We start from the raw sequence: 55,888 nt of genomic DNA on the forward strand, positions 1-55,888 counted from the left end.
CTGGCGATGCGAGCCGCGTTACCTATTGCAGCTCAGGCAAGCGTTGTCGATCTTGATGGCCCGGTGCTGCTCGGACAAGATGTAACGCCAAGCTTGGTTTATTGCGACGGCGAAATCGTTCTTTCCAAATAGCCTAAACAATCCAGAGGTTTTGCTCCAAAAGTCAGAACCTCTGAGTTTATGATCTCGATTAAAAGACAATCAGCCCCATCATGAAATAAGTCACATAAATTATATGGTTATTGAGGCATGCTAAGATTCCAGTAGTCCAAGAAGGTGGTCTTATGCATCGAGTCATCCGGAAAATGACGTGGAAAACGAATAGGCGGTAATCCCGCCCTACTCCAATGCAGTGCGTGGGTTTCTATAACAACCCACTTCCTAGCAATTCGTAGGTTTTTCACGCCATCTTGCAAGGAGGCTCTATGCCTATCAACAAAATACGCAATATCGCTTTTGTCGGCCAAACCGGGACCGGTAAAACCACGCTGATAGAAAAACTGCTCTTCACCTGCGATGCCACGCACCATTTAGGCAGCGTAGAAAAAGGCGATACCGTTACCGACTTCGACCCTCAATCCATCCAATATCAACACAGTATTGAAGCAACGCCAGTCGCACTGCGCTGGAATAAACACCGGCTCAATATCATCGACACTCCGGGACAAAACGAGTTACTTGGCCGTACTATCAGCGTTTTTCCTGCCGTTGAAACATCTGCCCTTGTCATCGACCCTCAAACCCCACTAAACCAAACTTCCGATCGCTTATTCACCTTTGCTAAAGAGCAGCAAAAATGTCAGATGATCATCATCAATAAGCTCGATAACCACGGTAATCAGTTAGAAAGATTGATGGAGAACATCGTTGAGCATTTTGGTGACCACTGCTTGCCGATCAACTTACCTTCGGCTGACGGGGAATCTGTAGTTGACTGCTATTTCGAACCAGAATTGGGACGAGAAACCTTACTTGCAACGGTAGATGAAGCTCATGAGACCTTAATTGACCAAGTCATCGAAGTCGATGAAGAACTGATGGAACTGTATCTGGAACAAGGCTCCGAACTCACCGCAGAGCAACTGCATGATCCGTTTGAAGAAGCACTGAGAACTGGACATGTGATTCCGGTCTGTTTTGTCTCAGCACAAACCGGCGCGGGCGTCGAGTTGCTGCTGCGCACCTTGGCGGAGATCATGCCCATGCCAAACGAGGGTAACCCTCCTCTACTGGAAAAGAACGGCAAAAAAATCAAAGTAAATTGCGAAACCTTAGAGCACACCGTCGCACACGTGTACAAAGTCAGCGTCGACCCATATATGGGAAAACTTGCCTACTTACGTGTGTATCAGGGTGAAATCAATGCGGGCAGCCTGCTTTATATTGGCGAAAGCAACAAGGCATTTAAAGTTGGGCACTTATATCAACTGCAGGGCAAAGATAGAACCGAGATCCCTCGCGCGCTTGCAGGCGACTTCTGCGTTTTAGCCAAAGTGGATGATCTCGAATTCGATTCAATCGTTCATGACTCTCACGAAGAAGATGGAGTTCAACTCAAAACGTTGGACCTTCCTGACTCCATGTATTCTTTGTGCTTGAAGCCTCTTAAGCGTGGAGATGAGCAAAAATTAGGAGATGTGCTGAATAAAATTGCCAGTGAAGACCCTTCTCTGCGCATCGAACATCGCGCTCGCACCAACGAAACCATCATCAGCGGCCAAGGGGAGTTTCACCTCAAAGTCGCATTAGAAAAGATGGCGAACGTGTACAAACTGGACGTCGAAACCTGCCAACCAAGCGTCGAATACTTTGAAACCATCACCAAACCTGCCGAAGGGCATTATCGACACAAAAAACAAAGTGGCGGTGCAGGCCAGTTTGGTGAAGTGCAATTGAAGGTTCGTCCACTCGAACGTGGTGCCGGATTTAAGTTCATCAACAAAGTAGTGGGTGGCGCCATTCCAACCGCGCTCATTCCTGCTGTTGAAAAAGGTATTTTGCAAGCGTTAGAGGAAGGCGCGATTTCTGGCAACCCAATTAAGGATGTGGAAGTCACCGTTTATGACGGTAAATATCACTCCGTCGATTCGAAAGAAATTGCGTTTGTCATCGCAGGTAAGAAAGCCTTTTTAGATGCGATTAACAACGCAGATCCTATTGTGCTAGAACCCATTGTCCAGATGGAACTGCACATCCCAACCGCGAACGTTGGCGATGTTTCTGGAGATTTATCTGGAAACCGAGGCTTAATCGAAGGCACCGAGCCAATCGACAGCAGCTTCACCTTACTCAGAGCCAAGTCACCTGTAAACGAGCTGCAAGATTACGCTCGTCGATTACGCTCTATCACTGGTGGTGAAGGCAGCTTTAGTATGACCTTAAGCCATTACGAGCCTGCGCCACCAGCAGTGCAAAAACAGGTCTGCCAAGGCAGTACACAACAAGGTTAATTCCCTAAGATTCAAATCAATCACATAAACAAAAAAGCGCCCTCATTTTGAGGGCGCTTTTAGGTAAAAGAAAAATTATTTATCGAGAGACAAACCTATCTGACTGATTTTGCTTTCAAACTCTTCGATGCTGTTCGCTTTGTAAGTCGGAGCACCGTTAAAGTAGCGCGGTTTCTCTGGCAGCATCGCATTTTTCAGCTCTTGTTCTTGATCGATATTGTCATGGTAAACCGTTACACGATTTGGAATATCCTGCTTCATTACAGCCATTTTGGTTCTCCTTTATTAAGACGAATAGTAAGCGTAGAACGAATTTATCGGAGTACAGGCGTAACTGTGTAAAATTTAGACACCAACGACAAAATCATATTTAAACAGTTGCATTTAATATTTTTGAGGCACTTTGTCGTGGCTATTGGCAAACGTGAGTGCAGCGATTAAGGTGAGCTCTCTCTACATGAAGACAGGAAGTCCGGTGTCGCAGCAAGAACTCAACCAAATGGGCAGTGCCAAAGTTTTTCTCATCGAAAAAGATGGCGTCCAAGTAATAGAAAAACGTAACCCTACTCAAATAGAAGTCGCGTTTTATCAACGCTATGCCGAACAGTTTAACGCGCTTGGAATACACGTACCGCGCTTGATTCAATTCGACGACCAGAAAAACGTTCTGCACATTGAATACGTTCCCCACGCAGTCGAGCAAGCATTCTTACTTGAAGATGATCGAGTCATTGAACAACTCGTCAAACTGCACCAACTTCCACCAACATCAGATGGTGTTTATCACCGCCACCAGTGGACACCACAAGCGACTCAACAAGCACTCGCTACACTTGAACTGGGCTCAGAGACAGAGCAGTTCTTCCACAACCTCCAACAACGATCGGCGCATCTTTTCGATGGACAGAACTTGATCTCCGGAGACTCGAATGCTGGAAACTGGGGACAGCGCGAAAATGGCGAGCTGGTGCTGTTCGACTGGGAACGCTTTTCTACAGGGCATGTCGCGATAGATTTAGCGCCGCTCATCGAGGGCATGGGCACATTTGATGATTACTTGAACGTAGCAGGCAAGTATATAGAGTGCGCAGAGAAAGGTGAAACAACAGAATTGGCGCGCGATATCGGACTAGCAAAAGCGTGGATCGTTGTCGAGGTAGTCAACATACTGGTCTCCAGAGAGAATCCGCAGACCAGCAAATATTTGGACTGGTTTCGGCAAACCTTGCCGCAATGGGCCAAAAGCCTTAGCGCTCAGGTGATGAGTTAGGCTCTGAGATTTGATATAAACGCCTTTCAGGTTCTGCGCATGAGGTTTCACAATTGCACACCTTGTCAACGCCGACATTATTCAAACCACCACAACTCCCTTGAATGCGCTTGTTGTGAAAAATGACGCCAAGTGACATCAACAAAATGATTGCGAGAAAACCAAGAAAGGTAAATAACCAAACCATATTAACCTGCCTTATTAGCCATCGACTCTAGCTTAAGTATAGCAGGGCTAGATGTTGCTTTGAGTAGCGCTTTAGGTCTTGCCAACAAGGAGGGTTTTGATTTTGGGCCACCACAGGAGCCGCAGCCACCTTTTTGTTTGTGAACACTTTTCTTATGATTGTTTGATGGGCGTCCTTGAGAGGGCTCAATCAAAGGCTCTCTTGGAACCGCAAGCACATCTTCCAAGGAACTACGAGTAGACAGCCTAAATACTGGCGTACCACTGCTAAGTAGCTTTGCCAATACACGTTCACCGATATTTCGCACAAGAACAGCATCCACATTGTACCCTTGTAGAGACTGAATCAACTGAGACTTCGCATTACAACCAGCTTGTGGCATAGAAGCAATGTTCGCTAGGTTTTTAAGCATTCCGTCAGTATCAGAATAAATAGCGATGTATGGTGCTTTTACAAAGTGGTTTGCCACCCGCTCACCATCATTAGGAATAGCATAAATCATAAGTTTGACTCCTCATTCGGAAAAACTAATGCATGACCTTCAACTAAACTTTTTGCGACTTTCAATCTTGCACTTTTTACTGTGTTACCAAAAGTTTGTCTGGAAACGCCCATCTGCTCCGCAGCTTGCTGCTGGCTAAGCCCCTCTAAGTCGGCTAAACGTAGCGCTTCTAACTCTTCTGGTAATATGGCGACTTGCTCCAACTGATTAAATGGAATGCCATTGGGCTTAAAGCAATGGTGAGCCGCACGTCCGCATATTCGTCTTTCTATCTTTGGTCTTGCCATCATTGTCCCTCAAAAACACAGAGTCAAATTACGCCTTAAACTGGCATATGCCAATAACATTTTTAGCATATGCCAATAAACTAAGTTTGCAAAAATCAACACGACAAATACGTAATACATCAACATTAATTAGACATCTAATAATTTAGGAATTTTGATGACAAACGAACAAAAAGATCAATTCTAATTAACCGGATAATAAAAACGTTAGTTTGCGCAGATTTTTCATACAAATACACGCTAATGTGTTCATTTTATTGAAGAAGAAAAACTATAATCCAAGCAAATCATTAGTTTGAACACTAATGATTGTTTTATTTAAAAGGATGTATACCTAAGGAACGAAAAAGAGAAGTTTGACAACATTGGTCTGAGCTTAAAGGGTAATACGTTCGATACAGAACCTGTCGAACGACCATTACTTGGCCTAGGTGCCCTACTCTTCTTGCCAAATTAAGTTTCTTGAAAGCGCTTAGGTATATCAGAAAAAGGAAGTACATATGTCTGACTCAAATTGGCTCAGCGAATTCCCGGAAATGGATGCCTCTGATCTCAGGGCGATTCGCAAAACACTCGACGGCGCCTACAGAGATTTCTCTCGCGAGTATGGTGAACTCATTGAGTCTCTGTTTGATCCGCTCCTTTCGTTTCTTGTCTGGTTTGAAAAACTTCTGATTTCTACACCTTGGTTCATTATTTTAGGTGTCTGCACCACTCTCGTTTATGCCGCCAGCCGCTCTTGGAAACTGGCCGCTGCATGTTTTGGTTCGCTGATTCTGATTGGCTATTTTGGAATGTGGGAAGACACTATGCGTACGCTCAGTATCATCACTGTATGTACTATGCTTGCCATCGCACTTGGTATCCCTATCGGCATCGCTATGGCGCGCTCTAATCGCATTCAGTCGGTGGTAACACCATTACTCGACGTCATGCAGACCATGCCGGCATTTGTGTATCTCATTCCAGTTGTGATGTTATTGGGCATTGGGAAAATTCCTGGCCTTATCGCAGTAGTGATCTACGCGATTCCACCGGTTATTCGTTTAACCAATTTGGGCATTCGTCTAGTTGATAAAGAAGTATTGGAAGCCGCAACCGCATTTGGTGCCAGCACTCGGCAACGGCTTTTTGGGGTTCAGCTTCCGCTTGCAATGCCAACCATCATGGCGGGAATTAACCAAACGATCATGATGGCACTGTCAATGGTGGTCATCGCATCAATGATTGGGGTAAAAGGTTTAGGTCAGCCTGTTCTAAAGTCTATTACCAATCAATATTTCACTCTTGGTCTTCTCAATGGTTTAGCCATTGTCGCCCTAGCAATCCTTTTTGACCGTGCTTCACAAGCGTATGCGAAACGCACTCAAGCTCATTTAGGAGACTCAAAACATGACTAGTCCACTTATCGAAATCAGCGGTCTGTATAAAATCTTCGGCCCCAAACCCAATAGCGTGATTGAGCGCGTTAAGTTGGGACATAGTAAAGAGCAGGTTTTAGCGGAAACGGGCCACACGGTCGGACTAAAAGACATCAACCTGCAAATTCAAAAGGGTGAAATTTTTGTCATTATGGGATTATCCGGTTCTGGAAAATCCACCATGATTCGCCACTTCAACCGATTAATCGATCCAACCATGGGGCAGATTTTGGTAGAAGGGGTGGATGTCATGCAACTTTCTAACAAAGAGCTTGAACAGTTTCGCCGTCACAAGATGTCTATGGTGTTCCAACGCTTTGGCTTGCTGCCTCATCGCACTGTTATCGACAACATCGCATATGGTTTAGAAGTTCAGGGAATAAATAAAGAGGCGCGCTTAGAAAAAGCAAATGAATGGTTAGAAACCGTTGGACTGACGGGTTATGAGCACCAGTATCCTGCTCAACTATCGGGTGGACAGCAACAGCGTGTGGGCCTTGCACGGGCACTGGCTACCGACGCCGAAATACTGTTGATGGACGAGGCTTTCTCAGCATTGGACCCTCTGATTCGGAGCGAAATGCAAGATCAGTTGGTAGAGCTGCAACAGAAGCTGCACAAAACCATTATTTTCATTACTCATGATTTAGATGAAGCGCTTCGACTTGGCGATCGCATCGCGATACTTAAAGACGGTGAACTTGTCCAACAAGGTTCACCGGACGAAATCTTACTGCATCCTGCCGATGAGTACGTTGAAGCCTTTGTAAAAGACGTCAATAGAGCGCGAGCACTGACGGTCGAAACGCTGATGCAGCCACCTTCGTACTGTGTTCGCGCTGAAACCATTGAAGATGCGCTGAGTGAAATGAAACGTGTTAAACGTGATTATGCCTACCATGAGACCAATGCAGGCTATCAAGGCGTGATAACACAGCAAGGATTGCTAAACGCAGCGAAGTTAACTCACCTATCAGATTGGCGTGATGATATCTATGAAGAGGTGCCTATCATCTCTCCACATTTAGCCATTGAGCAAGTGCTGACTGAAGTCATGTCGTGTGAACATTCACTGCCCGTCATCGATGAGCACGGCCATTTGAAAGGCGAATTAAATCGTCAGGTTATTGCGGAGCTGTTTTCTGATCAACGAAGCACAAAACGAGGCACTTCACGCTCAAGCTTCAATAACGTTTCTTAGATGATGTTGATAATACAGCTCACAACAATGTGGGCTGTTATCAATTAACTCACTCCAACTCCCACTCCCCTTTTTAGATATTTATCTGTGGGCTCAAGCTTGATACCCAAAGCAACATTTACATTGTTCTGATTTTCCTGACAATTTCATGCTCATATCCGGTTTTATTGACATAGTTAGATCATTCTATTGCTTTTTGATGACGCAAATCCTCGATAAATGTCTACTATTACTTTCATACAAAATCTTGATTTAAAGAGGGATAAAATGAAAAAGACAATGTTGGCACTAACAGGCGCGGTAATCATTCTTGCAGGCTGTCAAGATGAGAAACCTGCCGAAACAAGCGCAGTTGAAGTACCTCAGGCAGCGGAAACTGAAGTCACCACCAGTGCAGACGTTACGACTGAGACAATTGACACGTTACCAGTAGAAGAAGAACAGGTAATTACTGAAGAGACATTTGTAGACTCTGAACACAACGCACAAAGTGCTCTGGACTGGAACGGCACCTACAAAGGAACACTACCTTGCGCGGATTGTGCTGGTATCGATATGACCATCACACTAAATCAAGATGGCACTTACGTACTTGAAGAAAGCTACCAAGACAAAGAAGACGGTCAATCAAAATCTGAAGGTCAATTCACTTGGGACGCAAATGGCAGCATCGTAACGTTGACAAATGAAGATGCACCAAACCAATACTTTGTTGGTGAAAACGTACTTATGAAGCTAGACATGAATGGCGAAAAAGTAACGGGTGACCTAGCACCACTATACAACTTAACGAAACAGTAAGAAGTTAGTATCAATACCTGATAAATACCCCAAATCCGAGCCACCCCAGCTCGGATTTTTTCGCTGTTTTAACGAAAGCTATTCCAGCAACCTTTCTATTCTGAAGCAACATTCTGCTTCTTACCCTGATTGTTCATTACATTTCCATACGCTTTGCCGATAGATGCTTACAACGTCATTTTGTACAGTGTTCAAAACAAAACAGAACAACTCGGAAAAATGATGAAAAAAACATTAATTGCACTACTTACTCTGACAGCTGCTGGCTCAGCTTTCGCTGGCGATACTTACATTCGTAACGGTAACATCTACAACAACGAAGGCGGTTGGAACGTAGAAGCTGGTGTGGCTCAAGGCAGCGATCTTTTCAAAGATCAAAAGCATAATACAGCACCAATTCTCAACGGTGGTTACCATGGTGACGACTTTAATGCCGACCTAAGTGGCATTAACTACCGCTTCTTCGGTAACACCAATGAGTTAATCAACATGAGTGCCTACCTTGTAGGTAGTGGTGTAATGCGCGACGGTGATACAGCGAAAAGCCTGAAAGGCACAGATAAACGCCGTTTCGCCGTCGATCTAGGTTTAAACGCAGACTTTACACTGGATCAAAACAACGTCATTTCTACATACCTTCAGCACGATATCAGCGGTGCTTACAAAGGTTACTTAGCGGGCGCGACTTACTTCCACATCATGAAATTCGGTAGTGTTGATTTTGTTCCTTTTGCTAACCTAACTTATCAAAGTGAAGACTACGTAGATTACTACTTTGGTGTGAAACAACGCGAAGCAAACGCAAACCGCAAAGCATACAAAGGTGATTCAACGGTAAGCTATGGTGTGGGCTACAAACTTGTTATGCCAATCAACGACAACTGGCAAGTAAGCCAAATGACACAATACACGCGCCTAGGCAGCGGTATCAGCGACTCTTCTATCGTTGATAGCGCAAACCAATGGGTTGTTGGCGCAAGTGTGTCGTACAACTTCTAATCCGATACGCCCTTATAAAGCCATCATTTCGATGGCTTTATGCGTTGGACATTTGCATAATCTTGAACACCGACTCTAGTGTGAATGAGCAATCCATAACCTATGTAAATCGCTATAGCCTGTATTCTTCACCTGCACACCTCGCACTTGCTGTGTTTTTGTCACTTCTTCGTAGCCAACAAACAAAGGCAAATATAGGTACTGATCGCGCAGCGCTTTCTCTAGGTTTAATAAAGACTGTAGCGAGTGATCATCTGCCATCGCCCTGCGAACCTTTTCTCTATGGCTTAACATCTGGCTTTGATCAAAACTAAAACGCAGTCCAGTTGCTATCGACAGCCATTCGAAGATGCCATATTCAAATGGTGCTTCCATGACTTCCTCAATGAAGAGCAAATCTGCTTGGTGAGACACTACCTCAGGAAAACTAATGTCATCAATAACAATGATCTCTAACTCTAATCCCGTTGCACGAATCACACTGTGCAACCATTCGGAATGACGAATTAAACTCGGAATCGTCCAGACAGGTTCAGCTAATACCACTTTACCTTTCAGTTTAGGTATCACAACACCATCTGTTATTGATAAATCTTGCTCGTGAGTCTCTAACTGAATGCTGTCAACGGCACTTGGCGCATCATAAATTCGCTTTTGCACATGGATGTAATCAGCGAGTTGATACCAAGTCTCTTTTGTGAGTTGGGATTCCACGCGTTCGCGGTAGGTCAAATATGAAAATGCGCTAATTTTTTCCACTTCAACGTGATCGGAGCTTTGGTTAAAGCTCAACATATTTAAGGTTTTAACATCACCATGAGACAGCGTTATTTGATCTAACAATGCGCGTGCTGAAAAATACTCTTTGTGCGCTTCAAGAGTCATACTCTCCTGGTTCCAGCCGCTGATTTTAAATGGTCCAGTCCCTATGTGGTAGGAATAACTAGAACCGAAAGAGACGACATCTCGACACAGAATAGACGCATGAGGAGTTGCTAGCATGTATGGAAACAACTTGTTCGGATGCTTCAATATAATTTTTAAGCAGTTAGATGTTTCTGCAACCACGCTATCAATGCATTGCCAGAGCTCGTGAACTGGTCCTTTTATCTCCCTGAGTCTTTCTATACTCCAAACCACATCCTGTATGTTAAGGGGCTCGCCATCATGGCGATATATGCCTGGCCGCAACCATAACGTCATTACCTTGCCTTCCATTTTCCATTCGTGTGCTAACGATGGCTCGATACCACCATTGGAATTTTGGGTCAGCAATACGTCATAAACGCTTTTCGCGACGTGTAATTCAGTGTGACGGTAAGTATTCGCAGGGTCGATTTTGGATACCCAAGGGTAAGAAGAAATCAAAATAGCGTTATTTGATTCATTCAATCGATTCACTTTTTCAGATGCGATAGTTAGTGCTCTAACCGCGGTTTGACCGAACCAATCAATAAGTTTCGTTATTGAGTTCATTCTTCCTCTGCCAAGCTCCTCAACCAAAAACTCGGTCATCGCTTGTTGGAGGGAAATATTAATACTGAGACGGCTAGCGTTACTTCGGCCAATCGCAGGTTGCCAATCGACCCAATCGTAAGTGGCAAGCTTTTTCATCACAATAGAAACATTGCGCCTCGACGTGCAAACCACCGCTTCTAGCTCAGAAAGCGTAACAAGGTGATACTGGTGAGGTTCAAAGTGCTTTAACAGTAGATCCAGATACCTAAGATTGACATCGTTCACAAAGATTCCTAAGAGTTATTCCAAAGCAAAAAAATAGCACAGGACGCTTAGCAACTAAACTTCCTGTGCTATATCTAAACAAATTCAAATCTTGGACTCAGCTCGACCAACAGAAGTCACAAACGTTTACTAAGCCAAGAGGTAACTTGAATAAGTATTCTTAGAAACGGTAGCTCATACCTACAGAGAATACATTGATGTCTGCATCAACCGTTACTTTTTCATTGCCAAATTTCGCAATGTCTAGCTCAGGCATCATGTATTCCCATTCAACTTGTAGAGCAAAGTTTTCAGTAATAGCGAACTCTGCGCCTAAACCGTACATGCCTGTTACAGTGCTGTCAGAAATGGTGGTATGGCCTGCGCTACCGTCAATCACAGAGTTGCTAATTTTGAATTCAGCATTGAAGTAAGAAAGACCAGCTTTAGCAAAAAGGTTGAAACGATCGCCAATCGGTAGAGTCGCTTTTGGCTGAATCGATAGATACTTCATATCACCAACAGTAACAACTTTGCCGTCTAAAGCATCGTAACCACCAATGGCTGCTTCTAGAGAAATGTATTCGTTGAATTTGTAACCACCGAATACTTTGCCTGAAAGGCTTGAGTCATCTTCAAGTTTAAGTTTAGTGCTAGCGTTAGTACCACCACCATTGATAGAGCCATTAACATCACCAAACGATGCTTGACCTACAGATGCACCAACGTAAGGAGCTGCGTTTGCAACAGAACATGTTGCTAGAAGGGCTGTCATTAGCCATGTTTTTTTAAACATTGTATTTCACTGCCTGTTAATTATTGAGGTTGTGTTTTGCCCATCCTTAAGCATGCCATGCTATCCATTTCACTTGGTTTCAAAACCAAGTGGATGTTAATGAATAAAAACTCAATAAAACATGAAATATTTAGACACAACTTTGCCACTTTCTTTCTTAATTTTGACAATTTAGTCATTTCACAAGCATTGCTGCTTCAACCAGTTAGTGAGTTTGATGATTTCCGCTTGTTTGGCTCGACTCTTTTTATGAATAAAATAAAAGCTGTCGCCGGTTTCCAATCCATGAGAAGGGATGTACACCAAATCATGTGCTTTATCTCTTTCATTGAGCATAAAATCATTCGCAAATGCGATGCCTTGGTCATAACGCGCCGCCTCTATTGCCAACAACATATGACTAAAATGTTGAACATCGACATCTTTCGGCAAGGTGTAACCGCCCGCTCTGCACCACTCTGCCCAATCTTTTCCTCTCTCTCGATAAATTGAGTCTGTCGACAAAATAGGGTATCGCCAAAGCGCTTCTGGAATAGGTTGATCTTGCAACTCTTTCCAAATTTTATGGCTGCAGACCGGATACAACGTCTCCGCGTATAACTTTACCGACATGTAGTTTCGCTTTGGCTTCTCTACCGTGATAAAACAATCGCCAACGCTGTCTGTCTGTTCAGGATCACCAACGACCATATTGAGTGTCAGATCGATTTCTGGATGTAGGCGCTTAAAATCAGACAAACGCGGAATAAGCCACTTTACGGCGAGCGAGCTATAAATCGCCAACCGTATGCTGCCTTTGTCCCCTTCTCGCACCTTTTGGCTGGCCATCGCAATTGAGCTAATTGCTGGGCTAATATCCTCTAAATAGCGGGTGCCCGTATCGGACAAAGAGAGCTTTCTGCCTTGGCGGATAAATAATGATTCACCCAAGTAATCTTCTAATAATCGTATCTGGTGGCTAACGGCACTTTGCGTCACATTGAGTTCTTCAGCAGCAAGCGAAAAGCTAGAGTTTCTGGCAACAGATTCAAAACAGTGAACAGCTCTGAGTGGTGGCAATTTCATTATCTAAAAATCTCATACTTAAACTAATAAATATCACTTCACTTCATCCTATGACATCACCTACTCTTTGGCAAAGACAGAGGAGAGGAAAAAGTGAAAGTTACATCGGTCGGAGCAGCGATGCTGCTATTAATTGTTGGAAATCTCATTGCGGTGCTTTCGGACTCTTTAATTAAAAGTGTCGGAAATGAAGTGCCTATTTTTCAATTTGTCTTTTTCCGACAAATTTCAGCGGTGCTTTTCCTGCTGCCAGTCTACTTGCTAACAAAAAATGCGCCTTTTCTTGAAGGGTTTAAGTGGCATGCTGTTCGCGCTCACGTATGGTTACTTGGTGCAATATTCATGGTTTTGGCGATCTCATCTTTACCGCTCGCAACTGCGAACGCGATCTTTTACGCCGCGCCATTAATCATGTTGCCGCTTGCAGCAATCTTTTTTGGAGAACAGTTGTCTAAGCAATCGGTCGCCGCAGCGATAATGGGCTTTGCCGGTGTATTGGTCATCATTCGTCCAGACCAAATCGATTGGGCAGCCATTTCAGCTTTAGTTGTTGCAATTACTTTAGCAATCAATAACTTGCTCATTCGAAAACTGCCAAAAAATCAGTCTGTGATGCAAACGTTATTGATGACAAACTTGGCAGGTATTCCAGTAGCCTTCTTGCTTGTTCTGATCGAAGCAGAACCTTGGGACTGGAGTGCTTTCCCTGTTGCTGCTGGCTCAAGTTTGTTCATCATGATTTATGCAGCAACATGTGTCATCGCTTACCGCTCGATCGATAGCAACAAAATTGCCAGCGCTGAATACAGTGGCTTAATTGGTGCCGTGTTTGTGGGATTGATTTGGTTTGGAGAAGTGCCAGACATATTTATGGCAATAGGAACCATTATGATTGTTGTGCCTCTGGTTTGGCTTTCTAAACGAGAGCGTCGCAAGAAAAAGTTGCAAGAGCAACAAGAAGCGCACGTTACTTAAAGTTGTGCTCTAACCCAAAGACTAAAAAACCGAGCCGTAAGCGCTCGGTTTTTTTATGTGGCTCTAATCGGTTTTTACGTAAGCGACTACGTGAGATAAAAACTGCCTTGCAAAGCGATCATTAAACCGGATGCGATATTCATGCTCGGCTTCCGATACTAGACGCCAGCCTTCAGCAAAGTATTCTTTGATATCATCAACCGCCTCTTCTTTATTTTTGATGTGTTTCGCGTTCCACTGATAAGTGCAAGAGACAACGATCAGCCCACCCACATTGGTGGTTTTTTTTAGAGCATTGATCACGCTAAGTGGCGACTCACATTGATCAATCACATTTAAACATACGACTAAATCAAAGCGAGATTGGAGAGTATCGAGCTCAAAAGGCTGGTTAATTAGCGTCAAATCAACATGAGCACATTTCTGTACGATATCTCTATTCTCTACCTCTAAAGTGTTTAAGGTGTTCACATCGTGAAGGTAAGTAAGCCCGACGCGTTGTTCTTCTATTAATCGTTGCTTCAAGCCATCCATTAACCTATTTGAAGGCTCCACAAGCGTCGCTTCTTTAAGGTTAGGTAAGCGTTGCACTAGCTCATAATAATTTCTTCCCAGCGCCGCCCCAACCTCAAGTAGGGAGTACGGCTGAACGCTGCTTTCGATTACCGCTTGCGCAATAAAATCAGCAACTTGGGAGCAGTGAGGTGATGACAAAAAAGAAAGTGGGACTTGTTTTGAGCGACTGGTTATCATCTCAATCTGTTGCTCCTCAATGAACTTGTCGAACCATTGCGCCTCGAAATAACCAGCCAAACCGTGCTCGGTCAGGTAAAAATCTTCCATGTTTTTTCCGTTCGTACTTTAAGAAAAGTGATTGTATCGAACGCGGAAATTAACGGGTATTTCTGGCCGCACATTCCAATGGGAAAACAGATGAAAACGCCGCTTATGTGAAAAAGCCCTTTCATCTCAAAGATAAAAGGGCTTGTTAATCGCTTCGGTTAAGTCGCTAACTATTGTGGTAGAACAACGTTACCATCTTGAATTGGGAACGTTTTTGTCGCTGGTTTGCTCGCCAAACGAACCGTCGTTGGTGCACCTGAAACTTCGTAAGTGACGTCGTAACCCACTACTTTATCAGATGTCGTATATTCTGTATGACACTGTTTTTTCGTCGTTGTTACTACATCACCTTTTTGCACATTTTCCTGGATCTTACGACCTGTCAGTGCACCAGCAATCGTACCAGCTGCAGTTGCAATCACTTTACCTGAGCCACCACCGATTTGGTTGCCCAGCGCTGCTCCAGCTGCTGCGCCACCAACCGTACCAATAATTTTATTGTCATCCGCAGGGGCAACTTGCTCGGTTACTACCACGTCTTTACATACTTGGTGCGGCTTTTTCACCGTTTCAGTCACCGCTTCAACCAAAGTAATGTTTGCTTGAGTTGGAGCTGGTGGCGTTTTGTCTTTACAGCCTGCTAGTACAGCAACAACTGCCGTTGCAATTGCGATAGATTTCATATTCATGATTTACATCCCAGTATGGTTTGCTTTGATGAGCGTTATGGTAAATCGCAAAAGGGAAATCACATCAGACGAAAACAAACCCTCTGTTATTAACAAGTAAAGAAACACTGTTTTATAAGAGGTACGTCAAGAAACACTCAGCAGAATGTCAACAGAGATAAAACTGTATCACTACTGATTATGATTGGGCTGGACTAGTCTATGAGATTTATTTTTAAGCCAAGCTCAAAAATAGTTCGTCATCCGTTAAATACTTATGACGGTGGCTTAGATTACGCACGTGCATAAACATAAAATCAGGGAAACCAGGCGCTATAATGTTATTTGGTTCCCAGCATACACCGCCAACAAACACATATCGCCCCTGCTTGTCATCTTCGTGAAGGGGGTTATTAAGAGGAGAAGAAAACTCTGCTCGGCAACCTTCAACCACACAAACAATTTGTCCTTTAAAAAGGCCAATCACGCGCTTTACAAGATTTGCCTTGATACCACACCTCCATGCTTGGCGAGTGGCCATCTCATAGCCATATTTTCGGATCGCTTTCTTTTGCAAATGTACTACTAGGTTCATTTTGACTCCTGATTCAAGCAACTACGTGAAGCCCAAAGTCATAAAAGCAGATAGACGTCTATACCCGAGTGAGCTCATGGTACGTGGGAATAAACTACGTGATTAGACTGAGTTTAGTGTCGGATGAGATACACCGTCCACGATGCTGTAACGTATCGATTTACACCTATCAAAGGCAGATAACACATCAACTTTTGAGTGCTTTCCTGCGCTGTATCTGGTTACTTCTGTATATTACTATAACGAAATCACCCTCCACGTTTACCTATATAAATTTGTCGTAACGATAGAGGGTGCTTATCATGGAGAGAAGATAACGCCTACGCGTCGATGAGATAATTTTGACCTTCAGTTTCTAAACGATCAATCATTTTACGACACTCATTTAAATCAAGAGGTTGTTCAAAGCGGCGCTTGAGATTCATCAAAAAGAAGATATCTTCACACATGGCTTTCTCAGGTTCGTCACTGATTTTGGCGACCGGTGAACCATTGCACGTGACCATTTTTATCACGATAGAAAGTGGCTGGTAGGCTTCACCATCTTTATTGACATAATCACCCATATCATTGGCAAGAAAAGTACCGATACCAAAACTCACCTGAATACGTCCTTGGAAATACTCGCAAATATCTAACGCTTGTTCGAAGTTAAGTCCGTCGGTAAACACCAGTGTTTTTGTTAATGGGTCTATATTCAGCGACTGGTAGTGTGCAATGATTTTTTCACCCCAGCTATAAGGGCAACCACTATCGTGACGTACACCGAAGTACGCGTTACTTAGTTCTTCATCAAAGTCTTTAAGGAAAGCATCGATACCAATCGTATCGGTTAACGCAATACCTAGTGCACCATCAAACATTTTTTGCCAACGTTGCAACGCCACTTTTTGCGAATCTCGCACATTCACCAGAGCTTGGTGTCCCATAAACCATTCATGAGCAACGGTGCCGATAGGCGTCAAATTCAGCTCTTTTGCTAAGTGATAGTTGCTTGTTCCTGTCAAACATTCCGGCACTTCCTGGCACAAATATTCCAGCATAGTGCGCTGAGCTTGAAAGGAAAAACGTCGACGCGTCGACATGTCAGAAAATTTAAAGTTAGTAATGTTACGACGTTTTAGTTCCGACTTTAGGTGTCGAACTTTCTCTTCTAAAACAGTGGTAAATTGCGCAACAGGGATATCTGACCAACGCTGACGGCTACGAACTTCAGACACGATGCTCATGATGATCGTTTCGTACAAGATGGTGTCTCGCCACAAACCGTTAATGGTAATTCTTAACTGGCTTGAGCCATCAGCCATGGCTTTGTTATGGAAAGAGACATCGCTTTGTGGGTTGAAACGGAAATGGCGCAGTGCATCAACAAAGTCAGGATTCAGGTAAGGCGCGACACGCTTAATATATTCAATTTCTTCTTGCGTAAATTGAATATCTTGCAGTTTAAGGACTTCGGCTTTTACCTCAGGCAAAAGCTCAGAGAGGTCTTCCTCACTGCGCACGATAAACTTATATGACACCATCGCATCAGGGTAAAGCGCTGTTACAGCGCTCATCATATTGACTTTGTAGACATCGAAATCCAAAGCACTTTGAATGATGCGGGAAGAAAATAGTTTGGTGGTCATTAGGTGCCCTTCTACATGCCCTTCCTGGGTATATAACTTTTTGTTACTAACTAATTTGCGTAAACAATAAACACCCATCTATAGTTTGTCAACTTTTGTTACTAACCACTCATTTTTATAAGGTTTTTTTGTCTAGAATTCGAGCAAGCATTGTGAATAAGTCAGAGTCATCCGTAAATTTATGCTCAAACCGTATTACGAACACTACCAAAAACGTTTCTAACAACTCGTTACTTACCCATTGATTGACCACTTGTTATGCGCTAGATTACTTACAAATCAATATTAGGACCCAACCATGATCGTATCTGTCGACATTATTCCATTCAGGCTATCTGGCTGTGCCGATAAGGGATTGGAAGTGTTGTTGATTAAACGTTCAAATCCAAATCGGCCATACCATGGAGTCTGGGCACTACCGGGCGGATTTGTCTTTGATAAAGACTTAACCAGTGAAGGCGGACGCCCGGCCGATGAAAACTTTGAAGCGGCGCGTCGCCGAATTTGCCGTGAGAAAATCCATACCTACCCTCGCCATTTTAGCGAAGCATTTATCGACGGTGATCCAAAGCGCGATCCAGAAGACTGGAGCTTAAACATTACGCACTACGCCTTAGTTGATCGTAACAATGTAGAGCAAATAAATAATGCAGGTGTACCGGAATGCCAACTTAAATGGTTTTCGCTACAGGCTATTCTCAATGGAGAAGAAACCCTCGCATTTGATCATCAAAAAACCATTGAAAAAGCGTGGCAAAAGCTTCGTGCATCCATTGAATACACATCGGTTCTTTTGTTTGCATTAGACAAAGAGTTTTTGGTTGCGGACATCATTTCTGCTTATCAAGAGTTTGGTATTGATATCAGCCGAATGACGATTAAGCGCCGCTTGATAGATTCAGGCGTACTAAAACCCACTAATAAAGTCGCTTCAACCAACAAAGGCAAAGGTGGAAAACCCGCAATGGTATATACGCTGACTAGCGACGAAGTAACCTTTTTTCAAAACTGTTTGCGTGGATAAACGCAGACAATCAGACAGACAAGGAGTCTGCCATGACTGTTCGAGTAAACTATCAAACTACAGCAGTGATCGACGTTGATCCAGAGAAAGGCTTTAGTGAGTTATGTCCAAATGAACTGCCCGTTGCAGGTGCGTTGGAAATCGTACCGGAGCTTTTGAACAATCATGCCAAAGGCCGATTAAAACTGGTCAGTCGTGACTTACACCCACCAAAAGCAAAGTGGGATGCAGAATCGCCATCCAATATGCTTGAGCCCGTTGGTTTACCGAATGTGGATATAAAGTGGAACCGTCACTGTGTGCTTGGCACAACAGGTTCTGAGCTGCTAGATGGCTTACCACCCGTGTTGGACTATGATTTTCAAGTTAATAAAGGTATGGATCCTGACGCACACCCTTACGGTATTTTTTTCCATGATATTGCCGACACCAAAACGACAGGCGCGCATGAATTTCTAAAGTTCAACGGGATTGATACCTTAGTTATCGGTGGCCTTGCCTTGGACTTTTGCGTGAAAAAATCCGTCATGCAAGCGCTGGAACTTGGCTACAATGTGGTAGTTAATCTTGCTTCAACTCGAGCGGTGCTGCCTGATAATGTAGAGAATGTGCTGACAGAGCTCAGAGATAATGGCGCATTATTTGTCGAGAAAGCGGACGACATCATCGTAGAAAAGTTCGCCTAGAAACGATAGTAACCGAGAAGGATTTCACCATGCATCAACATGAAAAATTGAATTACGTTGAATTTGGTTCCACTAATGTCAGTGCGACCAAACAATTTTTTGAGCGTGCTTTTGACTGGAGCTTTACCGATTATGGTCCAGAATATTCTGCATTTTCAGGACAAGGGTTGGATGGCGGATTCTTCAAATCTGAGTTTATAAACCAAACCGCAAATGGTGGCGCACTTTTAGTATTTTATAGCTCAGACATTCAGGCCACTCAGACAAAAGTAGAGCAGCATGGTGGAAAAATTATCCGCCCTATTTTCGAATTCCCCGGCGGCTGTCGATTCCACTTCACTGAACCGAGTGGAAATGAATTCGCAGTATGGTCAGAGAGCCATTAAGTCATCACAAATCAACAACACACCATCAACGTGAGCCCAAGCTAGCCAGATCCGGAACTGGCATTACATTTCTGGTTGACCTCATCCTTGGTTTAATTCACTGTTAGCGCAACAATTAATCGATGAGGCGCTAGACCTCGACCAAGGATGTCAAATGACTGCCGTCAGTTTTTTTCGCTTACTCTGCCTCGCTGCTATTTGGGGTGGCTCGTTTCTGTTTATGCGAGTCGCCGCCAACACATTCGGGCCAGCTTACTTAATCGAATTTCGAGTTACATTTGCCGCCGTCGCTTTGTTATTGATCGCCGTATATTTGAAGAAGAAACTCACGTTAACTGCGCATACTAAACACTTCTTTATTATTGGCTTATTCAATAGCGCAGTTCCATTTTTACTCTTTGCGTACGCAGCCCAGACCCTGAATGCATCAACTTTAGCAATATTGAACTCAACCGCCCCAATATGGGGAGCACTAGTTGGCTTTGTTTGGTACCGCAGCCCACTCACAGCGAAATCTGTTCTCGGTATGCTAATAGGCATTGGAGGCGTTGCAGTCTTGGTCGGCTTAGATACTTCAACCATAGGTGAAGAAGCCATGCTCCCTATTGCCGCCAGTTTGATGGCTTCTTTCAGCTATGGCATTGCTACCAACTACACTAAAAATGCGCCACAAGTACCTGCTTTTGACAATGCTCACGGCAGCATGTGGGCGGCGGTTATTTGGGTACTGCCGCTGCTACCATTCTTACCAATGCGTGCAGAACCAAGTCATTTCGAATGGAGCTCTGTTGTCACGCTCGGCGTTGTATGCACAGGGTTCGCTTATTTGCTCTATTTCCGCTTAGTTTCTGATATCGGCCCAGCGTCAGCACTGACTGTCACTTTTCTTGTTCCTGTTTTTGGTATCTTATGGGGCTACTTGGTGCTAGATGAGCCCGTCGGCTCTAACACCATCATTGGAACAATTCTAGTGCTTAGCGGCACTATGCTAGTCACCGGTTTCTCCCCAACAGCAATGCTCGCGAAGCGAAAACGAAGCGTGGCTTAATCAGCCTAATATGACTTCCACACCTCGCTTTTTGATTTGTTCAAGGTCACTTTTCGGAGCGGCTTTGTCAGTCAGCAGCACTGATATTTCGTCAGTCTTACCAATTGATGAGGGATAAATCTGCCCAAATTTACTAGAATCCGTTAGAACAATATTGCGCCTTTTTTTCGCAATGATGGTTTCTGCAATCTCAGCGCGCATCATGTCGCGGCTAGTAAAGCCAGTGTCTTGATGGAAGCCGTCAATACCCAAAAAGGCTGTGCTGAAATGAATGTTCTCAATACACACCTTAGTCAGCGGTCCGACCAAACTCTCGCCTTGGTGCTGATATACGCCACCAAGCAAGATAATGTTGGCAGAAGTGTTACGGATGAGATGGGCGATATACGCCGATGGCGTAATGATGGTCACATCGCCGCGCTCAGCCAATGTCCGAGCCAACAACGCATTGGCACTGCCTCCTTCAATCAGCACTGTCTCATTCGGTGCGACCAAATCCGCAGCTTGGTTTGCGAGCGATTGTTTAATATCGAAACGTACTTCTAGGCGGGCATCAATGTCATCACTTTGCAACGCGGTAGCTGCGCCGTGAATGCGCTTTAGGTAGCCCTGTTGCTCCAGAAAGTTCAAATCCTGTCTGATGGTCACACCCGACACGCCAATGATGTCAGAAAGCTCCGTGACTTGAACGCGTTTACGGTCGTTCACTAATTGCAGGATTTCATTTTGTCTTGGGTTCACAGGTTCGCTCCTTATTGATGGGCTTACAGTATACTCACCTGATGTTTCATATGAAAAGAAATTGAAAGTAAAAAGGAAAAAACGCGTGGTCTGATTAGCCAAGCTGTACCTTGCGAATCTCGCTCCCATCAACAGATAATAGGGCAACGGAAATGGGATAGAAGAAGAGGGGTTAGCTCCCTACATCCCAACAACGGTAAAGACTAGGATAAAAGTGATGGAAGAAATTTACTTCGCTGGCGGCTGCCTTTGGGGCGTGCAAGAATTTATGCGCCACCTTCCGGGCGTAATCAACACAGAAGCCGGGCGAGCAAATGGCACAACGGATAACACTCAATCCGAATACGATGGCTACGCAGAGTGCGTGAAAACCCAGTTCGATGCTGAGCAAGTTTCGGTTGAAACTTTAATGGGGTATTTGTTTGAGATAATCGACCCTTACAGCGTTAACAAGCAAGGTGAAGACGTAGGTGAGAAGTACCGTACTGGTGTTTATAGCCAAAACGAACAGCATCTCACCATCGCGAAAGCGTTTATCGCAGCACGACCGGACGCCGACAAGATCGCCGTAGAAGTACTGCCACTCACAAATTATGTACCAAGTGATGATGAGCACCAAGACAGACTCACAAACTTTCCGAATGATTACTGCCACATCCCATTAGATTTACTACATAAATACAGGGATAACTCGTAACCATTCAGTCAGCATCGCTTTAAAAGGCAAGATGCATATCAGTTAAAATCGATGCCTTCCATTAATGACAATGTCATTTCTGCCGCCGATATTTCCTTACAACCCGACGAGTTTTGTCCGCACCACAACGGTGTGAATTCATCTCGGTTTTGCTTTTCCATAAGCGCTCTTAGTTGAGCCATTTCAATGGAGGCGTATGGGAATTTCGGCGCAAACTCACTGATGTAGCCTAGCTCCGACATTGCGCGATTCACAATGCCTCTCGCTGGTCGGCCCGAGAAAACATTGGTCACAGCGGTATGTTGCGCGCGTTCACTGGCAATGGCATATCGATGTAAAGACGATGTTTTCGCCTCATCACACAACAAATAGGCGCTGCCAACTTGAACGGCACTCGCTCCTAATCTCAACGCGGCTTCCACCCCTCTTCTATCAGCGATTCCGCCTGCAGCAATAACAGGCAAATTCACCCGTTTGGCGATTTGTGGTAATAACGCAATCAAACTTAATTGAGTAGTTAAATCATCCGATAAAAACATACCTCGGTGTCCACCAGCCTCCAAGCCTTGGGCGATAATACCGTCAACGCCTTTTGCTTCTAGCCAAAGTGCTTCGTCCACCGTGGTCGCTGACGAAAGGATCTTCCCTCCCCACCCTCTAATTCGAGCTAACAGATCATCGTCTGGCAAACCAAAGTGGAAACTGATCACTGGCGGTGCAAATGGTTCAATCGCGTCAGCAATATCATGATTGAAAGGCATCCTTGTCGGAGCGTTTGGCTGAGCCTGAACGGTTGCATCAACCTCGGAAAAATACGGTTGCAGCGTTTTTTGCCACTTTTCGTGCTTGTTGGCGTCATACTCCGGCATTTCATGGCAAAAGAAATTGAGGTTAAACGGTCGGTTAGTTGCCTGCTTGATAAGTTGAAGTTCTTTTACGATGGCGTCTTTGTTCAGCATTCCACAAGGTAACGAGCCAAGCCCGCCAACATTACTGACGGCTATGGTCATTTGGCTGTCTTGCACACCGGCCATTGGCGCTTGAATAATCGGTAACTCTGTTCCCAAAAGTGTATTAAATACCTTGTTTATCATGCTCTTTCCTTGAAAACTTAACCTTTACCTGTGATGGATCTGCGCCATCGTTATCCAGACTAGACTTTCACATGATTAACCGCTTATAAAGTTAAAGTGATGCATTTGTGCGCTATGCACTTTTGATAGAAATGACAAAGGGAGCCTATGGCTCCCTTAATATGCTGAATAACAAGAATCAAAGTGACTATCGTACGACATCTGATTCAAGCTCTAGCTCTGCTACAGACAGCATGGCAAACTCTTCCTCGGCGGTTGCTGCCACCAGTTTGTTGCGGCTGTATAACCCATAATAAACACCACCGATAAGAAACAATCCCATTGTCATGAAAAAGGCTGAGGGATCAAAAGCATAAACACCTGTCATTGCGATCAAAGAAAGCACCAGAGAAATACTCGACGTAATTATCCCACCAGGCGTTTTATATGGACGAGTTAATTCCGGCTGTTTAATTCGCAATAAAATATGGCTCAAAGACATTAAGGCGTACGATACAGTCGCACCGACAACAGCCATCGCCAAGATTAAGTCCCCCTCACCCGTAAGTGAAACCAAGAACCCAAAAACGCCCGGAACCAAAAGCGCACGAGAAGGCACTTTTTTGTCACTGGTTAATGACAAAGTTTGCGGTAAATAACCCGCGCGGGAAAGCGCAAACACCAAGCGACTGTAACCATAAATGATTGAAAAGAAAGAAGCGATAAGGCCAGCCAATCCAAGTAAGTTCACGGCCATTGCTACCGTTGAATTGCCCGTAAGCTTTAGGGCGTCAACTAATGGCACCGCGCTATCGCCTATGACCTTTGAGCCAACCGCACCAGCCAAAAGGACGACTACGAGAGTTGCGGTTAGCAATAAAAACAGCATCGCACCAATGATGCCTTTGGGAACATCTTTTGCCGGATTTTTTGCCTCCTCTGCCGCTAAAGGCACACCTTCAACCGCAAGAAACAACCACATTGCAAATGGCAACGCAGCCCATACGCCATACCACCCAAACGGCAAGATTTCTGTTGCCTGAGCCGTCGCCGGAGCAATATCGAATAAGTTATTAACGTCAAAGTGATCAATAAGCACAGCAGCAGTAATGAGAATAGCTAGCACAGCCAAACCGCTGATGACCATCATTACTTTGAGAGCTTCGCCTACCCCTGCCATATGAATAGCGATAAAGACGGCGTAGAAAAGTGCGTAAACAACAGGGCCATCGATACCAACCAATTCATTCACTGCTGAGCCAATAAAAATCACTATCGCAGCAGGCGCGAGCGCATATTCAATCAAAACTGATAAGCCAGTGAAAAAGCCGCCTGTCGGCCCCATCGCCTGTCTTGCGAAGCTGTAACCACCACCCGCAGCAGGAATCGCCGCAGACATTTCAGCTAAAGACAATACTAGCGTGAAATACATTATTGCCATCGCGATAGCAGCAATAAGAAAGCCTCCCCATCCTGCTTGAGCGATGCCAAAGTTCCAACCGGCAAAGTCACCAGATATAACATACGAGACACCTAAGCCAGCAAGTAAAATCCAACCTGCGGTGCCTCTTTTTAGCTGCCTTTTGGCCAAGTACTCCTGATGTTTAGACATAGTAAATCCTTCTACTTTGATGAAATTAAAAAGTTGTCGCTGTGTTTATCTTCAATGCTTGCGCCACTTGGCTCATTGATATCTGAGCGATCTTTCAGATTCACTCCTGACAGTTGTAATTTTCGAGCTTCCTTGAGCAAGTAAAATGCGCGTTCACAGGCATCGTCATAGTTGAGCCCCTGAGGGCGCACATTGGAAATGCAGTTTCTTTGGGAATCTTTAGAGCCTCGTTTAGCCCCCCAAGTGAGATACATACCCATGCTATCCGGAGAAGTTAGGCCGGGCCTCTCTCCAATTAAAACCAGCACGGCCTTGGCGTTAAAACATTCACCAACATCATCCCCTACCGCTACTCTTCCTTGCTTTACGATTGTGATAGGTGCGAATTTCCATTGATGTTCATCATCAGCGCTTAAAAGAGAAATCAATCGAGTAACAACAGGCACGGCATGGTTTTGAATTGCGACGGAAGAAAGTCCATCAGCAATAACAATCGCAAGATCAATGTCAGTGTTATGCTCATTTGCTATCGAGTTGAGCGTTTGCCAAGAAGATTCATCGAGTTGCCTTCCTAAATCGGGCCTTTGCAGGTACATAAGCCGATCACTCACTTGGCTGCTCACTACCACTGGAGGCTCTAAGGTATTTTCAAGAATCGAGTAAGAGTCCGACAAACCAGCAACGAGAGACTCAATATTCAAACTGCAATGCACTGCATCCATAGCTTGGGCGTGATCCAGCTGAAATGAGAGTAACTCGTTGGTTGGTACACTGTTCCCGCTACGACCCAGAGCGATCCGAGCAGAGGTGAAGTCGCGTAACTTGCCCCACGGGTTGTGTGTGACAACTTCAGACTCATCTTGTGGGGACTGAGCAATGGTGATTACTTTACCCATGAGAATACCCCTTATTCAGTTGGTTAATTGCTCCCGAAAACGAGCGAGAGATTTGCTCACTTAACCGAACGTCTTGCACGCTCTCGAAAATCTGCATCTCCATTAACCATTGTTCAAACTCTGGTGCTGGCTTCAAACCGAGTACTTTTCTTGCGTAAAGGGCATCGTGAAATGAGGTAGTTTGATAGTTGAGCATGATGTCATCAGACCCTGGAATACCCATGATGAAAGAGCACTCGGCCACACCTAATAGTGTCAGCAAGTTATCAATGTCATTCTGATCGGCATAGGCATGATTGGTGTAACAGATATCGCAACCCATAGGTAAACCAAGCAACTTCCCACAGAAATGATCTTCAAGCCCAGCACGAATGATCTGTTTGCCATCAAACAGATACTCAGGGCCAATAAACCCAACGACAGTATTAACCAACAAAGGATCGAACTGTTTCGCGACAGCATAAGCGCGGGCTTCACAAGTCTGTTGATCGACCCCATGAAATGCATTCGCAGACAGCGCTGTACCTTGTCCGGTTTCAAAATACATCACATTGTTTCCTACACTACCTCGATTCAAAGACAACGCGGCTTCATGGGCCTCTTTCAAAATCGACAAGTCGATTCCGAAGGTATCATTCGTCCCTTGCGTGCCGCCTATCGACTGAAAAACGAGATCGACTGGTGCACCCATTTCAATGGCTTCGATCGTGTTCGTGACATGAGTTAACACACAAGACTGAGTCGGTATTTGATAGTGTTGAATCACCTCATCCATTAAGTTCATTAACTTAATAGCTTGAGGTACATTATCTGTTGCCGGATTGATACCGATAACCGCATCGCCATTTCCGTACATCAGACCATCAAAAATGGTCGCTGCGATACCGTTGAGAGAATCAGTGGGATGATTCGGCTGTAAGCGAGTAGACAGGCGACTCGGCAAACCAATCGTATTCCGAAAAGCCGTGACAACTTGGCATTTTTTAGCAACGAGAATCAAATCCTGGTTGCGCATAATCTTACTGACTGCGGCCACCATTTCTGGTGTTAAACCTTGACGAATTTTAGCCAACGTTTCACCATCGGCTTCTTCACTCAGCAGCCAATTTCGAAAATCTCCGACCGTCAAGTGCTCAATCGGCTTAAAGGCTTCAAGGTCATGCGTATCGATAATTAGGCGAGTGATATCGTCGCTTTCGTATGGAATAACCGCCTCGTTAAGAAACGTTTTAAGTGGTAACTCAGACAGCGCCATTTGTGCGACTACACGTTCTGCCGCTGACTGAGCACAAACCCCGGCTAACGCATCGCCTGAGCGCTCCGGTGTCGCTTTCGCCATCAAGTCAGCTAATGACTTAAAGGTATAGACTTTACTTCCTTGTTGCCGACGATAAGTTGTCGTCATTGCTCTTCCTCTTCACTATTCGGTTCGCTTTTTGCTGAACTATCAATAAGCTTTAAGAAAGTATTGCCAAATGTGTTCCGTAGCGTTATCAAAAACTGGCAACATTTATAAACCAATAATAAACAATGAGTTATATAAATACTGCTCCAACATGACTCACAAAAAAGGAATGAGCATCACAAGGATGAGTAACCAAATGCCCCAAACTGCACCAATGCTGTGCATCCATCACACTAAGGATGCAAACCAACAAGCTGCGAGTCTGATAAACTGGCAACAGGAATATGACCAACTCAGCGATGGTCGATTTTTAGGTCAAATTCGAGAACGACGATTTCCCAATTTCCATGTATTTCGTGAAGACAGTAACCGCTCGCTAAGACAGCAATGCAGGGTTGAAGAGGGAGGTATTTGGTTGGGTTTGAGTGCGGAAAATAAGCCGCTACACCTAAATCACAGTCAGTTTAATTCAAGCCAACTTTTGCTTAGGCAAGGTGGCGCTGATTTTGAGTTAATGACACCGGAGCAGTTTTCTATCTATGGAATAGTGCTCGACAAAAACTTCGTTCACATCATAGAAAATCAACTTGAGCTTGGGAGTATCCAAAACAACACATTACACTTAACGGGTTTGACGGAAAAACACATTCAACAACTTAAATACTACTTAGGCACGTTACTTGGTTCCGCCGAGCCAAGATGGTCTGAAACCACACATCAAGCAATCTTAAAAGATATTGTGCTGGAGTTGTTCTCACTCAGTTCACTGCACACGAGCCATCCGATATCAATCTCTCATCGTCAACACGTGATGCACCGTATAAAACAACAGCTACAGGATCTAGACTACCGTACACCGATAACCGTCAGTGAACTGTGTGACGCAGTACACGTCAGTCGTCGCACACTACAGTACACCTTTGAACATTGCTGTAATACTTCCCCAAAGCAGTTCATACATCGAATGCGCCTGAATCAAGTACGTAGAGTGCTACAAAGCCCTGAAGATAATCGAACAATTGCAGAAATCGCTTTTGACTTTGGTTTTTTCCATCTCGGGCAGTTCAGTCAAAGCTACAAGCGGCTATTTGGTGAGACGCCAACTGAAACGAGAAAATGGGAGCCCAGCAAATAAAATGACAGGCAGTATATTCTTTCAGATCCTGCGTTGGGGCCATGTTATGCAGTCGCAATGATTTGCTGAAACTTAGCATGAAGCTCTTCAAGTGCCGCTTCAACATCCGGTTCTGCACGGCTCAAGTGCGAGATTAACGTCATAAAATAGCAGTCAAAAATCAGCGGTATTTTTCCCTCAAGGACGGAGCTTCCGTTTACAGATTGAAACAAAGCTTGGTTAAACGACTGATAATAATCCAAATCCCAAATCACCTCTTTCAACAAAGCTCGGCTCAGCTCAACGTTCGCAAAATAGTAGCGATAGTATTTCTCCGTCAGCGCCAAACCAATGTCGATATCGGTTTTACCTTCCACACTGACTAGCGTTTCTTGGCTGATCTGTTGCAGTTGCGCCAGCATCCCTTCGCGCAAAATCGACAGTTTAGTCGGGAAATGGCTGAACACTGTGCCATCGGCTACTCCTGCTTCTCTCGCTATCTGCCTTGTGGTCGTCATGTCATAGCCATTTTGAGCAAAAGATGCCCATGCGGCTTTTAGAATTTTATCTCTGGTTTGTTGTCGCTTCGTCATTGATGTGTCTGCTTAATGAGCCTGAAAGGATCATACCTTGCGTGGTTGAGATTGACAAATTGAGCGCGCTCATTTATAAAATTGAGCATGCTCATTTTATATAAAAACAAAAGGAATCGCTCATGTACGTATTAAACAAACTAGGCCAAGGATTGATTTTCTTCCCGACCATCTTCTGCTTTTCGTATATTTTAAGACCGATATTAATGGTCATCCTTATTCCAGGAGGACTCGCACTTTTGGCGTTAATCGGTGGCGCAGAAGTCAGAGCAGAACTCAAAGCCATGCTGCTTGAGGAGTTTTTTGGCGTTAGCCCATCGCACACCACCTCGAAAAAGGCGTGAGTGCGCTACAAACGTTGGCAAGGCTAAGTAAAAAAGAAAACGCGCAGATATCGAGATCTCAATACCTGCGCGTAGATGTGGTGAAAATAAGACTGGCGTTAGTCAGTATTCATGTTCTGACCAATTCGCCATAAAACGCCGCTAGGGTCAAACAAACAACATTCGCGCATGCCCCAAGGTTGCTCGACCAGCTCAGTCAAACGCGAACCAAATTCTTCATGACCCACTTTGGATAAGTGCTGATGCCAGCTTTCTGCGTCTTCTACGAGCAAGTGCATCATGAAGTTATTGCCGTGTTCTGGCTCATAAAAATTCTGTAAAAGAAACGCGCAGCTACCTTGAGAGAAGTATGCTACATCACCGAAGTCCGATGCCATTTCAAAGCCAATCGCCTCATAAAAGCGTTTTGATAGCGCGTAATCTTTCGCCGGAACAAATGATTTGATTTCAACAATATTGAGGTTTTCCATTTCCAATTTCCTAAGCCTTTTTCCATAAAACTGACTGACGTAATCTCGCTCTATGCCTTCTATTCGCCTTGCGTAATCTGCTGTGATGACAGTGGCACACACTCTGCCATTTGCGTTTGTAACCACGTGATAAATTTATGTTCGAGTTCTGTACGCTTTTTATCTTGACTCAATAAAACGTAATTGCAACTTGATGGAGAAAACCCAAATGGTGCGACCAAATTACCACGCTTAATATCGTCCATGACAAAAGGATACGATCCCATTGCGACGCCTAAGCCATCCACCGCTGCTTGTATGCAAAAATAAAAATGCGTGAATGATTGCTGAGTGTTGCCGTTGAAAGTTTCACAACGTGTTGATTGCTGCCAATCCGCCCAAGCATTCGGTCTGGTTTGGCTATTCAACAATCGAGCTGCTTTCAAATTGTCTTTAATGGATTGCCAATACTCAGGAGAAAATACCGGCCCCACCCACTCTTCCACAAGAATGGTTTTGTCGTAATCGTGATGCTGCGCAAAATCGTCTCGACGAATCGCCATCGAAAGCCCAGTTGATCCTAATGTTACCGGGCCACCAGCCGTCGACAAACGAACATCAGCACGGTGTTCATCATTAAACGCGGCCAACCTTGGCATCAACCAGCGCATGGTTAATGTCGGTTCACAAGACACTTCAAGATGCTGATGCTTCTCTTGAATAAGCGTATTCACGCCTGTTTCTAGCGTTTGGAATGCCGTTTCTGTGTATGTCTTGAGTAATTCGCCTTCTGCCGTCAACACGACTTTCCTGCCCTCTTTGAAGAACAAAGGTTGAGACAGATATTGCTCAAGTTGCTTGATCTGCTTACTCACGGCTCCGTGGGTAATGTTCAGTTTGTCAGCCGCTTCAGTGTAGCTTGAAGAACTCGCCGCAACGTGGAAGACATAAAAAGATTTCAGGTGACGCATCTGTGAGTTTTTCTCACCAATATGGGAATGTTTTTCGATTATAGTCAGTAATAAAGACGCCTACAATTCCGCTACATCCCAGACTTCATCATTCAAACAGGAAATCGATATGGAATTTGTAACTCTTGCGTTATTAGGTGTGCTTATTGTCATTAGCCCTGGCGCAGACTTTGTTTTGGTATTAAGAAATAGCTTAAATCAAGGACGAAAAGCAGGCGTATACAGTGCGATTGGTATCAGCATGGCGATCAGCATCCACATCGCTTACTCCATGCTAGGGATCAGTTACTTAATTTCACAAAATGAATGGTTGTTTAATCTCGTGCGCTATCTTGGGGCCGCTTATCTTGTCTACCTTGGGATTAAAGGAATATTCTCCTCGCAGCCTGCGTCAAACTCAGAAACCATTCAACAGAGCGAGTATTCAATGTGGCGATTTTTCATTCAGGGATTTCTGTGTAATTTACTCAATCCCAAGACGATGCTGTTTTTTCTGAGTATTTTTAGCCAAGTGATTTCTCCCGACTCTAGTCAGCAACACATCGCCTTGTTTTACGGGATTTATATGATTGCGCTGCATGGTATTTGGTTTTCTATCGTTGCTGTTTTATTCACGTCACCCCAACTACAAGCTTTCTTGTTGAAGATTAAGCATCGACTCAATCAAGCATGTGGGGCGGGATTAATCATTTTCGGCGCGATGCTGGGCTTAAAAGTGTAGTACGCTTGCGGTCCGATTACCCCAGTTCAAATTGATCATTGAACAAGTGGCAGTAATCAAATAAAAATCTGCATTATCAATACCTTAAATTAGAAAAAACAGCCAACGTGCGCTGGCTGTTTCGATACAGTTAATGGATGACCCGAGCGTCCCCTTTAAATAACTGAGACAGATCGATAGTGAATATCGTCACCGTCGGACGTTTAGGCAGAGCATTTTCGATCGAAAACTCTGGCCCAGCTGGAACGAGGGGGAAGTGAATAGCAGTCGGCCACGTTGACGAAGCTTCATTACCGCCCGGCTCAGATATTGAGAAAGAAAACTCAGGTAAACGGGTCATAACACTTACCTCAAATGACTGATTAGCGGGCTCAAGCGAGCCCGCTTAGGTTTTGCAATGTTATTGTTATTTTAACGCTTACTTAATCACTAACGGTTGATGACGTTAGATATCAAGTTCTTTGTCTTCAACGTGGTTGGTGATCATCGCTTCAGTGGTGATCATCAAGCCAGCAACAGACGCTGCGAATTGAAGCGCTGAACGTGTTACTTTCGCAGGGTCCAAGATGCCCATTTCGATCATGTTGCCGTATTCACCTGTTGCAGCGTTGTAACCGTAATCGGAATCACCAGCTTTGACAGCGTTCGCCACAACAGAAGCTTCGTCACCTGCGTTAGTTGCGATTTGACGAAGAGGCTCTTCCATTGCACGTAACGCAACTCGGATACCCACGTTTTGGTCATCATTGTCGCCTTTTAGATCCGCCAATTCTTTCGCGATCTTAGTTAGGGCAACACCACCACCAGCAACAATACCTTCTTCAACCGCTGCGCGAGTAGCGTGTAGTGCATCGTCCACGCGATCTTTCTTCTCTTTCATCTCAACTTCGGTTGCAGCGCCGATCTTGATCACCGCTACGCCGCCAGAAAGCTTCGCAACACGTTGTTGAAGCTTGTCTTTATCGTATTGAGAGGTGGTTGTTTCGATTTGTTTTTCAATCGAAGCCACACGATCAGCAATCGCGCTTGCTTCTGCTGCGCCACCCACAATGGTTGTTGTGTCTTTGGTGATGGTCACTTTCTTCGCACTACCTAGTTGCTCTAACGTTGCTTTTTCGAGCTCTAGGCCGATTTCTTCAGAGATGACCGTACCAGCAGTTAGTACCGCAATGTCTTCCATCATCGCTTTACGGTTGTCACCAAAGCCAGGCGCTTTCACCGCGGTCGCACGCACGATGCCGCGCATGTTGTTCACAACCAATGTCGCTAGCGCTTCACCTTCGATGTCTTCAGCAATGATCAATAGCGAGCGAGAAGATTTCGCCACTTCTTCTAGTACAGGCAATAGCTCGCGGATGCTGCTGACTTTTTTGTCCACCAATAGGATGTAAGGGTTGTCTAGCTCTACGCTGCCATTTTCTTGGTTAGTGATGAAGTATGGCGACAAGTAACCGCGGTCAAATTGCATACCTTCAACCACAGACAATTCGTTGTTTAGACCTTGGCCTTCTTCAACCGTAATCACGCCATTGCGACCCACTTTCTCCATCGCTTCTGCAATGATTTCACCGATCGCGCGATCGCTGTTTGCAGAAATGCTACCCACTTGGGTGATGGATTCTTTGTCGCTGCATGGCTTAGACATTTCACGTAGTTTCTCAACCGCCGCTTCAGTGGCTTTGTCGATACCACGTTTTAGGTCCATTGGGTTCATGCCAGAGGCTACCGCTTTAAGACCTTCATTGATGAAAGATTGCGCCAGTACGGTAGCGGTCGTTGTACCGTCCCCCGCTTCATCATTCGCTTTGGACGCCACTTGTTTCACCATTTGTGCGCCCATGTTTTCGAACTTATCTTTCAGTTCGATTTCTTTCGCTACAGACACGCCATCTTTGGTGATGGTTGGCGCGCCGTAAGATTTATCAAGCACAACGTTGCGGCCTTTCGGGCCTAGTGTCACTTTTACTGCGTCCGCCAGTAAGTTCACACCTTTCAGCATTTTTTGACGTGCGTCATTAGCAAATAATACGTCTTTTGCAGCCATGGTTATCTCCTCAAAAAACTACTACAAAAATAATTACTCAACGATTGCTAACACATCAGATTCGGACAGAATTAAGTATTCTGCGCCGTCAATTTTCTCGGTTTTCACGCCGTAACCGTCATTGAAAATGATTTGGTCGCCCACTTTGACTTCCATCGCAGCGCGTTCGCCATTTTCAAGACGTTTACCTAAACCAACAGCAATGACTTTCCCGCGGTTTGATTTTTTCACCGACTGAGAAGTTAAAACGATTCCCCCTTCAGATTTATTTTCCACCTCTTGTCTTTCAACAATTAGCTTGTCATTTAAAGGACGAATTTTCATTTTTAAGTGCCTCCTACTTGGAACCAAAAATAAAAGACAAAATAAACATCAAGATGGATTTGCGAGTCGACAGCTCGCTTTCGATGAAAATAATAAGGTCGAAAAATGAGAGTTCAAGAGGTGAATTTGATAAAAATTTTTTATTAAATTAAATAAAATTTTCTATCGAATTATCGCATTCACAACCACTTAGCATCTCTTTATGATGGAAAATGTGCTCAATCAAATCTAGAGTGGTTACGTACTCTTAAAAAGGATAATCAAACAATGAAAAAGGCCGTATCTCTATTTCTTGCAACGTTATGCGTTGGCTTCCTCTCACCCAACGTGTCAGCTTCTGAACGCGCTGAACAAGGTTGGCAATTGATTGACGAGGGCGCGATGATTGTCGATGTGCGCACGCCGCAAGAGTTTTCTGAAGGGCATTTGGATAATGCCGTCAACTTCCCTTTATCTGAACTTGATAAACATTTTCAAGACGTCGATAAAGATCAAGCTATCGTGTTGTACTGTCGCAGTGGTAACCGCTCTGGCAAAGCGTATCAATACTTACAATCGCAAGGCTTTACGAATCTGCACAATGCAGGTGGCTTTGAAGAACTACAAGACGCCAAATAGTCGTCTCCGTTCTAATATACAAAGTAAAAGCACAGAGCGCGTCGCAAGCGTATTGTAACGCGCTCTGTTTCTAAATACTTATCTACAACAACTCTATTTTGGCCCTGCATCAAATTGAGTCAGGTTATCCGATATCTCGAGCCACGGCGCTTTCGACGCGACAAAAATATGGAAATCAGGCTTGTGAGAAGGTGTGTCATCCAAGATACCAAGGCGAATATTGACGATCCCATTGTTCTTTTTCGAATACAGACTTGATCCGCAGTGGCGACAAAAGCATAGCATGGTATTTTCGCTTTTCTGATAAGTTTGAATATCTTCTTTCCCTTGGATAATAAGCAGTTTATCCAACGCAATACCACCGGCAGATGAATAGTCAGAACCTGTGAACTTGCGGCATTCAGAGCAATGGCAATTTCCCATGTACTTGAATTCATCTGCCACTTCCAACTTTACCTTGCCGCACAGACATGAGCCTTTTAGTACTTCCATTTGAATTCCTTTTTGTTATGAATCTAATTGAATTAGATGGCTATCTCGACACCATGCCACTGCAATACGAAAAATTAAAGACAGGCAATACAGGTTTTCAAAAATGAAACGAAAATGTAAAACATTCCATTCAGAGGGAAGTGCGCTCGACACGTGAAAAATCGAGCTATTTTAGATACAAAAACACCAAGCAATAACGCTTGGTGTTTACCTCACAGAATGTCGCCTCAGAAAAGGCGCGTTCCGCTGTGCTTAAAAAATGCAGTGTTTAGTAAAGCTGGTCGCTTCGTTTGCAGTCCAGTCACCTTTCGGCTTATCTTTCAGGTTTTCACACCATTGCTCGCTGCCGACACCATCTTGCAGAACACAATGCTTTGCAAAGTCTACCGCGTTGTCTGCTGTCCATTCTGTTTTTGGCTTATCGCGCATGTCGTTACACCAGCCTTCAGTGCCCACTTCATCACTACAAGCGGTCAAAGCAGAAGCCGCCAACATCAGCATGACTAGTTTTTTCATAAATTTAAGGTTCCAGTTGCAAACAATAGTAAAATTAAACTCAATCTCTTCAACACGTGCCCATTCAAGTGTCTGAATAAAGGCGTCACTAGCTGAAGTGACTTTTGTATCAACTATAACGAAATTATCAGTCTACGTGTTAAGACATCGAAAAATTATTGAGCGACTCTGTGTAAAGCGCGCCATTCTAAAAGCTATAGGCAGCGCGCTTTTGTTAGCTCACCAACCTTAAAAGAGCCAGTACCAAAGCACGTTAAACGCAGCTCTAATGCCATTTGTTCAAAGTGATCGACGACAGACTGCGTGCTGATCGTCGCAGCTTTTAATACCGCACCAGCTTGCCCAATGAGATTAGCCCCCAAATGAATGGCTTTCGCCGCTTCAAGTCCGTTATGAACACCTCCCGAGGCGATCAAGGGTAATGTAGGATGCAGTGCGCGGATTTGAGCCAAACATGTTGCTGTAGGGACACCCCAATCGCGGAAAAGCTCGGCTGCACGCTGCATTTTCGGATTATCTTGGCAATACCCTTCAACCGCACTCCAGCTTGTGCCACCCGCGCCCGCAACGTCAATTGCATCCACACCAGCATCAATTAATCGCTGCGCAACGTGTCCGCTAATACCAAAACCGACTTCTTTGATAATGATAGGAACCTTCACGCGAGATTTAAGCATCTCAATTGCCTGGAAAACACCAACCCAATTGTGGTCGCCATTTTTCTGAAACGCTTCCTGCATTGGATTAACGTGCACAAACAAGGCATCGGCTTGAATCGCCTCAACCGCACGTTGCGCATTATCGAGTTTACCTTTATCGAGCAATTGAGCGGCTCCAAGATTGGAATACAACGGTACTTCTTTCGCCAACTCACGAATGGTTTTACCCAAGCCCGAATGCTGACTTTCTTCTAAGCTAATCCGTTGCGAGCCCACACCCATGGCAATACCTAATTCACTTGCTGCTTCAGCTAAACGACAATTGATCGTTTCTGCGTCTTTTGCTCCGCCAGTCATCGAGCTAATCAAAAACGGTAGCGCTAATTGATGACCAAGAAACTCTGTCGATAAATCGATCGCGTGAAAGTCACATTCTGGCAGCGCACAGTGTTCAAACTCGACAGACTCAAAACCCGCCGTTTTATGCTTCATGCTCATATCATGATGTAAAACAGCATCTAGGTGTAAATCTTTTCGGTTAGTTTGCGGAGCCATAATGTCACCCTAAAGTAAAACAGTCGCGCAGTATTGCGATCCTTATCAGTAACGTCAATGCGAATTTTGTGAATTTGCCGGATTACTTTTCCGAAACGAGTAATGAATCTCGACTGCCCCTGACATTATAAGAAAAGAAACTCGCTTTCCGTTTTAAACAAGCCGGCAAGTTTCTCTTCAAATTGAGATAATCAGCGTACGATACCCATGATGAAAATGGATCACATTGCTCTGTAGTTTACTTTACGCTGTCCGACAGAATTAGCGACACAACAGTGCTTGTCGTCGTTGGTTCAAACTGTTCGGGATCATCACAGAATTGAATTTTTCCTTTTTCTTCTACATGGAACAGCGGTACAACTGAACTACCTTTGTGATGCGCTAAATAATCTTGATACGTGAAGTTATCGCTCAATTTCGTGTGTTTAACCTCTGCACCACGACTTAACATACTGGCTAGCTGGGTATAGCTTACATTGCCGCCCATCAGCAATTTACCATGGTACTCCTGAGCCACGGAGTGCTTCTCGCTGCCATTGCCGTTGGTTTTCACTTTTTGTAAGCAGTGAACTTTATCTTCCCCAAACTCGTCGACGAATTGCATGCAAGCCATAATGTTGAAATGCTGATCGGGCGTTAATGCAACCACTTGTCCAACTCCTATCAAGTTCAAGTTGTCGTCCGCGTGACTAGAAATAGGGTTGCCGTAATAGTAATCCAACCCCAACATACGAACCTGACTGATGTACTCCCAGTTTGAGTCAGTCATTAATACGCGGCGGTCATAACGCGCCAGCGCCTGCCCTATTTCTCTTGCTACTCGGTTAGCACCAATCAACAAGAAGCCGCGTGGTGCTGGCTCTGCAACGCCCAACGTCAGCGCTACAGGACGTGCCGTCGCACTTTGTAACACGACCGTTCCTATAATCACCATGAAGGTCATAGGGACCAGTAAAATCGCTTCATCAATGCCGTATTCGGTCAATTTGATCGCGAAAAGAGACGAAATCGAAGCAGCAACAATACCGCGCGGTGCAACCCAAGACAAAAACAGCTTATCTTTAAGACGCAAGTTGCTGCGGAAGGTTGAAAGAAAAATCGATAACGGACGCGACACTAACTGCATAAATACAAACAACAATAACGCACCGCTACCTAGCGCAGCAAAATCATCCAGACTGATTCGAGCCGCAAGGAAGATGAACAATCCGGTGATCAGTAAAATGGTTAAATGCTCTTTAAAGTGCAGAATTTGCTGAATATTGATGTCTTTAGCGTTTGCGAGCCACATACCCATTACGGTGACGGTTAGTAACCCAGCTTCAGACTCAATGTGGTTAGAGACCGAAAATACACCTAGAACCACCATCAAAACCGCAAATGGCTGCAAATATTCCGGTAGCCAAGAGCGACGCATGATCGTCGCAACTGCATAGCCTGAGGCCGCACCTAGCATGACACCGACAGCAATGATCGTCCCAAACACTTCGACGCTATTTATCGCGCTGTGAGATACGATAAACTCGTAAACCATCACAACAAAAAGCGCACCGAGCGGGTCAATCAAAATCCCTTCCCATCGCAAAATGTTAGCAAGCGTACTGTTAGGTCTTACGGTTCGTAGAAGTGGCACGATGACCGTCGGCCCTGTTACTACGGTTAAGCTGCCGAACAACATGGCAAGCTCCCAAGTAAAGCCGAGGAAATAGTGTGTTGCGATACTGGTCGCCGCCCACGAAATGATCGCCCCGATGGAAACAATGCTCCATACCGAACCACTCACGCCACGAATTTCTTTAAAATTTAAGGTCAAACTGCCTTCAAATAAAATCACTGCCACCGCCAAAGAGACCAACGGAAAGAGCAAATTACCTAATATCTCATCAGGATTTAACCACTGCATAAATGGCCCGACGATCAGCCCTGCCAACAACAAAAATAAAATCGCTGGCAAACGCAATCGCCAAGCTAACCATTGGCAACCTAAACCAATAACCCCAACCGCTGACAGCACCAGCGCTTCATTACCCACTTGCATCAATAATTACCTGTTTTTGTCTTTTTTCGCGTGAATGCGCTATACCCGAATACATTCAGCCTTACGGTCAAAGAGAAACAACCGAACGTGCAAATCAAACGACTGACCTTCGATGACATCGCTACGAAACGCACATGTTTGAAGTCCTTTGGCGATCGCATCAGAACTATGAATATAGTTGACCCCCAATGACTTAACGACTCATTTTTGTTCATCAGGTCTTAAAGTGGCACACAAGTGTGCGACTTTGTCGAATTCATCATTACGCATTGAGTTTCATTATGTAGAATGATTTCTGAAGAAAGCGCGGAACCTAGCACTATATGAGGCTAAGGCATAGAGCATGAACTAAGCTTTAGCGTAAGTGCTCAAAGTTAAGAATCGTGGGTCACGCGACGTACGCAAGGAGAAATGGATTGTACGTAATACTAGCACTGTTCATGGCGTGTCTCGCCATCCTCATCGGAGTGAAAGCCGCCAACCGAGCTGCACTTTTAGAAAAAGAACTAACCAAACTTCGTGAGGAAGTCACATCACTACGAGCCAGTGTCCATGGGGGCTCAAACCAACAAGCGCACCAACAATCCAGCATCGAAAAAGACACACCATCTGTAGCGACGTCACCTCACATAGAATCACCACAGAAAAATGTCTCATCCTCTGGGGAACATGATCCAGCTACCAACCTAGACTTGGACCAGAGCGCAGCGAATCAAGGGTACGCCCAGACAAGAGAAGTGCAACTGGATGTTTTTAGTCAAGAAAATGAGTCATTCCTTCAGAGTAAAGTTCAGAGCCTGCTTAGCAACATTCAAGAAAATTGGTTGGTTTGGGTAGGCGCATTGGCCATGCTGATCGGTGGAGGTTATCTCGTACAGGTGATTGGTAGCCACATCCAGTTTTCGCCATTTATGCGAGTGTCCTTTGCCTTTGTGATCTCATTACTAATGGTGCTTGTTGGCGAGTGGTTTCACCGTAAAGAACAACAGAATCCGCAACGGGCAGCACGAGCCCAAGGCTTTACGTATGTTCCTGCTGCCGTTACCGGTACGGGATTAACGGGCATTTACTGCACCGTCATTTTTGCCTTTGTGGTTTATCAAATGCTAACGCCAAGTATCTCGTTGATCATTTTGGCTTCAGCGGCATTTTTCAGTTTAGCATTATCATTGCGACAAGGGCCGTTAATGGCCGTGCTTGGCTTAATTGGTGGCTACACAGCACCACTGTGGATTGGAGGTAGTGAACCCAACTACTTTTTGTTAGCCGGATACATCTGCGCGATTTCGTTCGCGGCGACCTTATTGATGCAAAAAGTGCGTAGGGCATGGATTACGCCAAGTATCGCGATTCCACATGTCATTTGGATGTTGCTGTTGATTGAGAGTGTACCAACAGAACGGTTGTTCTCGTGGCTCGCGATTTATCTCTCCATCACTTTGTATCTCATTTTCGCGGTTCCGAGAATGGGTTGGATGCTCAATCCTCGCTTTCGTCACTATCAAAGCAAGTGGACAAACTCGCCGACCGCTACCGCTCTCGCAACTGCTTTATTGACCTTTTCTGCCGTCACCAGAATGCCGGAGCTGAACGCTCTACAAATGGCGTACTGTTATACGCTGCTTGTTGCGATCATCTGGCTACCAGCACTTCGTACAGGCTGGTCATTACGTGTATTTTTGCCATCCATTCTCGTCTCGGCAACCGCGCTGATTATTCTTACCATCGCTTTTGATGCGCTGTATATGTTAGAGCGAGAAGCTAGCATCCTATTCGCATTGGCGGTGAGTATTGCGCTGATCTGCTATCGAACATATTGCCAATCACTTAGTGACCGTTCGCAACTCAGTGGGCTGCTTCTGCTGGTACTGGCTCCCGCGATGAGCTTAATTACGTTGTTTTATATTGACGAATTTATGCAAGGCTACCTGTGGTATTGGACTGCATTCTGCGCATTGATGGCCACTTACTATGCTGTGCTTGGTCAGCGTGCACGTTCGTTGGCATTAGAATGCTCTGCCGTTATGCATGCTTTAATCGTAGGTATCGCTTTTGTTTGGTTGAGTGATACTTGGTTAACAACAGCAATCTCAATACAAGTTGCGATAATGGCCTTACAGGCTCAATTCGGGTTATTTCGACCTGCGAGTTGGGCGATTAAAGTGGCAATGGGAATACTGGTTATCCGACTCACGCTGCTACCTTTCATCCCCGAATGGCAACCGGTAGAAGCTGGGCATTGGGCTTGGGTTCTGGTGAGTTATCTGCCTTCTCTCTTCATCTTGTCTTATGCTCGTTCAACACTAAAACAAGTGGACCGAGAACTGACCAACTGGTTTGAAGGGGCGTTTTTACATGTATTCTTAATGGCATTGTTCACCCAAACTAACTACTGGTTAACGGGGCAATATGGTTACTTGGGGCACATCGACTTCACAAGTGCGGCAGTCTTTGCCAATCAAGCATTAGTTATGGGTTTGGTATACAGCTACCGCAGCCAATTTGCGCAACGCTTAAGCCGTATCTACGAAATCTATAGTTACTTGCTTTGGTGCGCGTTCGCTATATTGATTATTTTGCTTAATACGGCAGAATCGCCGTTGGTGACTGATAACGTCTCGGCACAAGCACTTCCCATCTTTAACATGCTGAGTATCGGCTGGCTGTTACCAGCTTGCATCCTGCTTATCGCAACGTTTAAGCGCTGGAATACGTTGCAAGTTCATCGATTTGCGATTGCTAGTCTAGGCTTTTTACTTGCAGCCATTTGGTTGGGGATGTCTATCCGTCAATTCTGGCAAACCACATCGATGATGCTGTATCAGCCAACCAGCATGGCAGAGTTGTTCAGTTATTCAGTGGCTGGCTTGCTCGTAGGTGGATTGCTTACTTGGCGCGGCGTGACCCAACAGGGGCTGATGATGCAGCGTGTCGGTCTAGTGGTCCTTGCCTGTGTCGCACTGAAAGTATTCTTATGGGATGTGAGCTCTCTGGATGGGTTCTGGCGAGCAATAAGCTTCTTAGGCTTAGGTGCGTCTTTGATAGCACTTGGATGGCTATTCCAGAAATTGAATCGTTCGGTGGCAAAAGCACTCGAGCCCTAGACGAGTCAAAGAGAGATTCCCGACAGTGCGCTGTTTTCGTTATTGGGGGACGATAACAGTGTAAAGCCGGGAATCATTGGAGTGTTCGTTACTTCAGTAAAGCGACCACGGTATGACGACGCACGTTTGCTTGCGCATTCAATGCCTGAAAAGTCGAAGTAAACTCGCCAGACTTTTGCATGAATCCATCCAGTTTTGCATTCACCTCATTGACTGAAAGCTGTGCGGTTTTGGTTTGGATAGAACGCATTTGAGTATTCAGTTCACCATGAAAAGCTTTCGCTTCCTGCAAGCTCGTTTGAACTTGTTTCAGATGCTGATTTACTTTGGCAATCGTCTGCTTGATGCCGTCGCGTGAGCCTAGATCAAACCCGAGCTCCGCAATACCATCTGGCTCAGACTTTAAGTTCAAAACGTTAGGCTGTCCCGCAGGGAATCGGTGCCCTTCCCCCGTTACCATCACCTTTTGCTGCATTTGTTGATAAGCGTTGTCTCTGGCTTCAAATAAAATGCTGCCATCATCGGCTAATGAGGCTCGCATTCCTAACGCAATCAAGCTGCGATCCAGCATTTTGACCGTTCGCTCACCGTCTGATTGTCCATCAAACTGAATCATCACCGCTTGACCTTGAGGAAAATCCAAACGGATTTGCTCGGCCTTGTCGCTTAAGCGATGAACATTCAAACCTGGAATAGAAAAGCGACGAATGTCCGCTTTATCCAGTTTTAAGTGCAGTTCGTTATTTAGGACTTTCTGGCCATCGAAACGTGCTTGCTCAACGACTTTTTGGATGGTGGCTTTAGAGCGAACCAATGTATCCTGCAAACCAGGAACATTTTGTACGCCTTGATTCACAGCTTGCGTCAAACCACGTTTAATTTGCGTGAGCTCTTTGCCAATCACCTGCAGCGATTTGGACGCGATCTGAACCGCCGTGGCTTGCTGCTGACCCTGCGTAAGCTGAATACCAGATACAGAGTAGGCTGACGCAGTGTCAGCCTGAATTTGCGCCGGGCGCGGTTTAATTGCCGTACTTGAGTCTGCAGAACGGGTCGGCATGATAGAGGCTTGTTCTTGTCCACCTAAGCGTATGCTATGGGGTCTAACCTCTACTGTACTCATTACCATAAAAAGAACTTCCTAACCTTATAAACGGTCAAACAGCGACAAACCATCGATCTTCACATAGCTTGCTTGCGTTGCTTGCAAAGCGGCCATGTAATTACTCAATCGTACCGACGCTTCACCATAGTCCAGAGCAGAGAGGTCTCCAGATACCTTGTCAACGAACAGCTTGTTTTCACTGTGCGCGCCACCAACAAGATCTAAGTTGTTGTGTCGACCACCAATCTCAGTCATGGTCCCTAGTACGTTTGAAAAAGTATCGTCGATAGCGCTGATACTCGCCTCAACTTCAGCTCTGAAGTTGGCGGTAGGGCTCTCAAACTCTTTGATCAGCGCATCAATTTGGTTAAGCACGTTATGGCCTCCCCCAAGGTCCAATATTTCTTTTGCAGTCATATTGGAATCCATCGTGACGCCTTTAGCAATTGTTACTACGCGCTTGTCACTATTACCTTCAATTACGTAGCTGCCGCTCGCTTTACTTACAGCCGCAGTATCCGTTTTAGTACCAGAGAAAAGGTAGTGCCCTTCTTCATCCTGCGCGTTAAAAGACGACTCAATAGAATCACGGTAACTCTTAAGCTCTGTAATCATACCGCCACGACTTTCGTCAGTAAGAGAGCCGTTCGCACCCCAAAGCGCGATGTCTCGCATGCTTTTTAAGCTTTCTTTGATCGAATCTAAATGGGTTTCTTGACTCGATAGCGTCGTTTTTACGTTTTCAATGTTGTTTTTGTACTGAGCAATCGCACTGGTTTCTCGGTCTAAGTTAAGCAACTTGATCGAAGCCATTGGATCGTCAGACAGCTTGGTTAAGCGCTTGCCAGTAGACATCTGTTGCAGAGCTTCGCCTAATCCCGCGCTATTGCTCTGCAAGCTGTGCAACATCATTTGACTAAATTGATTGTCACTAATTCGCATCTAAACTTTCCTCTTAGAATAACTGCAGAATAGAATCGAGCAGTTGATTTGCTGTGCTGATCACTTTCATGTTGGCATTGTGCGCATTAGCAAACATCATTAGGTTAGCCGCTTCTTCATCGCTGTTTACGGAACTAACATTATCGCGAGCTGCGTGCGCTTGCTTGTTCATGGCTAACTTCGCTTGATAATCAGCATTAGCTTGGCGTGCTTTAATTGCGGTTTGACCCACCATTGAACTAAAGGCATCGTTCAAGCTTACTGAGCCGTAACCTGATACCGCCACTGGCTTGTTGCTTAACTCGATCAATGATTGCAACGCATCTGCGTTACCAGGTGTTCCATCACTTGAGAACGCAAGCTCATCTGGAGTTAGCTTGGTAATATCCAAACTGGCTGCAGGGTTTGCTGGGTCATAGCTGAACAAAGGTTTACCTGGGTTGCCATTTAAGTCTTTGCCAGTTGCAAGCACGGCGTTGTATTCATCCGCGAGAGCTTTCGCCATGTCATTCAGAGCCAGTTGGTTTGGTTTCAACACTTCGGTTTGATAGTCATTAATCGCACCTAATTTGCCACCAAGCGAGTCACCAATCGCAAAGCTTTGATTCGAGAACGTGACGTGTAAGTCCGCTAAGTAAGGATCACTCGGGTCAGGAATGGCTTCCAGTTTGCCATGGTCCGTACCCATCACAAGCGGTTGACCAGAGGTTAGTGTGACCTGAACACTGCCGTCATGCTGCTGTGTTGTTTTGATTTCAATGGTTTGAGATAACTCACCGATTAACCTATCTCGTTCATCCATTAACTGTGATGGATTACCACCTGTACCTTGCATCTCTACCAGTTGCTTGTTCACCTTCGCGATATTTTCCATAAGGCTATTCGCGTGGTTAAGCGCTGCATTACGTTGGTCGCTCATGTCTTTATGTTGATTGTATAAAGACTCGGTAAGCGTATTAAAGCGGCGGGCCAAAGCTTCAGATTCGTTAATGATCTGCTGGCGGTAAGGTATGGATTCCGGCTTAACGGTCGCATCGTTAAGCGCAGCGTTTAGCGAGTCCAAGCCAGCCGATATACTGAAACCATCGGCACCAAGCGTATTCTCCAGCTGACTCATGTTACTGGTGTATCCAGATGCGTATGCCGCCATACTGTTAGTCGACCACGTTTGCTTAATCAGAAATTGATCAGTAACGCGGCGAATGCTAGTGACTTCTACCCCTAAACCTGGACTTAAGCGATTGGCTTTACCATCATCGACAGACGCCATCAACGCTTGTTGACGACTGTAACCCACGGTATTCACGTTTGCCACGTTTTGCGCGGTTACGTCTAGGGCCACACGGTTCGCGCCTAAACCTGAAAGGGCAATATTAACTAGGTTCATTTACAGCTCCATTTTTCTGATCAACGGCTGAGAAAACGCGGTAGTCATACCGGCCTCACCGAATACCTGTTTAACAGAGGCGACGGCTTGAGAAGCGGTATTAAATAGGCTTGAATTCTTCTCCACCTCTTTAGAATCTACTTGTGAGATAGATTCAGAATTCGAACCTTTACCATCGTTAGCGGATGAGATGTTGCGCGCAGCATCGAAAGCAACCTCACACATAGACGGGCTCAGCTGCTGGATGAGCATATTGGCAATGCCTGAGCTCTGTTTCTTTGCTAGTTCCATCGCCAGCTGACCGTCATACATATCACGGAACACCCCTTGTTGCTGACTGGCAAACGGGCTGTCTTTATCAGCAAGAGCGTCACTACTGCTGCGCATTTGGCGTAACACCATTTGTAGGAACATTGCCTCAAATTGACCTGCGACGACTTCAAGTGCGCCTTCTTGATCACGACTATGCTTGATGTTAGCCAATGCACTATTGTCGTGATAAAGCATCGAATTTAACTGAGTTTGTTCATTGGTACTGTCTAGCTTCATCCTTAACTCCTTATATCACGACCAATTCAGCGTTCAATGCACCCGCTTCACTCAAAGCTTGCAGGATAGACATCAAGTCTGTAGGCGTGGCACCTAAACTATTTACCGCATTAACTATGGTGTTAAGTTCCGTGCCTGGAGGCCAAATCACCATCTGAGCAAGATCTTCATTCACATCAAGGTCCGTTTGGTTAACGACTTTCGTATCGCCATTTGCAAACGCATTAGGCTGACTAACTTGTTGTGATTCAGAAATTCGCACGGTCAAGTTACCGTGACTTACTGCTGCTTCACTCACTTTGACACTCTTACCGATCACTACGGTGCCAGTGCGAGAGTTAAAGACAATACGAGCAGGTTTACGGCCTTCAACGACGCTCATTTCTTCAAGCATCGACATCATGACGACACGCTGCTGTGTATCTTTTGGTGCACGCATATCAATGCGCGCTTTATTGATCGCAACTGCAACGTTAGGCCCAAAAGTGTTGTTAATTTCACGCGCAATATTTTTTGCTGTAGTGAAGCTAGGCTTGCGCAGGTTTAGGGTGATTTCATCACGTTGGTTGAAATCGGTTTTGATTTCTCTCTCTAAAGTCGCACCATTCGGAACGCGACCCGCCGTTGGTGTGTTTACTTCTACTTTGGAGCCACTTCGCCCCTCTGCAGATAAGCCGCCCACAACCACGTTACCTTGCGCAATCGCGTACACTTCGCCATCAATACCACGTAAAGGCGTTAGCAATAACGTACCACCGCGAAGGCTCTTTGCATCACCGATTGAAGACACAACCACATCCAACGTTTGTCCTGGGCCTGCCATTGGGTCAACGGACGCTGTCACACTCACAGAAGCCACATTTCGTAGCTTAGGGTTCATACTGTCATCAATTTGAACCCCAAACTGACGTAGCATGTTGGTAATAGATTGAGAGGTAAATTTCACTTGGTTTCGGTCACCTTGGCCGGCTAAGCCAACTACCAAACCATAACCAACCAGTTGGTTTTCTCGAATGCCGCGAACATCGACCAAGTCCATGATCGGAATTTCCGCTTCAGCACGTGAAGTGCCTGGTAGTCCCAAGGTCAACACCAATAGGAGAGACATAAAGAAAGATTGCATTGTCTTCATTAGAAAGGTACCCATGGGCTGTTGAAGAACTGAGTTAGCCACCCGGCTGCGTTGCTGTCAGCTAGCGCTCCGCGACCTGCGTAGGTAATTCTTGCATCAGCAATTCGTTGAGAAGAAACTTGGTTACTGCGGTTAATATCATCCACACGGACGATACCGGTTAGACGAATAAACTCGTCGCCTTGATTCAGACGAAGCCATTTTTCACCGCTGATACGCAATACGCCATTAGGTAATACTTCGTGTACCGTTACCGTAATGGCACCTTGAAGCTTGTTGCCTTGTGAACTTGATGCACTGCCATCGAAGTTACGTTTGCCATCCACGCTAACCCCTAACTCATCGATAGTTTTCGTGCCTATGGTCGGCGCCACAAAGTTAATTGCTGAACTTTTACCGAACTTAGTACCCGCATTTTTACTCGATGAGGTTTCTTCTGATAATTGAACCGTTAATACATCGCCAACTCGGTAAGCACGACGATCCTGGAACAGAGTCATCGTGTATTGGTGACGATAAAGGCTACCAGATTGGGTTTCCGGCAGCGTGTAATCGAGCGTTGGTGGTGCATATTCCTCAGCATTCGGCTCAGGCGGAATAAATTCCTGACGGCCAGCACATCCCACCAGCAACACGGCGGCTACTGCCCAACTCTTAGAAAGCCATTTCATTGCTTTTTCCTTCATCATCACCAATTTCATACTTACATTGATTGCGAAACAAACTTCAGCATGTCATCTGCAGCAGAGACCACTTTCGCATTCATCTCATACGCACGTTGAGTGGTGATCATGTCGACCATCTCTTCTACTACTTGTACGTTTGACCCTTCCAGTGCACCTTGCTTGATAATGCCGGCACCATCAGCTCCTGCAATCAGCTCATCAGCTGGACCGCTGGCTTCCGTTTCACGGAATAAGTTGCCACCCATGGCCTCTAAGCCTGCTGGATTGATGAATTTTGCAAGTGTAATTTGACCAAGCTGCTGAGGTGTTGGATCGTCTGCTGTTGTTGTAGTCACGGTGCCATCAACACCCACAGAGAAAGAGACCGCATTGTCTGGGATCTGGATTTGAGGCTCTAAAGGCAGGCCCTGACTGTTCACCATTAAGCCTTCTGAGTTTCTATGGAACTGACCATTACGTGTATACATGATCTGTCCGTCCGAGTTTTCTATTTGAAAGAAACCCTGACCCATTACAGCAAGATCCAACTCTTGCGTTGTGTTTTGGGTATTACCTTGAGTGAATACTTTTTGTGTGCCAACAACGCGAACACCGCTACCTAGCTGAATACCACTTGGTAGTTCGTTAACTTGGTCTACTTGAGCGCCTGGTTGACGCTGAATGCTGTAGAAAAGATCTTCAAATACAACTCGGTCACGCTTAAAGCCAACCGTGTTTACGTTTGCTAGGTTGTTAGAAATGGCAGTCATCTTCGTGTCTTGCGCTGCCATGCCTGTTTTACTTACCCATAATGCTGAATGCATTTTTTACTCCTTGCGGGGCGAGACTTAGCTCGCCGCCATTAATTTGTTACCAGCTTTTGCTAAAGTTTCCGCCGTTTTCATCATGCGAACTTGCATTTCAAAGTTGCGCGTCAGCGACATCACACTAACCAATTCATCAATAGCAGATACGTTACTGCCCTCAATGTGCTCAGGAGAGAGTTGCACGGTTTCATCTGCCGCGAATGGCACGCCATCTACGCTGTGCAGCAAGCTATCGCTCTCTTTTTGCAGTTGATTAATTTCCGGTTTAACCAACTTCAAAGTGCCTGCCACAATTTCTGCGCCGCCACCTGGTGGGATCACTGAGACTTGACCACGCTCGCTGATTTCAATCTTTTGATAATCCGGCACAACCAAAGGACCATTGTCACCGAGGACAGGGAACCCATTGATTGTTAGAGCGCCAAAAGTATCGACCTGAATATTGCCTGCACGGGTGTAAGCTTCGTTACCCGCTGGGGTTTCTACAGAGAGATACCCCTCACCCATAACCGCAACGTCCAACGGACGTCCTGTTTTCACAATATCGCCAGCGTCGAAACGTGTTGAGGCAGAGTTGGTCACAACCATAGTGCGACCATCAAAACCTGGGCCTTGCATCTCTACACTACGCACACGCTCCATATCCGCTCGAAAACCCGCAGTATCAGCATTTGATAAGTTGTTTGAACGAACGTGCTGCGCTTTAAGAACTCGGCTGGCACCCGACGTTGCCGTAAATAACAAACTATCCATGCAAAACTCCCATTACACCGCGTTAAACAAAGCTTGAGTAAGCTTGTCGCTGGTAGAAATTGTCTTTGCGTTTGCTTGGTAGTTGCGTTGTGCAGTCATTAGAGCAACAAGCTCGCTGGTTAAGTCAACGTTAGAACCTTCTAATGCACCCGGAGTTAGGTCACCCATCGTACCTGAACCCGGAACACCCATAATTGGAGCACCTGAGCTAAAGCTTTGAGTCCATGATGTTCCACTCACTTTCGCTAAGCCTTGTGTGTTTGCAAAATCAGCAAGAACAACCTGACCTTGTAGCTGTGATTGGCCGTTAGTGTAAGTCGCGTAAACCATGCCGTTACCTTCAACGCGTACACCTGCAAGTTCACCTGATGTGTAACCGTTAGGACTATTAGTACTTACGCCAAAAGCTGCACCAAATTGCGTGCTGCCTTTCAGGTTAATGTCTACACTCATCGCGTTCGCGCCTGCTGCAGGGAATGAAACATTAAACGGCGCAGTTGGTGTTGAAAGCGAGCCATCTTTACCAAACGTTACAGGCACAGTTGCTACTGGCGTCGTACCGCCATCTACTTGAACGTTCACTTCCCACGAGTTAGAAGCAGTCTTAGTAAAGTACTGAGTTACCGTGTGCGAGTTACCCAATGAGTCGTAGACTTTTGTTGTGTAAGACGAGTTAAATGAGCTTGGATCTTTTGGATTGAATGGCGTTACGGCTTTATCAATAACAGACGCGCTTGCGTCGAAGTTCGCAACAAAATCTAAGCTGTCTGTTGCTTTAGCATTCAGTGAGGAAGTCGATACCTGAATATTACCCACAGAACCTGTCATTAGGTTGTTGTTGCTATCGACACTGTAACCTTGAAGCTTTGCACCGCTGTTAGCCGTAACAAAGTTGTTCTTATCCGTTGAGAACACACCTGAACGTGTGTACAACATTTGACCCATATTATCTTTAGTAACAAAAAAGCCACCGCCATTAATAGCTAGGTCCATCGCACGGCCAGTTCCTGTGATACTGCCGTCTTTGTCGAAGTTCTGTGAAATTGACGCGACTTCCACACCACCAGGTTGCATGCCGTTGTATACAGCGGAGAATTCTGTGCGCCCACCTTTAAAACCATACGTTGATGCGTTGGCAATGTTGTGGCTGATTGTGTTTAGCTCTGTGTTGGTCGCGTCCAGACCACTTAGTGCGATGTTAAAACTCATAAATAGACCTCTGATTTCCGTATTTGGTTAAGCACCAAACTGAGTGATTTGATAGAAAGGAACGTTGCCAACGCCATGGACATTGACTAATGCTGCGCCACCGGTATTAGGAATGCGCACTTGCTCAACAGTGCCTGCCATCAGCACATTTGGACTTGCTTGCCCTTCTTGCACTTCTACGGCCACTGAGTATTTGCCTGGTTTAAGACCAAGTTCTTCAGGATTAATTGAAAAGTCGACGTCACCTTTGCCGTGAGCACCTAGTGGCACTTTAGTTGATTGACCAAATTCATCTTTAACAACTAACGTGACTTGGTTTGAGCTATGAGCGAGTTCGATTTTTCCGTTTTGTACGTCTTCACCAAGCTGAAATTCATCCGCGTTGACGTAAACCGTTTGCCCAACAAGGCCCGCTGTTGATAGCACTTGCATGTTGTCCAGTAACACCATGCTCTGTTGCATTGTCTTAGACATATTCTCAGTACTTTGTACCTGCGAGAACTGAGCCAATTGACCAACGTATTCCGTACCATCAAGGGGGTTAAGTGGGTCTTGGTTTTGAATTTGAGCCACCATCAAAGAAATAAACTCATTCTCCAATGAAGAAGCACTGTTCATGTCTTTAGGGTTTGGTGAGATACCGTTGCTGTCTTTTGCTTTTGTATTTACTGGAGCGTCAGACGATAAAGGGGTGTATTGTGCAATACTCATTAGCTACCCTGCCCTAATCTAAGCAGACCTTGCTGCATACTTTTTACATTGGCTAATACTTCAACATTCGTTTCGAAGCTGCGTGTTGCGGACATCATGTCTGCCATTTCAGCAACTACATCAATATCTGGGTAAAACACATAACCTTCATCATTAGCCAGTGGGTTGTTCGGCTCAAAACGCTTCTCTGCATCTCCAGCATTTTTAACAACGTCAACAATGCGAACTTCTGCATTGGGATAAGCTCCATTTTCTGTTGTCATTTGCGTTTTTTGGTACACAGTCGCAAATACTGGCTTAAGCGCTTTATAAGCATCTTCTGGATTTGCAGATACTGCATCTGCGTTTGCTAAGTTACTGGCTACCGTATTAAGACGCACAGTTTGTGCTGTCATCGCGGAACCAGTGATCGAGTAAATATCAGTGAATGACATAATTAACGTCCCTCAATCGCTTTCGCTAAGCCATTAAATTTCATGTTGAGAAACGTCAGGCTAGTTTGAAAGTCCATGTTGTTTTGCGTGAATTTTGCTTGTTCAACACCAAGCTCTACGGTGTTGCCATTTTTGCTATTCTGGTAAGGCACCGAGTATTGGGCCTGAACCTGGAACTTTGGCACCGGTTTGTTCACACCACCTGCCGTTACTTGGTTCATTACGGTGGTGAAACTTAGGTCTTTCGCCAAATACCCAGGGGTGTCAACATTTGCTAGGTTACTGGCGAGGACTTTGGTACGCTGAACGCGAAAATTAAGTGCCTCTGGATGTACTCCTAAAGCATTTTCAAATGTGATCGCCATGCATCTTCCTTACAGTTGGCTCGAATACGCCAACATACAAACAAGATACGTGCCATAAAAAATAGCTATATATATCAATGATTTACAAACAAGGATGGAAGCCAAACTTCCGGTTCTCGGAAAGCATTAAAAACAAGAGGAAAGTGTCCACTTCCTCAACAATAATGCTGACGTTACTCGCTTTGACATCAGAACAAGCATTCGCCAACACCAATGACAAAACCCTAAGCGTTGAAGAGATAAGGTCCGTTGTAGCAACGGATTTCGAACAAGAGGTGGATCGCGTAGCGCTCTCCAATCAGTGGGGGGAGTACAAACTAGACTTCGACATGTGGGTGCCCGGTTCAGCCAATCACTTGCCAGAATGTGAATCTCCTTTAGTTATCACAGGTCGTGACAACAACACGTTGCCAGTCGGTAACCTCAAGCGCTCAGTCAGCTGCGACAATATCGCATCACCATGGCGAATTAACGTTACGATAAAGTCTTCGCTGACTCTGCCTGTTTTGGTCGCGACAACCACGGTTGGCCGAAATGAAGTCGTAACGGCTAAACACATAAAGCTTGAAACCCGAACCATCTCTCGCCAAGACGATTTTTATACTCGCCCCGAGCAAGCAGTAGGCTTAGAAACCTCTCGTCGTTTGAGGGCTGGACAAGTGGTTAATCCATCCAATTTGTCGGCCCCACCTCTAATCGAGAAAGGCAATGAAGTCATAGTCATTGCGAGCAAAAATGGATTTAGTGCCAGCACAAAAGGAGTCGCCTTAGAAGATGGAGCGAAAGGGCAACAAATTGACGTGGAAAACCCAACTTCGGGCAAGGTCATAAGAGCAGTCGTAACTGGATTAAACCAGGTTCATACTCAATTTTGATTTTTTGACTCGGGGTAACATTTTTTAATTTTGGCTCTCGTCAGTAACACTGAACTTCGAGTACAAAAAAAATATTTAATGTTTATCACATTCTAACCGCCTACTTAATTTAGAACATGATGATGAGGACCACAGCATGAAAATCGACAAAGTCGCGGGCGGTCATGTCCCACAAACAAAATTACAGCAAGCAAGCAAACAGCCTGTCGACGTCGTCGAACAGAGCAAAGTACACGAGCCTGCATTTCAAGCGAATACCGTAGCGATAGATCGCGCTCAAGCTGAAATGGCATCACTACCTGATGTTGATATGGAAAAAGTAGAACAAGTACGCAACGCATTAGCGCGTGGTGAACTTAGCCTAGATACAAAAGTGCTATCCAAGGCAATCATGCAGTTCCATACAGGTCACGAGTAATAAAACGCTAGGAAGACATCATGGCAAGCGCAGTATCGCAGCGAATTCAACAATTTGTTCGCTCTATATCTGAGGATATTAAGCTTTATCAACAACTGCTTCCTTTGCTGCAGCAGCAAAAGGTATTGTACTTAAAGTTTGATGGAGAGGCACTGAACGACAATGTTCAGAAACAAATGCCGATACTCAATAAACTCAGCCGCTCCGCCAATGACAGAAGCCAGTGTATGCGAGCGCTGGGGTTAGCGTGTAATGACGCCAGCGTAAAACGAATTTTCAATGCTTTGCCTGCCCAAATAGGTATGCAAGCTAGAAAACAATGGGCGCTATTGGAAACGTTGGTAAGTCAGTGCCAACAATACAATCAGAGCAATGGCCACAGCTCTGCGGCGTTCCATGAGTTGGTCAGTCAACTCAAACAACCTGTGCAACACACTTATGAAGATAAATCGTTCTAAACGATGTTCGTCTTGCCTACAGATTCAGTCGCCATCTCGGCTGAGTACTGTAGGCCTTTTTATTTTTATTGCCTTTCTGTCCTACCTTCCAATCACGTGCCAGGCAAAACCAAATGCTGTCGATATTCAAACGCAGTATCAAGTATTAGCCCCATACAAACCACAAATTGCCAAGCGTCTCGATTCATCCAAGCCGGTAATTAACCACATTTTCAAACAGCTTCAAAACCACTCATTACCAAATAGCCTAGCCTTAGTGCCAATGTTAGAGTCTTCTTACAATCCCAAAGCCGTTTCTCACGCTAACGCCGCCGGACTTTGGCAGCTGATACCAGCCACAGCGAAACGATTCGGATTAACGATAAATACAAAACAAGACGATCGCTTTGACACAGAAGCCAGCACAACGGCCGCGCTCAAGTACCTGGCGTTTTTATACAACAAATTCGATCAAAATATGGCTCTCACTTTAGCTGCATACAATGCCGGAGAAGGACGTGTTGCACGTGCTATTCAGCGAGCAGGAAGTCGAGATTTCCAACAACTCACGCTGCCTAACGAGACTCGCCAATATGTCAGCCGCTTCTATGCATTGGAAAAGTTGATAGATATCGGTCAGTTACAATCCTCATCATTTCAACCTTTACTCTTGTTTGCTCCAGACGCTCCTATGATTTCACAACCGCTGGTCGACTTTAGCCGACTGCCTCCGCTAGTTAATTTGTGATAAAAGCTACGACAGAGCTCAATGTCAGAGAAACGTAAAATTACAAGATCCTGTTCGGCGAATTTGAAAACTCGTGATCTCTATGCAAACGTGTGCAAAAAAGTTGAGGTAAGGTATCTCAAAGATAAGAAAGAGTAGTGGTTTACTAAAAAGCGCCCCAATTGCGCTTGGCAATTGGGTAGATATGCGTCACATTGCGTTTGCAAAAAACATGAAAACCAATGGTCAGACCTAATAATTATTTACACACTAAATGTAAAACAGCTATTGTTTTCATAGTTCGAAACAAATCTAACATATCAAGATGACGCTTCGCTTGCGCGTCTGGAATAAGTCCGGGTTCCGGGGGGGAGTCCGGACTTTTTTATTGCTCTAAAATCTTTGCCCACAATAGAGCCAACAGAAGCTAAGTCGTAATGATGCAAACTAGCTGTTTATAGTAATTCTTTAGAAATCAACTGAAGTAAAAACGTTTCGCGCTCAATGCTCATGCCTTTTTTCGGGCTTTCTGCCATCGTTTTTTCATTGTGTGCAATTGCTTCGTGTATGTTCATCCATACCGGGCGCATTCCATTTTTAACTTCGTAATCTTCATACGCCGTTTCGCCTAGCTCACGTTCGATTTTACATGTATAACAATACGACACCATGTGCATCACGTCAGCGTCATCCTTGTACCACGGACGAAACTCCTCAAAGATTCCGAAAGGCTTAATACCATGTATATTTTGGGCGCCCGTTTCTTCCTCTAATTCACGGACTAATCCAGCAATGACATCTTCACCATCATCAATACCACCGCCTGGTAGCGTGTAGTCATGGTAACGTTCTGTATAGAGCAACAGCACATCTTCACCATCAAGTACAATGGCTCGCGCTGCATTGCGCTGAAAAACAATTTTGTCATCCAAATGCTCTATGTCTGGATGAACGGTCGATTTTAAATGTCTCATCGAAAATACCACGGTCAATGTTTTGTGCGCATATTACCGAATTTCACACTTTAAATCATTGTTGTAGGCCAGGTACGTTCGAGCGCTTGTCAGGAAGTGATTGATATGACCTTCACAACAATACGCCAAGAACAGAAGTGTGACGTGCTAATCAGCAATAAATGAGAATATCTAAATTCTTATACGTCCCTCTTACTTTTAACATCGATAAGACAATAATCTCTTAAAGTTGCCTATAATCAATACAATACTCGCCCACCCCATGCGGAGATAAAGAATGAAAAAGACAAATTTAATGATGGCTATGGCTGCAACATTGGTACTGGCTGGTTGTTCAACTTACGAGGGAGCGACCCGCTCAACTGAGTATACCTCCGTTGCAAATCCCGCAGCCGTATACTGTGTTCAGCAAGGTGGTGAGCTGGATACCGTGTCGGAAAACGGCGAACGTGTCACTTACTGTGTGCTGTCGGACAATGAACGCGTCGAGCAATGGGAATACTATCGCGAGAATCACAAAGAAAATGAGGGTGACAACTACTAATTATTTTTATCGATACGTCACCTTCCCTCTATCACTTAGGAGCCTTTGGGCTCCTTTTTATTTGATTTATCAAAGTGTTCTTACGTTGTTTTTACATATCTCTGACTTTACCGCACATCGACCCTATATCGAACAGTGTTCTATTCTTGACATTCCCCTGACATAACTTTCCACTTGGACAATAAAATTCCAAACACAGATCACACTAATTCACATTTCTTCCACATTTTCTGGGACAGGTGAGCAAGATGAAAACACAAATAGTAAAAGAAGCCGAGTCAGCCCCAAGCAACGTTGTTACTGAAAAATCA

General features: G+C 45.0%; 63 protein-coding genes (2 of these 63 only partly in view). 24 read left to right on the forward strand and 39 right to left on the reverse strand.

Going from position 1 to position 55,888, the window contains the following annotated elements; translation table 11 throughout:
- Window positions 1–132 carry the 3' end of an N-acetyl-D-Glu racemase DgcA gene (gene dgcA / locus R7Q46_RS11865; protein WP_213871465.1) on the forward strand. 861 nt of this gene lie to the left of the window's left edge, so only the last 132 of its 993 coding nucleotides appear in the window; its start codon lies beyond the left edge, outside the window; its stop codon occupies window positions 130–132.
- A 293-nt stretch (window positions 133–425) separates the two neighbouring features.
- Entirely contained in the window at window positions 426–2,450 is a 2,025-nt protein-coding gene (fusA, locus tag R7Q46_RS11870; protein WP_047102779.1) for an elongation factor G, read from the forward strand.
- 75 nt (window positions 2,451–2,525) lie between these two features.
- Here the strand turns inward: fusA and R7Q46_RS11875 are convergent, their stop codons facing one another.
- On the reverse strand, window positions 2,526–2,720 hold the full coding sequence (locus R7Q46_RS11875; protein ID WP_005373920.1) for a hypothetical protein: 195 nt from the start codon (window positions 2,718–2,720) through the stop codon (window positions 2,526–2,528).
- Window positions 2,721–2,907: 187 nt separating this feature from the next.
- On the opposite strand from R7Q46_RS11875, the gene R7Q46_RS11880 reads away from it, so the two are divergent.
- Window positions 2,908–3,720 carry an aminoglycoside phosphotransferase family protein gene (locus tag R7Q46_RS11880; RefSeq protein WP_213867563.1) on the forward strand — a complete coding sequence of 271 codons (813 nt, stop codon included), beginning with the start codon at window positions 2,908–2,910 and terminating at the stop codon, window positions 3,718–3,720.
- On the opposite strand, the gene nqrM is transcribed toward R7Q46_RS11880, so the two are convergent.
- The 3 genes from nqrM to R7Q46_RS11895 are packed head-to-tail and all read right to left on the reverse strand — an operon-like array spanning window position 3,698 to window position 4,696.
- Window positions 3,698–3,907: a (Na+)-NQR maturation NqrM gene (gene nqrM / locus R7Q46_RS11885; protein WP_017635136.1), complete on the reverse strand. Its 210-nt coding sequence runs from the start codon at window positions 3,905–3,907 to the stop codon at window positions 3,698–3,700. The genes R7Q46_RS11880 and nqrM overlap by 23 nt on opposite strands.
- Window position 3,908: 1 nt before the next feature.
- Complete coding sequence (locus tag R7Q46_RS11890) at window positions 3,909–4,409, reverse strand: NifB/NifX family molybdenum-iron cluster-binding protein (RefSeq protein WP_025577643.1); 501 nt, start codon at window positions 4,407–4,409, stop codon at window positions 3,909–3,911.
- Complete coding sequence (locus R7Q46_RS11895; RefSeq protein ID WP_005373924.1) at window positions 4,406–4,696, reverse strand: DUF134 domain-containing protein; 291 nt, start codon at window positions 4,694–4,696, stop codon at window positions 4,406–4,408. Before R7Q46_RS11895 ends, R7Q46_RS11890 begins: the two co-directional genes overlap by 4 nt.
- Window positions 4,697–5,196: 500 nt before the next feature.
- Between R7Q46_RS11895 and R7Q46_RS11900 the strand changes: the two genes are divergently transcribed.
- The 4 genes from R7Q46_RS11900 (at window position 5,197) to ompV (ending at window position 9,118) form a co-directional block, all read left to right on the forward strand.
- Window positions 5,197–6,096 (forward strand): ABC transporter permease, encoded by a 900-nt coding sequence (locus tag R7Q46_RS11900; RefSeq protein ID WP_064354518.1) that lies wholly within the window; start codon window positions 5,197–5,199, stop codon window positions 6,094–6,096.
- Window positions 6,089–7,318: a glycine betaine/L-proline ABC transporter ATP-binding protein gene (locus R7Q46_RS11905; protein ID WP_206958711.1), complete on the forward strand. Its 1,230-nt coding sequence runs from the start codon at window positions 6,089–6,091 to the stop codon at window positions 7,316–7,318. Before R7Q46_RS11900 ends, R7Q46_RS11905 begins: the two co-directional genes overlap by 8 nt.
- 267 nt (window positions 7,319–7,585) lie before the next feature.
- Window positions 7,586–8,119: a copper resistance protein NlpE gene (locus R7Q46_RS11910; protein ID WP_031781109.1), complete on the forward strand. Its 534-nt coding sequence runs from the start codon at window positions 7,586–7,588 to the stop codon at window positions 8,117–8,119.
- A 222-nt stretch (window positions 8,120–8,341) separates the two neighbouring features.
- Window positions 8,342–9,118 (forward strand): outer membrane protein OmpV, encoded by a 777-nt coding sequence (ompV, locus tag R7Q46_RS11915; RefSeq protein ID WP_017635134.1) that lies wholly within the window; start codon window positions 8,342–8,344, stop codon window positions 9,116–9,118.
- 75 nt (window positions 9,119–9,193) lie between these two features.
- On the opposite strand, the gene R7Q46_RS11920 is transcribed toward ompV, so the two are convergent.
- From R7Q46_RS11920 to R7Q46_RS11930, 3 genes are all read right to left on the reverse strand, one after another.
- Window positions 9,194–10,861: an ABC transporter substrate-binding protein gene (locus R7Q46_RS11920; RefSeq protein WP_318077524.1), complete on the reverse strand. Its 1,668-nt coding sequence runs from the start codon at window positions 10,859–10,861 to the stop codon at window positions 9,194–9,196.
- A gap of 160 nt (window positions 10,862–11,021) precedes the next feature.
- Window positions 11,022–11,636 carry an outer membrane beta-barrel protein gene (locus R7Q46_RS11925; RefSeq protein ID WP_005373936.1) on the reverse strand — a complete coding sequence of 205 codons (615 nt, stop codon included), beginning with the start codon at window positions 11,634–11,636 and terminating at the stop codon, window positions 11,022–11,024.
- 180 nt (window positions 11,637–11,816) lie between these two features.
- Complete coding sequence (locus tag R7Q46_RS11930) at window positions 11,817–12,701, reverse strand: LysR family transcriptional regulator (protein ID WP_005387224.1); 885 nt, start codon at window positions 12,699–12,701, stop codon at window positions 11,817–11,819.
- A 93-nt stretch (window positions 12,702–12,794) separates the two neighbouring features.
- On the opposite strand from R7Q46_RS11930, the gene R7Q46_RS11935 reads away from it, so the two are divergent.
- Window positions 12,795–13,676 carry a DMT family transporter gene (locus tag R7Q46_RS11935; protein ID WP_005373940.1) on the forward strand — a complete coding sequence of 294 codons (882 nt, stop codon included), beginning with the start codon at window positions 12,795–12,797 and terminating at the stop codon, window positions 13,674–13,676.
- Window positions 13,677–13,739: 63 nt separating this feature from the next.
- Here R7Q46_RS11935 and R7Q46_RS11940 read toward each other — a convergent pair whose 3' ends face one another.
- From R7Q46_RS11940 to pncB, 4 genes are all read right to left on the reverse strand, one after another.
- Window positions 13,740–14,519 (reverse strand): methyltransferase domain-containing protein, encoded by a 780-nt coding sequence (locus R7Q46_RS11940; protein ID WP_104980419.1) that lies wholly within the window; start codon window positions 14,517–14,519, stop codon window positions 13,740–13,742.
- Window positions 14,520–14,689: 170 nt separating this feature from the next.
- Window positions 14,690–15,208, reverse strand: a complete 519-nt coding sequence (locus R7Q46_RS11945) for a glycine zipper 2TM domain-containing protein (protein ID WP_005373945.1) — start codon at window positions 15,206–15,208, stop codon at window positions 14,690–14,692.
- Between the two features lie 214 nt (window positions 15,209–15,422).
- On the reverse strand, window positions 15,423–15,782 hold the full coding sequence (locus R7Q46_RS11950) for a hypothetical protein (RefSeq protein WP_017819785.1): 360 nt from the start codon (window positions 15,780–15,782) through the stop codon (window positions 15,423–15,425).
- Between the two features lie 320 nt (window positions 15,783–16,102).
- Entirely contained in the window at window positions 16,103–17,413 is a 1,311-nt protein-coding gene (pncB, locus tag R7Q46_RS11955; protein WP_132936988.1) for a nicotinate phosphoribosyltransferase, read from the reverse strand.
- A 298-nt stretch (window positions 17,414–17,711) separates the two neighbouring features.
- Between pncB and R7Q46_RS11960 the strand changes: the two genes are divergently transcribed.
- The 4 genes from R7Q46_RS11960 to R7Q46_RS11975 all read left to right on the forward strand — a co-directional run bounded on the left by R7Q46_RS11960 (window position 17,712) and on the right by R7Q46_RS11975 (window position 20,557).
- Window positions 17,712–18,437: an NUDIX domain-containing protein gene (locus tag R7Q46_RS11960; protein ID WP_005373953.1), complete on the forward strand. Its 726-nt coding sequence runs from the start codon at window positions 17,712–17,714 to the stop codon at window positions 18,435–18,437.
- A gap of 32 nt (window positions 18,438–18,469) precedes the next feature.
- Window positions 18,470–19,123: an isochorismatase family protein gene (locus R7Q46_RS11965; RefSeq protein WP_017635129.1), complete on the forward strand. Its 654-nt coding sequence runs from the start codon at window positions 18,470–18,472 to the stop codon at window positions 19,121–19,123.
- Between the two features lie 29 nt (window positions 19,124–19,152).
- A complete protein-coding gene (locus R7Q46_RS11970; protein ID WP_042523322.1) occupies window positions 19,153–19,509 on the forward strand; it encodes a VOC family protein in 357 nt (118 codons plus the stop codon).
- Window positions 19,510–19,663: 154 nt separating this feature from the next.
- Complete coding sequence (locus R7Q46_RS11975; RefSeq protein ID WP_005373960.1) at window positions 19,664–20,557, forward strand: DMT family transporter; 894 nt, start codon at window positions 19,664–19,666, stop codon at window positions 20,555–20,557.
- Here R7Q46_RS11975 and R7Q46_RS11980 read toward each other — a convergent pair whose 3' ends face one another.
- Window positions 20,558–21,298 carry a DNA-binding transcriptional regulator YciT gene (locus R7Q46_RS11980; protein ID WP_213871468.1) on the reverse strand — a complete coding sequence of 247 codons (741 nt, stop codon included), beginning with the start codon at window positions 21,296–21,298 and terminating at the stop codon, window positions 20,558–20,560.
- A 217-nt stretch (window positions 21,299–21,515) separates the two neighbouring features.
- Here R7Q46_RS11980 and R7Q46_RS11985 point away from each other — a divergent pair, with 217 nt between their 5' ends.
- Window positions 21,516–21,995, forward strand: a complete 480-nt coding sequence (locus R7Q46_RS11985; RefSeq protein WP_005388723.1) for a peptide-methionine (S)-S-oxide reductase — start codon at window positions 21,516–21,518, stop codon at window positions 21,993–21,995.
- Between the two features lie 38 nt (window positions 21,996–22,033).
- Here R7Q46_RS11985 and R7Q46_RS11990 read toward each other — a convergent pair whose 3' ends face one another.
- The 4 genes from R7Q46_RS11990 to R7Q46_RS12005 form a co-directional block, all read right to left on the reverse strand.
- Complete coding sequence (locus R7Q46_RS11990) at window positions 22,034–23,089, reverse strand: NAD(P)H-dependent flavin oxidoreductase (protein ID WP_213871469.1); 1,056 nt, start codon at window positions 23,087–23,089, stop codon at window positions 22,034–22,036.
- Between the two features lie 187 nt (window positions 23,090–23,276).
- A complete protein-coding gene (eat, locus tag R7Q46_RS11995; RefSeq protein ID WP_005388719.1) occupies window positions 23,277–24,680 on the reverse strand; it encodes an ethanolamine permease in 1,404 nt (467 codons plus the stop codon).
- Between the two features lie 11 nt (window positions 24,681–24,691).
- On the reverse strand, window positions 24,692–25,576 hold the full coding sequence (eutC, locus tag R7Q46_RS12000; RefSeq protein WP_213871470.1) for an ethanolamine ammonia-lyase subunit EutC: 885 nt from the start codon (window positions 25,574–25,576) through the stop codon (window positions 24,692–24,694).
- Entirely contained in the window at window positions 25,569–26,981 is a 1,413-nt protein-coding gene (locus tag R7Q46_RS12005) for an ethanolamine ammonia-lyase subunit EutB (RefSeq protein WP_318077525.1), read from the reverse strand. Before R7Q46_RS12005 ends, eutC begins: the two co-directional genes overlap by 8 nt.
- A gap of 184 nt (window positions 26,982–27,165) precedes the next feature.
- Here R7Q46_RS12005 and R7Q46_RS12010 point away from each other — a divergent pair, with 184 nt between their 5' ends.
- Window positions 27,166–28,116: a helix-turn-helix domain-containing protein gene (locus R7Q46_RS12010; RefSeq protein WP_005373973.1), complete on the forward strand. Its 951-nt coding sequence runs from the start codon at window positions 27,166–27,168 to the stop codon at window positions 28,114–28,116.
- Window positions 28,117–28,160: 44 nt separating this feature from the next.
- Here R7Q46_RS12010 and R7Q46_RS12015 read toward each other — a convergent pair whose 3' ends face one another.
- Entirely contained in the window at window positions 28,161–28,688 is a 528-nt protein-coding gene (locus R7Q46_RS12015; RefSeq protein WP_005373975.1) for a TetR/AcrR family transcriptional regulator, read from the reverse strand.
- Window positions 28,689–28,810: 122 nt separating this feature from the next.
- On the opposite strand from R7Q46_RS12015, the gene R7Q46_RS12020 reads away from it, so the two are divergent.
- On the forward strand, window positions 28,811–29,032 hold the full coding sequence (locus R7Q46_RS12020; RefSeq protein WP_017635120.1) for a hypothetical protein: 222 nt from the start codon (window positions 28,811–28,813) through the stop codon (window positions 29,030–29,032).
- Between the two features lie 98 nt (window positions 29,033–29,130).
- Here R7Q46_RS12020 and R7Q46_RS12025 read toward each other — a convergent pair whose 3' ends face one another.
- Together R7Q46_RS12025 and R7Q46_RS12030 are read right to left on the reverse strand one after the other, a co-directional pair.
- Complete coding sequence (locus R7Q46_RS12025; protein WP_005373979.1) at window positions 29,131–29,502, reverse strand: VOC family protein; 372 nt, start codon at window positions 29,500–29,502, stop codon at window positions 29,131–29,133.
- 59 nt (window positions 29,503–29,561) lie between these two features.
- Window positions 29,562–30,452, reverse strand: a complete 891-nt coding sequence (locus tag R7Q46_RS12030) for a LysR family transcriptional regulator (RefSeq protein WP_213871471.1) — start codon at window positions 30,450–30,452, stop codon at window positions 29,562–29,564.
- Between the two features lie 109 nt (window positions 30,453–30,561).
- On the opposite strand from R7Q46_RS12030, the gene R7Q46_RS12035 reads away from it, so the two are divergent.
- The gene (locus R7Q46_RS12035; RefSeq protein WP_213871472.1) at window positions 30,562–31,173 is read left to right on the forward strand and encodes a LysE family translocator; all 612 of its coding nucleotides are present in this window, start codon (window positions 30,562–30,564) and stop codon (window positions 31,171–31,173) included.
- A gap of 130 nt (window positions 31,174–31,303) precedes the next feature.
- On the opposite strand, the gene R7Q46_RS12040 is transcribed toward R7Q46_RS12035, so the two are convergent.
- The 3 genes from R7Q46_RS12040 to R7Q46_RS12050 all read right to left on the reverse strand — a co-directional run bounded on the left by R7Q46_RS12040 (window position 31,304) and on the right by R7Q46_RS12050 (window position 33,541).
- A complete protein-coding gene (locus R7Q46_RS12040) occupies window positions 31,304–31,513 on the reverse strand; it encodes a hypothetical protein (protein WP_115386481.1) in 210 nt (69 codons plus the stop codon).
- Between the two features lie 105 nt (window positions 31,514–31,618).
- Window positions 31,619–33,217: a chaperonin GroEL gene (gene groL, locus R7Q46_RS12045; RefSeq protein WP_053304624.1), complete on the reverse strand. Its 1,599-nt coding sequence runs from the start codon at window positions 33,215–33,217 to the stop codon at window positions 31,619–31,621.
- Between the two features lie 33 nt (window positions 33,218–33,250).
- Window positions 33,251–33,541, reverse strand: coding sequence for a co-chaperone GroES (locus R7Q46_RS12050; RefSeq protein ID WP_005373989.1), 291 nt, complete (start codon window positions 33,539–33,541; stop codon window positions 33,251–33,253).
- Between the two features lie 267 nt (window positions 33,542–33,808).
- Between R7Q46_RS12050 and R7Q46_RS12055 the strand changes: the two genes are divergently transcribed.
- On the forward strand, window positions 33,809–34,159 hold the full coding sequence (locus tag R7Q46_RS12055; protein WP_025768015.1) for a rhodanese-like domain-containing protein: 351 nt from the start codon (window positions 33,809–33,811) through the stop codon (window positions 34,157–34,159).
- 93 nt (window positions 34,160–34,252) lie between these two features.
- Here the strand turns inward: R7Q46_RS12055 and R7Q46_RS12060 are convergent, their stop codons facing one another.
- From R7Q46_RS12060 to R7Q46_RS12075, 4 genes are all read right to left on the reverse strand, one after another.
- Entirely contained in the window at window positions 34,253–34,651 is a 399-nt protein-coding gene (locus tag R7Q46_RS12060) for a GFA family protein (RefSeq protein WP_005388696.1), read from the reverse strand.
- A 252-nt stretch (window positions 34,652–34,903) separates the two neighbouring features.
- A complete protein-coding gene (locus R7Q46_RS12065; protein ID WP_005373992.1) occupies window positions 34,904–35,167 on the reverse strand; it encodes a DUF3012 domain-containing protein in 264 nt (87 codons plus the stop codon).
- A gap of 194 nt (window positions 35,168–35,361) precedes the next feature.
- Complete coding sequence (gene fni, locus R7Q46_RS12070; protein ID WP_005373993.1) at window positions 35,362–36,381, reverse strand: type 2 isopentenyl-diphosphate Delta-isomerase; 1,020 nt, start codon at window positions 36,379–36,381, stop codon at window positions 35,362–35,364.
- 238 nt (window positions 36,382–36,619) lie between these two features.
- A complete protein-coding gene (locus R7Q46_RS12075; RefSeq protein WP_005373994.1) occupies window positions 36,620–38,419 on the reverse strand; it encodes a cation:proton antiporter in 1,800 nt (599 codons plus the stop codon).
- A gap of 440 nt (window positions 38,420–38,859) precedes the next feature.
- Between R7Q46_RS12075 and R7Q46_RS12080 the strand changes: the two genes are divergently transcribed.
- On the forward strand, window positions 38,860–41,523 hold the full coding sequence (locus R7Q46_RS12080) for a DUF2339 domain-containing protein (RefSeq protein WP_372584770.1): 2,664 nt from the start codon (window positions 38,860–38,862) through the stop codon (window positions 41,521–41,523).
- An 88-nt stretch (window positions 41,524–41,611) separates the two neighbouring features.
- On the opposite strand, the gene R7Q46_RS12085 is transcribed toward R7Q46_RS12080, so the two are convergent.
- From R7Q46_RS12085 to flgB, 12 genes are read right to left on the reverse strand one after another with little or no spacing between them, the layout of a single operon-like run.
- Window positions 41,612–42,652 carry a flagellin gene (locus R7Q46_RS12085; RefSeq protein ID WP_136976308.1) on the reverse strand — a complete coding sequence of 347 codons (1,041 nt, stop codon included), beginning with the start codon at window positions 42,650–42,652 and terminating at the stop codon, window positions 41,612–41,614.
- 18 nt (window positions 42,653–42,670) lie between these two features.
- Window positions 42,671–43,570 carry a flagellar hook-associated protein FlgL gene (gene flgL / locus R7Q46_RS12090; protein ID WP_005373998.1) on the reverse strand — a complete coding sequence of 300 codons (900 nt, stop codon included), beginning with the start codon at window positions 43,568–43,570 and terminating at the stop codon, window positions 42,671–42,673.
- A gap of 13 nt (window positions 43,571–43,583) precedes the next feature.
- Window positions 43,584–44,957 carry a flagellar hook-associated protein FlgK gene (gene flgK / locus R7Q46_RS12095; RefSeq protein WP_005374000.1) on the reverse strand — a complete coding sequence of 458 codons (1,374 nt, stop codon included), beginning with the start codon at window positions 44,955–44,957 and terminating at the stop codon, window positions 43,584–43,586.
- Window positions 44,958–45,506: a rod-binding protein gene (locus tag R7Q46_RS12100; protein ID WP_213871475.1), complete on the reverse strand. Its 549-nt coding sequence runs from the start codon at window positions 45,504–45,506 to the stop codon at window positions 44,958–44,960.
- Between the two features lie 10 nt (window positions 45,507–45,516).
- Window positions 45,517–46,653, reverse strand: a complete 1,137-nt coding sequence (locus R7Q46_RS12105; RefSeq protein ID WP_086026720.1) for a flagellar basal body P-ring protein FlgI — start codon at window positions 46,651–46,653, stop codon at window positions 45,517–45,519.
- Window positions 46,638–47,309 carry a flagellar basal body L-ring protein FlgH gene (flgH, locus tag R7Q46_RS12110; protein ID WP_017635111.1) on the reverse strand — a complete coding sequence of 224 codons (672 nt, stop codon included), beginning with the start codon at window positions 47,307–47,309 and terminating at the stop codon, window positions 46,638–46,640. The genes R7Q46_RS12105 and flgH overlap by 16 nt, the downstream gene beginning before the upstream one ends.
- A gap of 32 nt (window positions 47,310–47,341) precedes the next feature.
- Window positions 47,342–48,127 carry a flagellar basal-body rod protein FlgG gene (flgG, locus tag R7Q46_RS12115; RefSeq protein ID WP_005374008.1) on the reverse strand — a complete coding sequence of 262 codons (786 nt, stop codon included), beginning with the start codon at window positions 48,125–48,127 and terminating at the stop codon, window positions 47,342–47,344.
- Window positions 48,128–48,151: 24 nt separating this feature from the next.
- On the reverse strand, window positions 48,152–48,883 hold the full coding sequence (flgF, locus tag R7Q46_RS12120; RefSeq protein ID WP_005374009.1) for a flagellar basal-body rod protein FlgF: 732 nt from the start codon (window positions 48,881–48,883) through the stop codon (window positions 48,152–48,154).
- Between the two features lie 12 nt (window positions 48,884–48,895).
- Window positions 48,896–50,092, reverse strand: a complete 1,197-nt coding sequence (flgE, locus tag R7Q46_RS12125; RefSeq protein ID WP_017635110.1) for a flagellar hook protein FlgE — start codon at window positions 50,090–50,092, stop codon at window positions 48,896–48,898.
- 27 nt (window positions 50,093–50,119) lie between these two features.
- Window positions 50,120–50,803: a flagellar hook assembly protein FlgD gene (flgD, locus tag R7Q46_RS12130; RefSeq protein ID WP_005384410.1), complete on the reverse strand. Its 684-nt coding sequence runs from the start codon at window positions 50,801–50,803 to the stop codon at window positions 50,120–50,122.
- Complete coding sequence (gene flgC, locus R7Q46_RS12135; RefSeq protein WP_005374012.1) at window positions 50,803–51,237, reverse strand: flagellar basal body rod protein FlgC; 435 nt, start codon at window positions 51,235–51,237, stop codon at window positions 50,803–50,805. The genes flgD and flgC overlap by 1 nt, the downstream gene beginning before the upstream one ends.
- 2 nt (window positions 51,238–51,239) lie before the next feature.
- Complete coding sequence (flgB, locus tag R7Q46_RS12140) at window positions 51,240–51,602, reverse strand: flagellar basal body rod protein FlgB (protein ID WP_005374013.1); 363 nt, start codon at window positions 51,600–51,602, stop codon at window positions 51,240–51,242.
- A 77-nt stretch (window positions 51,603–51,679) separates the two neighbouring features.
- Between flgB and flgA the strand changes: the two genes are divergently transcribed.
- The 4 genes from flgA (at window position 51,680) to R7Q46_RS12160 (ending at window position 54,080) form a co-directional block, all read left to right on the forward strand.
- Window positions 51,680–52,477, forward strand: a complete 798-nt coding sequence (flgA, locus tag R7Q46_RS12145; protein WP_318077526.1) for a flagellar basal body P-ring formation chaperone FlgA — start codon at window positions 51,680–51,682, stop codon at window positions 52,475–52,477.
- A gap of 136 nt (window positions 52,478–52,613) precedes the next feature.
- Window positions 52,614–52,895 carry a flagellar biosynthesis anti-sigma factor FlgM gene (gene flgM / locus R7Q46_RS12150; RefSeq protein ID WP_005374016.1) on the forward strand — a complete coding sequence of 94 codons (282 nt, stop codon included), beginning with the start codon at window positions 52,614–52,616 and terminating at the stop codon, window positions 52,893–52,895.
- A gap of 20 nt (window positions 52,896–52,915) precedes the next feature.
- Window positions 52,916–53,353: a flagellar export chaperone FlgN gene (gene flgN / locus R7Q46_RS12155; RefSeq protein WP_005374018.1), complete on the forward strand. Its 438-nt coding sequence runs from the start codon at window positions 52,916–52,918 to the stop codon at window positions 53,351–53,353.
- Window positions 53,334–54,080, forward strand: a complete 747-nt coding sequence (locus tag R7Q46_RS12160) for a lytic transglycosylase domain-containing protein (protein WP_137282834.1) — start codon at window positions 53,334–53,336, stop codon at window positions 54,078–54,080. The genes flgN and R7Q46_RS12160 overlap by 20 nt, the downstream gene beginning before the upstream one ends.
- Window positions 54,081–54,514: 434 nt before the next feature.
- On the opposite strand, the gene R7Q46_RS12165 is transcribed toward R7Q46_RS12160, so the two are convergent.
- Window positions 54,515–55,033: an NUDIX hydrolase gene (locus tag R7Q46_RS12165; protein WP_005374021.1), complete on the reverse strand. Its 519-nt coding sequence runs from the start codon at window positions 55,031–55,033 to the stop codon at window positions 54,515–54,517.
- A 277-nt stretch (window positions 55,034–55,310) separates the two neighbouring features.
- Here R7Q46_RS12165 and R7Q46_RS12170 point away from each other — a divergent pair, with 277 nt between their 5' ends.
- Both R7Q46_RS12170 and R7Q46_RS12175 read left to right on the forward strand, forming a co-directional pair.
- On the forward strand, window positions 55,311–55,577 hold the full coding sequence (locus R7Q46_RS12170) for a DUF333 domain-containing protein (protein WP_005374023.1): 267 nt from the start codon (window positions 55,311–55,313) through the stop codon (window positions 55,575–55,577).
- 248 nt (window positions 55,578–55,825) lie between these two features.
- A protein-coding gene (locus tag R7Q46_RS12175) for a hypothetical protein (RefSeq protein WP_005374025.1) crosses the window boundary here: on the forward strand, window positions 55,826–55,888 show its 5' portion. Its footprint extends 594 nt past the window's final position; the window shows 63 of its 657 coding nt (coding positions 1–63); its start codon is at window positions 55,826–55,828; its stop codon lies beyond the right edge, outside the window.

Source organism: Vibrio sp. 811 (assembly GCF_033339195.1).

Bases quoted from the DNA above. Each gene is read 5' to 3' on its own strand.
- fusA (WP_047102779.1), top strand. From the start codon at position 426: ATGCCTATCAACAAAATACGCAATATCGCTTTTGTCGGCCAAACCGGG.
- R7Q46_RS11875 (WP_005373920.1), bottom strand. From the start codon at position 2,720: ATGGCTGTAATGAAGCAGGATATTCCAAATCGTGTAACGGTTTACCAT.
- R7Q46_RS11880 (WP_213867563.1), top strand. From the start codon at position 2,908: ATGAAGACAGGAAGTCCGGTGTCGCAGCAAGAACTCAACCAAATGGGC.
- nqrM (WP_017635136.1), bottom strand. From the start codon at position 3,907: ATGGTTTGGTTATTTACCTTTCTTGGTTTTCTCGCAATCATTTTGTTG.
- R7Q46_RS11890 (WP_025577643.1), bottom strand. From the start codon at position 4,409: ATGATTTATGCTATTCCTAATGATGGTGAGCGGGTGGCAAACCACTTT.
- R7Q46_RS11895 (WP_005373924.1), bottom strand. From the start codon at position 4,696: ATGGCAAGACCAAAGATAGAAAGACGAATATGCGGACGTGCGGCTCAC.
- R7Q46_RS11900 (WP_064354518.1), top strand. From the start codon at position 5,197: ATGTCTGACTCAAATTGGCTCAGCGAATTCCCGGAAATGGATGCCTCT.
- R7Q46_RS11905 (WP_206958711.1), top strand. From the start codon at position 6,089: ATGACTAGTCCACTTATCGAAATCAGCGGTCTGTATAAAATCTTCGGC.
- R7Q46_RS11910 (WP_031781109.1), top strand. From the start codon at position 7,586: ATGAAAAAGACAATGTTGGCACTAACAGGCGCGGTAATCATTCTTGCA.
- ompV (WP_017635134.1), top strand. From the start codon at position 8,342: ATGAAAAAAACATTAATTGCACTACTTACTCTGACAGCTGCTGGCTCA.
- R7Q46_RS11925 (WP_005373936.1), bottom strand. From the start codon at position 11,636: ATGTTTAAAAAAACATGGCTAATGACAGCCCTTCTAGCAACATGTTCT.
- R7Q46_RS11930 (WP_005387224.1), bottom strand. From the start codon at position 12,701: ATGAAATTGCCACCACTCAGAGCTGTTCACTGTTTTGAATCTGTTGCC.
- R7Q46_RS11940 (WP_104980419.1), bottom strand. From the start codon at position 14,519: ATGGAAGATTTTTACCTGACCGAGCACGGTTTGGCTGGTTATTTCGAG.
- R7Q46_RS11945 (WP_005373945.1), bottom strand. From the start codon at position 15,208: ATGAATATGAAATCTATCGCAATTGCAACGGCAGTTGTTGCTGTACTA.
- R7Q46_RS11950 (WP_017819785.1), bottom strand. From the start codon at position 15,782: ATGAACCTAGTAGTACATTTGCAAAAGAAAGCGATCCGAAAATATGGC.
- pncB (WP_132936988.1), bottom strand. From the start codon at position 17,413: ATGACCACCAAACTATTTTCTTCCCGCATCATTCAAAGTGCTTTGGAT.
- R7Q46_RS11960 (WP_005373953.1), top strand. From the start codon at position 17,712: ATGATCGTATCTGTCGACATTATTCCATTCAGGCTATCTGGCTGTGCC.
- R7Q46_RS11965 (WP_017635129.1), top strand. From the start codon at position 18,470: ATGACTGTTCGAGTAAACTATCAAACTACAGCAGTGATCGACGTTGAT.
- R7Q46_RS11970 (WP_042523322.1), top strand. From the start codon at position 19,153: ATGCATCAACATGAAAAATTGAATTACGTTGAATTTGGTTCCACTAAT.
- R7Q46_RS11975 (WP_005373960.1), top strand. From the start codon at position 19,664: ATGACTGCCGTCAGTTTTTTTCGCTTACTCTGCCTCGCTGCTATTTGG.
- R7Q46_RS11985 (WP_005388723.1), top strand. From the start codon at position 21,516: ATGGAAGAAATTTACTTCGCTGGCGGCTGCCTTTGGGGCGTGCAAGAA.
- R7Q46_RS11990 (WP_213871469.1), bottom strand. From the start codon at position 23,089: ATGATAAACAAGGTATTTAATACACTTTTGGGAACAGAGTTACCGATT.
- eat (WP_005388719.1), bottom strand. From the start codon at position 24,680: ATGTCTAAACATCAGGAGTACTTGGCCAAAAGGCAGCTAAAAAGAGGC.
- eutC (WP_213871470.1), bottom strand. From the start codon at position 25,576: ATGGGTAAAGTAATCACCATTGCTCAGTCCCCACAAGATGAGTCTGAA.
- R7Q46_RS12005 (WP_318077525.1), bottom strand. From the start codon at position 26,981: ATGACGACAACTTATCGTCGGCAACAAGGAAGTAAAGTCTATACCTTT.
- R7Q46_RS12010 (WP_005373973.1), top strand. From the start codon at position 27,166: ATGAGTAACCAAATGCCCCAAACTGCACCAATGCTGTGCATCCATCAC.
- R7Q46_RS12015 (WP_005373975.1), bottom strand. From the start codon at position 28,688: ATGACGAAGCGACAACAAACCAGAGATAAAATTCTAAAAGCCGCATGG.
- R7Q46_RS12020 (WP_017635120.1), top strand. From the start codon at position 28,811: ATGTACGTATTAAACAAACTAGGCCAAGGATTGATTTTCTTCCCGACC.
- R7Q46_RS12025 (WP_005373979.1), bottom strand. From the start codon at position 29,502: ATGGAAAACCTCAATATTGTTGAAATCAAATCATTTGTTCCGGCGAAA.
- R7Q46_RS12030 (WP_213871471.1), bottom strand. From the start codon at position 30,452: ATGCGTCACCTGAAATCTTTTTATGTCTTCCACGTTGCGGCGAGTTCT.
- R7Q46_RS12035 (WP_213871472.1), top strand. From the start codon at position 30,562: ATGGAATTTGTAACTCTTGCGTTATTAGGTGTGCTTATTGTCATTAGC.
- R7Q46_RS12040 (WP_115386481.1), bottom strand. From the start codon at position 31,513: ATGACCCGTTTACCTGAGTTTTCTTTCTCAATATCTGAGCCGGGCGGT.
- groL (WP_053304624.1), bottom strand. From the start codon at position 33,217: ATGGCTGCAAAAGACGTATTATTTGCTAATGACGCACGTCAAAAAATG.
- R7Q46_RS12050 (WP_005373989.1), bottom strand. From the start codon at position 33,541: ATGAAAATTCGTCCTTTAAATGACAAGCTAATTGTTGAAAGACAAGAG.
- R7Q46_RS12055 (WP_025768015.1), top strand. From the start codon at position 33,809: ATGAAAAAGGCCGTATCTCTATTTCTTGCAACGTTATGCGTTGGCTTC.
- R7Q46_RS12060 (WP_005388696.1), bottom strand. From the start codon at position 34,651: ATGGAAGTACTAAAAGGCTCATGTCTGTGCGGCAAGGTAAAGTTGGAA.
- R7Q46_RS12065 (WP_005373992.1), bottom strand. From the start codon at position 35,167: ATGAAAAAACTAGTCATGCTGATGTTGGCGGCTTCTGCTTTGACCGCT.
- fni (WP_005373993.1), bottom strand. From the start codon at position 36,381: ATGGCTCCGCAAACTAACCGAAAAGATTTACACCTAGATGCTGTTTTA.
- R7Q46_RS12075 (WP_005373994.1), bottom strand. From the start codon at position 38,419: ATGCAAGTGGGTAATGAAGCGCTGGTGCTGTCAGCGGTTGGGGTTATT.
- R7Q46_RS12080 (WP_372584770.1), top strand. From the start codon at position 38,860: ATGGCGTGTCTCGCCATCCTCATCGGAGTGAAAGCCGCCAACCGAGCT.
- R7Q46_RS12085 (WP_136976308.1), bottom strand. From the start codon at position 42,652: ATGGTAATGAGTACAGTAGAGGTTAGACCCCATAGCATACGCTTAGGT.
- flgL (WP_005373998.1), bottom strand. From the start codon at position 43,570: ATGCGAATTAGTGACAATCAATTTAGTCAAATGATGTTGCACAGCTTG.
- flgK (WP_005374000.1), bottom strand. From the start codon at position 44,957: ATGAACCTAGTTAATATTGCCCTTTCAGGTTTAGGCGCGAACCGTGTG.
- R7Q46_RS12100 (WP_213871475.1), bottom strand. From the start codon at position 45,506: ATGAAGCTAGACAGTACCAATGAACAAACTCAGTTAAATTCGATGCTT.
- R7Q46_RS12105 (WP_086026720.1), bottom strand. From the start codon at position 46,653: ATGGGTACCTTTCTAATGAAGACAATGCAATCTTTCTTTATGTCTCTC.
- flgH (WP_017635111.1), bottom strand. From the start codon at position 47,309: ATGAAATGGCTTTCTAAGAGTTGGGCAGTAGCCGCCGTGTTGCTGGTG.
- flgG (WP_005374008.1), bottom strand. From the start codon at position 48,127: ATGCATTCAGCATTATGGGTAAGTAAAACAGGCATGGCAGCGCAAGAC.
- flgF (WP_005374009.1), bottom strand. From the start codon at position 48,883: ATGGATAGTTTGTTATTTACGGCAACGTCGGGTGCCAGCCGAGTTCTT.
- flgE (WP_017635110.1), bottom strand. From the start codon at position 50,092: ATGAGTTTTAACATCGCACTAAGTGGTCTGGACGCGACCAACACAGAG.
- flgD (WP_005384410.1), bottom strand. From the start codon at position 50,803: ATGAGTATTGCACAATACACCCCTTTATCGTCTGACGCTCCAGTAAAT.
- flgC (WP_005374012.1), bottom strand. From the start codon at position 51,237: ATGTCATTCACTGATATTTACTCGATCACTGGTTCCGCGATGACAGCA.
- flgB (WP_005374013.1), bottom strand. From the start codon at position 51,602: ATGGCGATCACATTTGAAAATGCTTTAGGAGTACATCCAGAGGCACTT.
- flgA (WP_318077526.1), top strand. From the start codon at position 51,680: ATGATTTACAAACAAGGATGGAAGCCAAACTTCCGGTTCTCGGAAAGC.
- flgM (WP_005374016.1), top strand. From the start codon at position 52,614: ATGAAAATCGACAAAGTCGCGGGCGGTCATGTCCCACAAACAAAATTA.
- flgN (WP_005374018.1), top strand. From the start codon at position 52,916: ATGGCAAGCGCAGTATCGCAGCGAATTCAACAATTTGTTCGCTCTATA.
- R7Q46_RS12160 (WP_137282834.1), top strand. From the start codon at position 53,334: ATGAAGATAAATCGTTCTAAACGATGTTCGTCTTGCCTACAGATTCAG.
- R7Q46_RS12165 (WP_005374021.1), bottom strand. From the start codon at position 55,033: ATGAGACATTTAAAATCGACCGTTCATCCAGACATAGAGCATTTGGAT.
- R7Q46_RS12170 (WP_005374023.1), top strand. From the start codon at position 55,311: ATGAAAAAGACAAATTTAATGATGGCTATGGCTGCAACATTGGTACTG.